Raw genomic sequence first — 49,842 nt, 5'->3', positions numbered from 1 at the left:
TGCGCTATTTCTGCAAAGTAGCTGAAACTGGCAGCTTCACCCGAGCGGCTGAAGTGTTTTCTGTACCACCATCCTCACTCTCGAGACGCGTCGCTGCCTTGGAAGACAGCCTCGGAGCCATCTTACTCAAACGCAGTACCCGCGCAGTGCAGCTAACAGAAATCGGGCAGCTCTATTTTCAGCAAGTGAAGGACATCCTCTCTCAGTTGGAACAGAGCGATGGAGCAGTACGAAGCTACCAAGCAAAACCAATGGGTCAGTTACGCATAAGCGCTCTGACAGGTTTTGGAGAACGATTGGTACTGCCATTACTAGGTGAATTTAAAGCGCTATATCCCGACGTTATTCTCGACCTTAGCCTCAGCGATACGGTGTCCAATCTTGGACGAGATGAGGTGGACATAGCCATTCGTGGCGGCTATGCGCCAAACGAGCGGGTACAGGCCATACGCCTTATGGATAATGAGTTTATTCCCGTGGCGTCGCCTGGCTACCTGAAAGAAATGGGAACACCAAAAAATGTTCTCGAATTGACAAAGCATCGGGGTCTTTTTTATCGCACTCCGATGGGACCATCGCCCTGGCTATGTGAAATTGACGGCGAATGGCACGACGTCGCTGGCATACCTGTAGCTGTGTCGAATCATGGCAAATGGCTCGCAGAGTTGGCGCTAGAAGGACGCGGCATAATAATGGCGCCGCGCTGGTCGTTGGCGGAATATTTGGATAGTGGACAGCTAAAAGAATTGCTCTTCAATACAACCCTTCGTGTCTCCCAAAACGCCGAAATGGCGATTTACCTGTTGTATCAAAAACAGCAATACGCGGTGCCCAAAGTTAAGGCGGCGGTGGATTTTTTGGTAGCGCGATTACGTGACGGCTACGCTCTTTAGAAGGTGCGCAACTGGGTATGAGCTGATCAATTATTCGGATCACACAGAGCGTTTTTGTAGGTAAGCAGATCTCGACTCTGGGTCAGAAACGCTCGTTAGACACGATCATAAACTAATGACTGCTGCTAGGCGAAAGCGGTCCCTGGCGATGTCGCTTAACACCTCAGGGCGGCCGGTCCTAAATATGAAATTTCAAATATTTGAGGGTCTGCCGTGTGCCAACAACGGTCGTCTTTAGAACTCAATTCGCGCCGCTGCCTTTACCTATGAGCCCATCTACGAACTGCTGGAACTCGATGTTAAATATGAACCGCTCGCTCTCCCACGCCCATCGCATTGAGCGACTTCTACCATCAATATCTTCGACAGATGCGTCTTGGCTAAGACCATATGTTGAAATCTCAGAAACAATTGAATCATACAAAACTGGGTCTAGTGTTTCGTTGCTCCACTGACGATGCCCATTCGACCAAACGTGAAAAAGGGCTCGCCACATTCCAAGAACCAATATTCGTTCTTCTGAAGACAATTTATCTGGCTCTTCAAAAGAGACAACGACTGCGCGGGCAAGCTCTGGGCTCGACGCTAAGAGCAGATTTAATTCGATGAAGGCATCGGCAACTGACGCATTTGAGGAGGCTCGTGTTGCAACCGAATTTTGCCTTACTTCAAGTCCCACAAAGGCGAGAGATCCCACGATGCTCAGCAAGCCAATTACTTCGGCGATTCCCCTGGCAGTCCAACCAAGCATATTTGGGCCCTAATCGGATCTCGTAAGAGTTGAGTTAATAGGCGCTGCCACGAGCGTTCACATTCAATCGTTGACTCGTCCCAACCATATCACAGCGCCAATGTCTCAAAGTAGGCGAAAGCGGTCTCTGGCGATGTCGCAAAACACCTCAAGGCGGTCGTTCCCTCGCGTGAAAGCCCCATGGTTCTGATGGTCCTTTTTTCGCATAACGACGCTGCAGATGAACTGTCCCGCTGGGCGCATGTCGAGGTGATGAGTCCCAATAACATATATTCTATAAGGTTATATCTGTCGGGTTTCTTTACAGCTCTTGGACGCAAGTCAGTATGAACCGGCTGGAGGCCCTGCAATCACTGACATGGCATATTCTTTGCTTAATCTAAAGTAATTAAAGATTTCCTGACGAATTAAGGAACAGCTATGAAACGTATTCTCACACTTCTAGTGTGCACTTTGGGCTTGGCTTCGATAACGTCTGTAAATGCGGGCGTAACGCTCAACCCGACAGCGACCCTGGACTCCTACATAAGCCTAGGTGAGTTTGACGGCTTCTCCGTAGATGGGTGGACAGGGGCAGGCTTCCGCTTTTTTTCGCCGGCGCAAATGACCAGCACAGCTAATGAAGGCGTGCTTTATGGCGATCTTGGCGATAGCCTCAATGATCCCCAGTTCAGGCTGCAGGGAATACAGCATGGTCCCGTTTTGGGAGCCGGCCTTTTTGATATCATCGAATTTCGGATCGGGCGACTCGGGGTTGACTCCCGGATAGACGTTTTTTGGGGAACGAGCAGCGCTGGCGGCTTCTCTGGAGGTCGTAGAACTGACGATGCTAATTTGGCTGGCACCGTTGTTGCTGATCCCTTCCCTGTTCCATTAACCTTTGAAGTTGTACAGATAGATATGTCCTCGCTCACCGGCTGGAGTGGAGTGCTGTCCGATCTCAGAATAGACCCGTTCTCAGGTACAGCCGTCACTCCTCAAGATGGCGCTTCTAGAGTCGCCGTCTTAGACTACGTGCGCATAGGGAGCATAGGGAGCATTAGTGAGGTTCCCGCCCCCGCCACTCTAGGGCTTATGGGTCTCGGATTCGCGGGCCTTGGCTGGAAGCGACGCAAGCAAGCTTAAGCCAAACTTCAAATGACGAAGCCCTCCAAGTGAGGGCTTTTTTTTACCGACGATTCGTGAATGGCTAATGTCTGAAAGTAGGCGAAAGCGGTCTCTGGCGATGTCGCAAAACACCTCAAGGCGGCCATTGGCCCTGCCATCGCGATTTGCACCCAACTCCCGCTGTCGACCAGATTGGAACATCCAGCTGTGCGTTGCTATGGCACTAACTACTCGCGCCCAGACACTGCTGTGGTGCCTATTATATCCTCAATCTCCGCCCGCAATTTGTGGGCCGTTCTGTCGCGTTCTTTACTGAGAAGCTGAGCGACGCGCTTAGTCGACATCCAATATCGCAGTGCAGATATTAAATGTTCGTTCGTACTGATCGTCGTTACCAGCGCCATCGCCTCATCCGGGCTAATGGGCGATTCGCATGGGAGCAGTTTCTGACTGTAGCTACTGGTCCAGAAGCATTGCTTCCAGATGTAGCTCTGGATGTGAAGCGGCACAAATCCACGTATTTGCTCCCGATATGCCGGGCGCTCAGTCAGAACTGGATTATCCGCTTCTAGGTAGTATCTGGCGAGCTGATCTCGCAGCTCCAGGTTTTCTATCAACCCAAGTGCACCATCACTTTTCAGCTCTTCGTAAGTCGATTTAGTGGTGTAAAACTCGGCCGCTTGGCTGGCCTGAAAATATGACAGCAACAGCTCCCAGGGCGACACGTTTGCTGAATCCCCGGTAGTCGCATAGGCGAGGCCCCCTTCACCGTATTCGGATACCTGTTGCCAAAAGACTAATCTCTCACGAAGGTTATCGATATCAGCGCCAAGGTCCGCGTGAATGCGCTGAAGGTATGAATTAGCGCGACTGTCTTGGATTCGCTGCTCATTCCAGTTGGCTACCTGAATACCGATAACAACACCAACGACCACGATGATAAAGTCGAGGCCAACGGCAAACCAGTTTTGATCTTTAACGTGTTTTGTAAGGCTACGCAGAATCACAGCAGGTTTATTCCTATTGGGCGTTTTGGCTAATCTCGATAGTTATTAGAGCATACCGGGAACGACTCTTGATAGGCGAAAGCGGTCGTCCAGGTGCTCTATCTGAGTTCACCCGCGAAAATGCGGAACATACAAAAACCCACCATAGAATTTTTGCAATTGATTGCAAATCGATTACGCAGAGGCCACCGACTGGCACCAGTTTTGAAGTTGCCGATATAGAAAGTCTTTGTAGGCAGACACATCGCCCTAAATGGGCGGAATGCTCAAGCGTTCAGTGTTAGTAGGCAAGCAAGATGGTAAGGGCTTTCTTCGAAAGAAAATCCTTTAAATATCAGTTACTTAAAGTTGTAAATGGCGGAGCGGACGGGACTCGAACCCGCGACCCCCGGCGTGACAGGCCGGTATTCTAACCAACTGAACTACCGCTCCAGGGTAGACAACGCGACACACACTTTACTTGTTTCCCTAAGGAAACTCGGCTTCAACAGCCTTTAGCAACGTGGTGGGTGATGACGGGATCGAACCGCCGACCCTCTGCTTGTAAGGCAGATGCTCTCCCAGCTGAGCTAATCACCCGCGTTGGAGGGGCGCATTATAGAGCCTTGCCTTTGCCTGTCAACGGATTTTACCGACGCTTTTAAATATCCAGATCTGCAGCACGATCGCGTCTATTTTCAGCACGGTCTCGACGATTTTCTGCGCGGTCCCAACGATCCTCAGCAAGGTCTCGGGGGCCCCGAGTTACCGCGCGATCCCGACGATCCTCACGCCGGTCCAGGACATCCTCCCGTCGGTCAATGCGATCCTCAAGTCGATCTGCACGGGACCCTTGTGCCCAGGCAGCTCGACTCTCCGCCGCGCCAAGACGATTGTTCAGGCGCTCAAGTTTCTCGGCAGGACCCGCCGACACCTGCGCGGACAAGGCCATCGCGGCTATAATAGTTAACGTAGTGAGCTTTTTCATTGTAGTTGCCTCCTCAAAGGCTGCTATATCTGTAAGCCTATACGGAGGGGCATTAAAAACCCGTCGCCAAGCACGATCATTGTTAAAAATTCGCTGCTCCCCGGACTTTCAATTCCCTACGCATAGGTTGAACATACGCGGGTTTTATTCAGGACACTTCACATGGAAATCTTCAAGGACTTTCACTTTGAGGCAGCGCACCGTCTGCCCAAGGTACCGCCGGGGCACAAGTGCGAGCGACTACACGGCCACTCTTTTCAGTTGCGCGTCTATGTCGCAGGCGAACCCGACGAGTCAACGGGCTGGATCATGGACTTCGGAGATATCAAAGCGGCCTGCAAACCGGTGATCGAACAGCTGGACCACTACTACCTGAACGACATCGAAGGTCTGGAAAACCCCACCAGTGAAAACCTATGTCGTTGGATATGGACCCGTCTTGTAACCACCCTACCCACGCTATCAGGCGTAGAGATTCGTGAGACCTGCACGTCCGGCTGCATCTACCGAGGTTGATGTCCAAGTTTGTGACAGACAGATGACCGGAACGTTACGAATGAGCAAAGTGTTACTCCGCGAAGGGTTACCTGAAGTAGCACCCGAGAATTGTTATACACAGCGAGGAGTCGCGACGCCGGATTATTGAAGTTACGTGACATGGTGCAGGCTCGCTCTAACAAAAGCATCGCAACTAATTGTTTTATATGTAGTTTATATCATTGTTCGAAATTTGACCAGCACGCCAAAGACGCCGTAACGCTTGGGATTACGGGCATGCTAAACAAATTGTGCACCGCTTTATCCACAGGTTTTGTGGACAACCCGGACTAAATGGATGGATAGCCGATCAATTTTCTGCCACAACCGTACTGTCATATGCCGCTCATGCAATACGCCATGACGGCGAGGCATCTTTGGATATTCAAGGACCTATGAGTTTTTGGGAATGGCTTAGTCTGGCCGGTCTCTGTCTTGCAGGAGCGGCCTCCCCGGGACCAAGTCTCGCAGTTGTGGTGAGTGCCAGTGTGGGTGGGGGCAAGCGCAGTGGCCTAGCCGCTGCATGGGCTCATGCCTTTGGCGTCGGACTCTACGCAGCGCTCACCGTACTGGGGCTCACCGCCTTGCTGGCGAGCGCAGGTTCCTTATTCATCAGTTTCCAGAGTGCCGGCGCGATCTATCTGCTATGGCTTGCCTGGGGGCTATGGCATAGCGCACAGCCAACATCAATGAGGGGTGAGGACACAGTGGCGAGTACAGTCTCGTCAGCACGAAATGGCTTTGCCATTGCTTTCCTTAATCCAAAGCTGGCGATCTTTATGCTCGCACTGTTCAGTCAATTCGTGCGCCCCGAGGCGAGCACTATGACTCAAGCTGCCCTGATCGCGACGGCAACGCTCATCGACGGACTCTGGTACACGCTCATTACACTGGTGCTTACCCGGGGCAAGTGGATCGAGGTCCTAAGAAACAACGGCCATAAAATAGACAGGCTTTTTGCAGTACTCCTAGCAACGGTAGCCCTGGTCATATTGGCAAGAGCGCTCTCTTCCCTCTAAAACTCTTAATGAACGGTAGGCGCCTCGGCTACCAGCACAGCCTGCAAGCGTGGCCCGAGCATAATGATGTGCCCGATTTCTCGGCCGACACCATCACGACTGTATTCAAAGCGGTACTGACGCCACACGTGCCACCCCCCCTTACCGTCACGACTGAGGGATGTCTTGGACAGCGACACGGATTGGTCAAGCAACTGGATATCCGCCAACTCTGATGATCGCTTTGCGGCTGCCACAGCCAACTCGCGCACGCGGGTAGCACTGAACACATACCAGGCAAGCCCACCAAACACGGCCACAAACACTAAATCCCAAATACTCAGAGTCATCCCTGACGGTCCTCGTTACGCGTGCTGTGCTTCAAAAAACTCAACACGGCTCTGTTAAATGCCTGCGGCTTTTCGGCGTGCAGCCAATGCCCAGTATCAGGAATCCCCTCAAACCGCGCCTGAGGAAAGGCTCTCAAAGCGGCGGCTATACCTGTCTCATCTACATATGTGGAGTCTAAACCGTAGATAAACAAGGCCGCCCTTGAATACTGCGACCCTTCTGGCGCCTTGCGGAGTTTTTCATAATTGTCTCGTAGTGCCTGCGCGTTGAACCGCCAGACATAAAATCCATCGACATCCCGCTTCAAACTGAGCGTCAAAAACTGTACTACTGAAGCTTCTGAAACAAAGCCTCGCATCAACTCCCCGGCCTCGCTGCGAGACGTGGGCCGCGCCGCTTCTACCGCCGCAATCGCCGCAAAGACCGCATCATGTGAAGCCGGATACTCGACCGGCGCAATGTCCGCAACGATGAGCGAGCCAACCTCCTTCGGCGAAGTAAGGGCCATCTGCATGGCGACCTTGCCGCCCAAGGAATGACCTACAAGAGCAACAGGACCAAGTTCCTTACTTTTAATATAGGCATTCACACTCGACGCAAGATCCCCCAGATCCGAATTGGCTTGCCATAAAGAGCGTCCGTGATTGGGAAGATCCAGCTGATGAACCTCGAAATCACTGGCGAGTGCGCGAGCCAAACCACCTAGGTTGCTGCCCATGCCAAACAGACCATGCAGCAGAATCACCGCGGGGCCAGTACCACTAACGCTAACGTGCAGAGCAGAATCTGACACCTTATTATGCTCGGATGGGTCTTTGTTCGCTGCCAAGTTCGCTGCCAAGTTCGCTGCCAAGTTTGTTACCATGCGCAATCCTTAATAATGACCACAATATGTTACCCAAGAATATGCCAAAAAAACTGTTACTCCTTACCTTCTCCGCCCTGATCTGGCTGACCGCCTGCGCTACCGGCGGCGGCTACAACCCAACGGTGTTCCCCTTCGAGGTGGAGACCGAACGTTTAGCCGAGTCACCGGTGCGGACGGTGGTAATACCGCACGTCAACCTTGGCAGCCCCTCGCGCAACCACCTGGAAGACGTTGCACCAAGAATCGACGCCCGCATCAGCAGCTACCTCAAGGCCAATGGCTACAAAGTCTTACCTCAGCGGGACTTCAAACAACACTGGAACGCCGCCGTGCGCGCCTTTGGAGACCCTGTGGACCCCACCACCGGTCGCGTCAACATGAAAACCTTCTCGCAGATCATGCAAAGCGTACGTGACCGCTTTATTGAGGTCGGTGAGCTGGAAGCCTTTGTCTTTACAGACCTCGTAGAGCTGGACGTACCGTTTAACGGCGGACTCAAACATATAGGTCGTTGGGATGGAGTTTCCCGTCGCCCCTCTATGCAAGGGCCTGGCACCGGGGTCAGCGCGGATTTTGACTGGTCAATGACCGCCGCGGTTGCCTCAGTGCAAATCACTATATTCGACACTGACCTTCAGCGACTCTTTGTGAGCCGCGGCGGGCTTGACGCTACCGACGCCATCGATGCGCGCTCCTCTACTGGGCGCTACGTTCGTCGCCGCAGTCTCCTGGAGAACAATCAGTATTTGGACGAGGGCATCGCGCTCGCGCTACACCCTCTCATTGAAATGGAAAAGTACCCGGGCAATCCCTAACGGCGAGCCGGGGTATCGTTCGGCCTATCAATCAGTCTTCGTAGTTCGCCGCGCGTTTTTCCATCTGGGCCTTGAGTCCTTCCTGAAGATCATGAGCGCTGAGCATGCCAGCGTTCCAGGTAGCAATGTAATTTAGGCCTTCCTGAACACTGTGGTCCCGGCTGTACAACAGCATCTCTTTGCTTCCGCGCACCGCTAGCGGCGCTTTACTGGCAATCACCGCCGCTGTCTCGCGAACACCCTTTAACAACGCCTCTTTATCAGCGAACACCCTATTTATAAGACCTACCTGCTGAGCCTCCTCGGCGCCCATGTTGCGTCCGGTGTAAGCGAGCTCGCAAGCGACGCCGTAGGGTACGATTTTTGGCAAACGCTGCAGCGTACCCACATCAGCCGTCATACCGATATCAACCTCACGAATGGAGAACCAGGCATCCGCCGTGGCGTAGCGCATATCAGCACAGGTGACCATATCCATGGCGCCGCCTATACAAGTGTTGTGAATTGCCGCGAGTACCGGCTTTCGGCACTTTTCTATGGCCGACAAATTGTCTTGCATAACCAGCACATTACGGCGGAAGATCTCAGCACGGCGAGCAGGATCCGTATTCTTTCCCTGCACCCCGGCGAGCATATCCAGATCAATCCCCGCACAGAAATGCTTACCGTGCGCAGCAAGAATCACAGCTCGTACTGAGGGCTCACTGTCCAGCCAGTCAAAACAGTCTTGTAACTCTCGCCACATAGCCACGTTCATGGAGTTCGCTTTATCACCGCGATTAAGGAATACCTCGGCCACGTGACCGTCGATACTCAAATCCAAGGTTTCAAAGGAGGGCTGTGTTATCTGTTCCTGCTGCATATCTCTATCCTTTCTATGCTGTGCTCTAAATCCTACTGCGTTGTCTTAAAGAGTACTCAAACGCGCCGTACTTACCAGACGCGGTGAAAATCATCGGTTTCTAAGGTCGGTATCGGTTTAGCGGGACAGTCCCTGCTTCCCACATAAACAAACCCGACAAACTCTTCGTTCTGTGCACCGCCCACATCGCGCAGTAGCTGCTGATCCTCGGCAAAAGCCCCCGTGCGCCAAATGGCTGCGTAACCCACTGCCTCTGCAGCCAGCGTCAGGCTAAAAGCCGCACATCCTGCTGAAAGACGTTGCTCCCAAACGGGTACTTTCGGATGCTCGCGGGGCGAAACAAGCACTGCGATCAGCAGCGGCGCGCGAAGCGGCGCGTTCAAAGCTCTGTCTTGCGCAGTCTGGTCTGCATCGGGATCGCGTCTCAGCAGAGACGCTCTAAGCAACTCCCCAAATGCGATCCGTCGATCGCCTTGAATACTGATAAAGCGCCAGGGACGTAAACGTGCATGATCAGGACTTCGCAACGCACACAAAAACATCTGCTCTAGTTGATCTGCATTGGGCCCCGGCTCCGTGAGTCGCGTAGCAGAGTTACGCTGCTGTAAAAAATCGAGTCCGCTGAATGCCACCGACATTGTTTCCTCATCACTAAATTTGAACCGGCATTATACCAGCCCACTCCTCGAGACGCAGGCCTGCGGGTAGTGGTCTATCGTGAGGTTATTGGGACAGTTTAGCCGGCGCGCTGCCTGCATAAATATTCATAAAACCTCGATCGCCCGGGGAGGCATCGACGTTGTCAGCCCACTGGCATAGAGCCTGCGCATAACTGGGTACGAGGCGGTGCTCAATATGATCGACTATCCATAGGGGCATGCCTAATTCTGCAATGAGGGTAACAAGAGCTCGACCGCTACTTCCCGCAAGGCGCAGTGAGTACGGTGTCAGTTCCAACAGAATTCGCAGATTGGGAGCGCTTGCTTGCAAGAGCGGCAACAGCCCTTTCATGACGGCGTACTCACTACCTTGCGTGTCAACTTTCAGCAGATCAACGTGATTCGTATGGACGCCCAGTAAGTTCGCACCATGGCGCACCGTGATCGCCTCTTGGGTTCTATCGCCATCGCCGGCATAAATCTGATGATCACCTCGATTATGTTCATTGCGGTGTAAGGAAGCGTCCGCATCTAGCTCACCCAGAGCTACAGGAGCAACTTTGATCGTGGCCTGGCAGTTATTTAAGACCAAATTTGTTCGCAACAAGGCGACATTATCGGCAGCCGGCTCGAAGGCGAATATCTGCGCTGCTCGCTGGGGATGTAGTGCACTCAGAATGCTGAAGTATCCGAGGTTTGCGCCGACATCAACGACCACATCCCCAGACTTTTGAGCAGCAATCCATAGCCGCGTTTCGAAAGGCTCCCATTGACGCTCACTATGTAGCTTCTGCGAGACAAGATCACTATTGGGACAATGAGTGTTCAACGTCAGCTCACTGTGCAAACCTTCTATTTCATCCAGTGTGACTTGCCAGCGATGCTCTTCACTCACAGTCGCACAGCGCCAGGTTGATCGTCATTAACCGCGGTCTTTAGTCATCAAAGGGATTGGACTGTACTAGCGACACATGGCTGCCATCAATAGAAATACTGTCCTTTGTAAAACTTACCGCTTCGTCACCCAGAACGTTGTTGTCAAACAAGTAGCGCGGAGATTCCGCACCCGACAGCACACGAGACTCCCGTGCTAGCTGTGCTTCCTTCACGCTCTCCTGCGATCGCTTCCACTGGGTAATGCTGGCAGCCCCATGACGAGCGCGGAGCATGTCCATGGTCTGAAGAGGACTGAGGAGCGTGGCCGATGCATTATTGCCACCAAATCCTTTTGCATTGATGAGCGCGTAGCGTTGTTGAGACAGATCCAGCTCCCGGTGATCCAGTGCGAAATCCAAATTTTCCGTGGCGACATCATCAGCCAAGCGCTTAGTGGTAGAAATTCCCGGGAGCCAGCCCTCCGCCCAGGTCCCAAGGGTTGTAGCAATCTGATCACCCGACGAGGCAGCGAGCGAATGTCCCACGTAGCTTTTTATGGCAGTCACAGGCCAATGCTCGATCCCAAAAGCGCCCGCGACGCGACTAAGAATCACCGACTCAGTAACACGATTCTGCGGCGTACCCGTGCCATGTGCCTGCACGAGACCACCTTGGTGCAAGCCACGCTCCCCCACGATAGCGCGAGCACAAGCGGTGGCTCGCGCCATAGTGAGGTAATTTCCCACACCCGGCCCCGAGATCGACTTTTTGTAACCGTCTGCGTTGATGAACACATCGGCTGCGGAGCCCAGGATGTTAGCGCCTGTTTGCAGGGCGAGCTCATCGTCAAAAAGAACGATAAATTGTGATGACTCACCAATGGTGAATCCGCAGTTGTTGCCAAACGGTCTACATGCACTGCGATGATCGGGGTCTTTGTCGTCGCTCAATCCGTCCAACTGGCGCAGTCCTTTGTCTGTTGCCAGGGCACCCATCGCGGCATAGCCTTCCATAATTTCTGGCGTAACCGGGGCCTCAGCCGCGCCTACAAAGGCGATACGCGCGCGTCCCGAACGGATGTCGTGAATGGCATGGCGCAGGTTGTAAAGGAACGATGCGCAAGCGCCCAGAGTTGCTCCGGTTGAGCCCGCGGCACCCAGTACATAAGCATTAACAAAATCAGCGGGCATCTCGGCAAGACCCAAGGGACAGAACTTAGAGGTCACACGACTGCCGCGGTAGCGCGCTTTAAGCATGCCTCCAGTTCCGTTGTCGTCCAGTTGCCCCATTGCGCTGCCGGCATAGACGCTGATCTGATCAGGTCCCAAGGTCGAGGTAAGCGCATCCCAGTCCATGCCCAGATTCCCCAGAGCATCGCTTGCCGCATACACCGACATCGCCAATCCCCGAGGATGGTTGCGCGACTGATAAAGTGCCGCAGGATCAAAGCCATCAGGCAGCTGGCTAGCAGCCTTTACTTCGAATTCACGGTGCGTAGGCAGAAGAAACTGCTGCTCCCCAATAATCTGCACACGCACGTGTTCCCCGTCTTCGCCACTCAGAAGCTGCCAATCCTCAGGAACTGGCTCGGGCAGATAGCGTTTATGCAGCTCAAAACTGACGGGGGCGCCATTACTGCGGGTTGGAAGTCTTTGATTCCAGGCGACGCGGGAAGGATCAAAATGCGCAGGCCCTATGCGACGTATGAGTGTGCGCTCCAGGAGTGAAGCGTCATCGTCAGTGGACGCTCCCGTTAGCTGGCGCAGGGACGCGAGCATGTCACTGCGACGGGAGGCGCTCAACACCTCCTCTACCATTCGGGCATAGCCGTGATGCATGGAACTGCGACCAGCGCTGTTGATCCCTCCGAGGCTGACTATAACCGGTAATGCTTGTCGCACAGTGATTCCTGCAATAAGGGACTTAGGCTTCTAGTGTAGGCAGCTGCCTTGTTTATCTATATCCTATTAGCGTCAATTTGTTTATATAAACCGCCATTCTGGTGAACACATGCCAACTGCCGCACTTATTCTTTATCCCGAGGCGCTGGCCACTAGCGTCACTCTCCCTGCAGAGATTCTCCATGCCGCGGCGCAGATGTCGCAGTCGCGTCGAGGTATCGGTATGGGCGCCGACATACAGTTGGTCGGACTGGTCGGTGAATCCACCATCACACTAGATTCAGGCCTGCGCCTCGCCCTTGATGGGGATATCAGAGATCTAAAAAGTTGCGATCTCTTGATACTCCCTGCTATCTGGCGTCATCCCCGTCGGGTCCTCCAGCGCGCTCAAAGCTGGCTACCCAGAATTCAGGAGCTTCATACTCAGGGAAGCAGTATTTGTAGTGTCGGAACTGCAAGCGCCCTGCTCGCCGAAACGGGTCTTCTCAATCACCGCCCCGCCACCACACACTGGCATGACTTCGACCGATTTGAAGCTCGCTATCCCGAAGTCGATCTCAAACGCCGACATCTAATCACCCAAAGTGAACGTCTCTACTGCGTAGGGAGCGTTAACTCCATCGGCGACTTCATGGTCCATTTTGTAGAGCAATGGTTCGGAGAGCGCATTGCGCGGGCGGTAGAAGCACAGTTTTCGCCGGAGGCACGGCAATCCTTCGAAACCGCTGCTTTTTTGCAAGAATCAACCGGGGCACATCACGACGCGTTGATTCGTGAAGCTCAGGATCATATGCAGCTGCATCCCGGAGACACCCATAGTGTCGCAAGTCTCGCGGCGATAAGTGGCCTCTCCGCACGAAGCTTTGGACGACGCTTTCACAACGCTACCGGCGAAACGCCGATCCGTTACCTCCTCAACTTGCGTATCCGCGAAGCGCGGGCACTGCTACAACATTCAGATCTCGCCCTCGCGGACATTGCCTGGCGCTGTGGCTTTAGCTCTCCCAGCAGATTCTCACAGGCCTTCAAAAACGCCACAGATTTAAGCCCCCGAGCATTTAGAGAAGCCGTGCGCGGCAAGCGATTCGGCACTGCAATCGCCCCAGCGCCTTGAACGACAGAGAGACTCAAGCTTGAGCGACACGGGACACTGTGGCTAAATCACGCACCCCCCGCTGACCGCCCACCCTAGGAGCGAAGTAATGAGTGACCAAAGCGTAATAATTGTTGATGGTGCCCGCACCCCCATGGGCGGCTTGCAAGGTGCCTTATCCAGCGTGCCCGCACCAGAATTGGCAGCCGTAGCGGCAAGGTCCGCGCTCGAAAAAAGCGCTGTTGAGCCCACGGCAGTTGACGAGGTCTTCATGGGCTGCGTACTTCCTGCTGGACTCAAGCAGTGTCCTGCCCGACAAACCTCTATCGCAGCCGGCATTCCCGTGAGCACCGGCGCCGTTACCGTCAACAAAGCCTGCGGCAGCGGTATGCAGGCCACTATCTTTGCGTACGACAGTATTATGGCCGGTACAAACAGTATCGTTCTGGCCGGCGGCATGGAAAGTATGAGCAACGCTCCCCACTTACTAATGGGTGCACGAAGCGGCTTCCGCCTAGGCTCTGCCACTGCTTTTGACCACATGATGATGGATGGGCTGGAAGACGCCTATGATGGCTGCTCCATGGGAACCTTCGCTCAGGCTACCGTCGATCGTGAAGGCCTTAGTCGCGAAGATATGGACGCATTCGCTATCGAATCCCTGCGGCGCGCTAAAGCCGCCATCGACGATGGATCTCTGGCAGCCGAAATAGCCCCGGTCACCGTTCGCAGCCGAAGCGGCGATACCGTGATAAGTGATGATGAGCTGCCACACAAGGCCAACGTTGATCGTATACCTCAAATGCGCGCCGCTTTCACCAAAGATGGCACTATCACGGCAGCAACAGCTAGCTCCATTTCCGATGGAGGCAGCGCCCTACTCCTCATGTCAGGGACCGAAGCAGCGTCCAGAGGCATCACCGGTATGGCGCGTGTCGTGGCGCACAGCCGACACAGCCAGGAGCCCTCGGAATTCACCACCGCTCCCAGTGGAGCCATCCGGAAATTGTTCGACAAAACCGGTTGGGGTGTTGCGGACGTAGATCTCTTTGAGATCAATGAGGCCTTCGCCATGGTAACCATGCTGGCTATGCGCGAGCACGGCCTGGACCACGCCAAGGTAAACGTACACGGCGGCGCCTGTGCCCAGGGGCATCCGATTGGTTCCACCGGCTCACGCATCATCGTCAGCTTGATGTATGCACTGCGCAAAACCGGCGGCAAGCGAGGCGTAGCCGCACTGTGTATTGGTGGCGGAGAGGCCACCGCAGTTGCTATCGAGATGATCTGAAGACTAGCACCGTCACTCCACAAGCAGGATAGAAAGTTATGGCTCTTAGCAGCGTTCCCGATCTCATCGAAGCCATTCGCCAAGGGCGGATGGTGATCCTTATGGATGACGAGGACCGGGAGAATGAAGGCGACCTCATCATCGCGGCCGAAGCGGTTACGCCAGAAATTATCAATTTCTTTGCTACCGAGGCCTGTGGTCTGATCTGTATGCCGCTCACAGATCAGCGCGCCAGGCAGTTGCAGCTCCCGCTAATGGTTCGTGACAATCGATCACAGCACGAAACCAACTTTACGGTATCCATCGATGCAGCAGAAAGTCGCGGCCCCGGTATCAGTGCTATTCAACGCGCTCACACAGTCCGCGTCGCTGCTGGGGCAAACGCCGGCCCTACAGACATCCGTCAACCAGGACACATCTTTCCACTAGTGGCAAAAGCCGGCGGTGTACTGCGCCGCGCTGGCCATACCGAAGCCGGTGTTGATCTTGCACGCATGGCAGGATTCGAACCCGCCGCATTGATCGTCGAGATTATGAACGAAGACGGTACTATGGCGCGCCGACCAGAACTTGAGGTGTTCGCAGAGAAGCATCAACTCGCTATGGGAACGATTGCCGACCTCATTGCGTACCGGTCATTGCATGAACAATCAGTCGAGCTCATCGCGCAAAAATCGGTGCAAACAGAACACGGCGAGTTCGAGCTCCACACCTTTAAAGATCTGGTGGACGACACCCTTCACTACGCATTAACACAAGGCGAACTTTCCACCGATCAGGACACGCTAGTTCGTGTGCAGCCTCTGGACATGCTTAGGGATGTTTTCAACACGCAGATCCCAAATCGCGAGGGCTGGTCGCTGAGTCGTGCCATGGCTCGTATTAACGAAGAGGGCTTGGGGGCTCTCATCCTCATTGGCCAGCACCGCTCGATTGAAAGTCAGATCGCCGACATCGAGGCGTTTCCTGGCAGTCCAAGCAACAATCCGGGCGATGGCTCCGTGGGATTGCAAAACTATCGCATCATCGGCACCGGGGCTCAGATATTGCAGCGACTCAATGTAGGGCAAATGCGTCTAATGTCCGCACCTATGCGATTCAACGCCTTGTCAGGATTCAATCTGGAAGTCGTCGACTTCATCGCGCCCTGAACGTATGCCGCTGTAAACAGTTGGATGGGGCTTAGAGGCTAAGACGAGCACAAGCTCACGAATAGCTTGTGCTGAGGCAAGCTCGGATTTTACAGAACTGTGATTACTCTTCGTCGCAAAGGGACATCAGGAAATCACGCTCTTCTGGTGTAAGAAACCCACCATCGGGCAACGGAAAACGTCGCATTCGGGAAGGATCAAGGCGACGCTCTCCTGCTCTGCGCTCTGCGTTACGACGCTCGCCGTCTCGGCGGGACGCCTGACGCCGATCCTCCTTGCGACGCTCATCCTTAACTGTGGCTCCATCAGCATTTTCAAGCTGATTTGACGCACTGCGCCGCGCGGTATCACGACGATCATCACCTCTACGTTCGGCGCCTCGACGTTCGCTACCCCGACGATCAGTAGAGGTGTTGCGGTTTAACGCATCTCGCCTCTGTATGTAGTCAAGCATATAGTCACTACACCTTTGGATGGGACAGCGCTGCTAGCTGTCACTCCACTTAGGCCCACAATTACTGTTTTTTCAAACCTACGAGTAAGTTTGAGTGTGCACTTAAAGTAAAATATAGCTTTCTTTCGCATTTTTTTCCTGTGAATAAATTACGCTGCCCAAAAAGCGCAGATCCGGTGGTAAGCGGGCCATTACTGAAGACCACTGCGGAGTGGCTCGCTCACAACCTCGGCGCCCATTTAGACAGAATGATCCGCCAGGTGCTCCTTTGGTTAATAACGCTTAATAAGCTGGAAATCACGGTTTGGCCCAAGTCGCATTAATCCACGCAAAGGTTCCAAGACTAACGTGAAGCGGCGGGCCAATAACTTAAGTAGCGTCCGTCGATTCATTTCATAAGCTCGCAGAGGCCCTTAGGCTCGTAAAAAAGCTCAGGAGCCATTCACGCGACCCTTGTTAGCGTTGCTCTAACAGGGGCTCTGACACTCCCGAAATACCCGTCATCGCAAGCATGACTAACAACGCGGACTGCGGGCCCTTATAGGAATTCAATGGTGCGTACCATTCATCAGGCGAGTGCGCTCCGCCGGCATCACCGCCAGCCGATAGCGTCACAGCCGGAATCCCAAGGGACATGGGAACATTCGAGTCAGTGCTGGATATCCCCAGGCCCTCAAGTTCAACGTCTACTGCGTCATACGCCAGCGCCGCGGCCTGCACCAAAGCACTCGTTACGGGGGTACTCCCCACGGGGCGATCGCCAATCAATTTGAATTCCACGCTGATTTCACCGTTGTTCCAGCGCGCGTTTTCCTCAGCAACGCCCGCCAATGCCGCAGCTTTAGTCATTTTCTCAAGCTCGGCCAACGCGTCCTTGTCGTTGGAACGCATGTCTAACGCAAAGACAGCATGAGCAGCGATGGAGTTAACCGAGGTTCCGCCCATGACCGTGCCCACCGTAAAAGTGGTCTTCGGCACGGTAGGAGTCTCGATATCACCAATCTTGGCAATTGCTCTGCCCATGGCGTGTGTGGCGCTTGCAAGACCAAAGGCACCAAAGGAATGTCCGCCAGGCCCATTAAAGTGAAACTCAAATCGGCGGCTACCGGTGCCACCATTGGTAATGCGTCGCATCTTTACACCGTCAATAGACACAAAACCATCTATCTCCGGGTGGTCTCGAAAAATCCCCTTGACGCCCCGTAAATCTCCCCGCCCTTCTTCACCGACGTTTCCGGCAAAAATAATGTCGCCCACGGTTTCTATGCCGCTCGTCTCCAGAGCTTCAATCACCGACAACAATGCCGCAAGGCCTCGCGTGTCATCACCTATTCCCGGCGCGTAGTAGCGCCCATCGCGTAAGGTGACCGTCGTATCGATGTCCTCTGGGAAAACCGTATCGAGGTGCGCAGCGATTAAGAATGTCGGCCCGTTGCCCGTGCCTTTACGAATGCCAATCACATTTCCTGTGTCGTCGATATAAGCATTGCTTAGACCGCGACTCTTCATCTGCTCAAGAAAATAGGCAGCCCGGCGTTCTTCCTTAAATGGAGGTGCGGGTATCTCCGTAAGACGAATGAGTTCTTCGAGATAGGCCGACTCCTGCGCTTCAATATGCGCCAGCGCTTGCTGCACCTTTGCCTGCTCACGCAGTAAAGAGAACTGCGTATCTACCGCGCTGTCGATAGTAACGATGTCTTGCTGCGCCCAACTTGCTGAGACAACACAAAAGGTGATGACACTTAGGGAAAAACCACGCCAAAAACGCATACTTTAAAGCTCCTTTGAAAGAGAACACTCGTCGAGTCTGAGTGACCACAGGGCATCAATGCCAAATTACTGCAGCACTTGCAACAGGCCGTCATCATACGATACGTTCGCGCGCAATAATCAAGTAAGTCGTATGGGGCCGACCTTCTCCGGGCAGCTCCACTGAGTAATAAACAGGATCACAATCGTTTACGTAAGCCAGATCTCAGTCGTTTTTAGCGTTATTTTGCTGCATCCCGCTACTGCTGATCACCACAGGCAGCATAGCCAGGGACGGTGTCCTCCCGCCACTAAACACCTCCAACGTCAACGCAACAAGCATCGCCTGGACCGAGATGGGCGACCCTGGTGGCGCGCCGATACTCATGATTATGGGACTCGGAGCATCCTCTACGGTGTGGGGCGACGAATTTCCCGCCGGTCTTGTCGATAAGGGCTTCACACTGGTACTAGTTGATAACCGAGATGTCGGCGGCTCCCAGAAATTTGATAAATAGGGGGAGCCTGTACTGTGGTGGAGCATGCACTCTGGCCATCGCAGCGCATGCCAGGACTCTCGCTGCGAACTAGCGCAATAAAACTGTCTAGTTGAGCCCCATGCCAATCACAAGCCCGACGGCGATGCCAAGTCCAACGAATATGGCAGCAACGACAATCCCTACGGCGCGATTGTCTCTGCCCAATTCAGCATTGATATCAAGTGGATTCAGGATATCGAATATCCAGTAGCCTAGCATCATGAAAGTCAGCGTCAGCGCCGTCCCGAGTGTGGCGTACACGAAGTTCATTCCTACAATGGTCCAGTCCATCAGCGTATTGCTTCCTTTATTTCGAATATGCGCTCGACATAGTTGATCGTCTCGCGTGAATGTTTACCCGTGATCGCGGGCAGCGCCTTTTTCATCGATTGCCACTTCCGCGGGTTAAGCCCCTGATTGATGGCCTCGCGCTGCGCTTTACGAAGGTTCACCCGCCCCGTGTTGTAGGAGCCGTACATGAACTTCAAGCGCTCCTCAAAGCTACGACCTTTTTGCCAGTAATCGAACTGGTGTTTGTTGTACCAAATGCCTGCGGCAATGTTCCAGCGCGGCTCCAACAGCGTGCCTTCGATGTACTCTGACTTATTAGTAACCTCGACGAAGGTGCGTGGCATTAACTGCATAAGGCCCTGTGCGCCAACGGCACTCTGAGCATTGGGATTGAGATTCGACTCCGCGATAGCCTGTGCTTTGAAGTAGTGCCAGTCAAAGCCGACGCCGAAAAAGCGCTTGGTGTACTTGCGAAAGTGTTCGTCATAGTCCGTGTGATCGCGATACTTCTCAAAGCCCTGAGCGGACACCGGGGTACAGCACAGCATCAGGAGAAATAGAATCATCGGTGTAACTAGGGCATTCATCTGGGGTAGAGCGTCGCTATCGCGCCTATCAAGTACCGCCAGACACAGATGCGGCAGCAGTAGTCAGTATGTCGTCATAATGCTAGCAGACTTATACAAACTTGCACGGCCTGCGAATCGCGCTTCCCTACGCTCGGGCGTAACGATAGGATAGAATCCAACGAACAGCAGACTAAGCACACTTGTGCGTGGGATCGCTCGCGATGATACCTTTTTCGGCCCGGACGCACCCTGGCCTTAGGCGCAGTAAAAACGAGGACAACTTCGAGACCGATGCGGACTTGGGCTTGTGGATCGTTGCAGATGGAGTGGGCGGACACAGCAATGGCGAGGTCGCTTCAGAAATTGCCTGCACGACTATTCGTGAGCAAGTTGCCAAAGGCAGCGACCTGCGCAGCGCCATCGAAAACGCACACCAAGCGGTGCTTCGAGAAATCGATACCCGGGATGCGGGTAACAACATGGGCACGACGGTCGTTGCCCTACAGCTCCGTGGTGATAGCTACGAAATAGCCTGGGTAGGCGATTCCCGAGCCTACCTTTTTGATGGCGGACTCAAACAGCTTACCCGCGACCACAGTGCGGTGAACGATCTCATCGACAGCGGCGCAATAAGCAAAGCCCAAGCCGCAATTCATCCACAGCGCCACGCCCTCAGCCGATCTTTGGGGGTATCGTCCACCAATGCCAGCAGCGTCAGTGTAATCAAGGGAAAACTGGGGGCTGGCGAACAAATCCTCCTGTGCAGCGATGGACTTACTGATGAACTCGCCGACACTACTATTATCGCAGAGTTGACTCGCAACGCTGATCTGGAGTCCCAGGTCGATGCGCTTGTCTCTGCCGCTCTGGCAAGCGGCGGGCGGGACAATCTTACCCTCGTACTTCTGGGTAGTCCGCGGCAAAAACCGCGTAGTCAAAAAGAGGCAGCACCGGACCTCGAAGTCACACAGAATATTGCCGCGAGACTGGCTCCGGAAACGGCTGGTCGGCGCAAAACCGAACGGATCACCCTGCTCCTGTTTGTTTTGGTGTGTATCATTCTAGGGGCAACCCTGATTTAGCGTAGGAAAGGGACGGCGAAGAAGTGGAGTTTGTAGGACGTAAGATTGAACGCTATGAAATCGTGGAGCTCATTGGTGAGGGAGGCATGGCACATGTCTACAAAGCCTTTGATCCCGAAATAAACCGCTCGGTTGCCTTGAAAATTCTCAAGGAAGAGCATTGCGAAAAGGCCGAGTATACGAGTCGCTTCCTTAAAGAAGGTCGCGCAGCCGGTGCGTTGACACACCCGAATATAGTGACCATTTATGACGTCGGGCGCATCGATGACGCCCCCTACATCATGATGGAGTTGTTGACGGGTACAACCCTGGGAGAGCTACTCCTCGAAGGCAAACGTTTGACCCTTGAACAGACCCTCGAGTGCGTCGCGCAACTAGCTGACGCCTTGGACTACGCACATAGCAAAAATGTTGTGCACCGGGACATGAAGCCCGACAACATTATCCTGGACCTTGATCAGAACGTCGTAAAAGTCGCTGACTTTGGTATCGCAAGGCTCAATCAGAATGAGGTCGCCGACAGTACCCAGGCCGGGATGATGCTGGGGACTCCGCGTTACATGTCACCCGAGCAGGCCACCGGAGATTCTGTTGATGGTCGCTCTGATCTATTCGCATTGGGTGTGATTCTCTACGAGATGATCACAGGGCAAAAAGCTTTCGATGCTGACTCTATGACGACGCTGATCCTGCAGATCATACAAAAGGACCCTCTACCTATACGTCAAATAACGTTTGGCGCCCCCATAGGTGTTGAGAAGATCGTTAAGAAACTCCTGCAAAAACGCCCGGAGAGGCGCTTCCAAACTGGAAAAGAGCTAAAGATAGCTGTGCTGCGTGAACTTGCAGCGCTGCGTGAATCGAACGAAGAAAAGAGTAGTTACCTCCCCTTACAGATTAAGTGGACGGCAATTATGGCGGCGATTGTGGCGATTGCCATGGGCGTTTCGTCCTACATCATTCTGGGTGCCCAGCGTGCCACGCTGACGGAGCAGTTGATCGACTCGGGGATATCGCTGACCAAGTTCATTTCCGTACAAGCCGCGATACCGGTGCTAGGGGAAGACTGGATATCCCTTGAGGCTCTGGTTGTCGACGCCTCCGCCCGGGAGAGCTTTAGCTATCTTGTGGTGTCTGATCACACAGATGTCGTGCGCAGCGCCAGCGACCCGACACTTGTGGGGCAGACACGGCCTGGAACGAACGCAGATGATCTAGTCTATAGTCAGGACGACATACAGGTGAGCGAGAACGGCGAGTCCGTATTCAATTTCAGCGTCCCGGTACTCTTTAATCAGACCCCGGTCGGGAGTGTTGATGTCGGGCTAGACGTACACAGCCTTGAAGATGCTCTCTACACCACATCCCGGATGCTTTTGATGCTGGCTTTGGCGATGGTGCTAACTGTGTCCGTGGCAATCTACATCTTCAACCAAATGACTGCGCGTAATTTGCTCACTGCGACCCGCGCTTTGAAGCTATTTGCCAGCCATCATTACGAAGCGCGAATATCCAAAACACGCAGTGACGAATTCGGAGATCTTTTCAATGCCTTCAATAGCATGGCGGATTCTGTAGAAGGATTACTCAACGAGGACGGCAAAGACGCGGACCTTGCTAAGGTCACCGTCGATGAACACTACGCCGACACGGACGTAAGTGGAATCACTCGCACGATGGTTAGTGACTCGACGATCGTGCGCCCTAGCGGTGAATAAACAGATGCTTTTCAATTTACGGCCTCGACGCCAATCCCACGCCTATGCAGCGCTACTACTCCCAGCGCTCTTTGCGTTTGAGGGTTGCAGCACTTTACCCGGCGGCGCATTCAATAAATCTGACTTTGTCACGGTGGCGCAAAGCGACGAGTTTTATGTACTCCGAATGCAGCAGGGCCAAACGCCCGAGGATATCGCAGATATATTCCTGGGCAATCGCGATGCAGTGTGGCAGCTGGACGAGGTTAATGCGCAACTGCAGACGGCCCCGGGGGAGCTTATCGCCGTACCGAAAAAACCAATCAACCCTACCGGCGTCTACTCGAACGGTTATCGCACGATACCTATTCTCTGCTATCACCAGTTCACGGCGGAGCAGCCACCCTCGCAGAAACTTGAACTGCGCGCTGCGGATTTCGAGGCGCAACTGCGTTATCTAAGAGATAACGATTTTCAAGTTTTGTCTTTTGACGAACTGCGTGACGTCATGCAGTTCAAACGCCCAATGCCCGCCAAGGGCGTCGTGCTTACCATCGATGACGGCTACGCCTCGGTGTATGACGTCGCCTGGCCATTGCTCAAGCAGTACGAAATGAGAGCGACGCTGTTTATTTACACAGACTTCATCGGTGCTGGCGCGGCCCTGAACTGGGATGAAATTCGGGAAATGCGAGACTCGGGCCTTATTCAGGTGGAGTCCCACGGCAAGAGCCACACATCGCTGGCTCCGATATCACAGGACAGCGATGAGCGCAGCTACAGAAATCGCCTGGCGGCTGAACTCAGTGCCTCGGAAGCCTCCTTCATGGCTAACCTCGGTGCGGCGCCGGACTATGTCTCTTACCCTTATGGCAACAGTAGTCGCGTTATTGCCACAATGCTTAAGGAGAACGGCTACTCGCTCGCGGCCACCGTCACCCGGGGCAACAATGGGAGTTTCGTTGACCCGTTTCTCCTACATAGAACCATGATTTATGACGGCCATACCTTATCTGACTTTGAAGGTTTTCTCCGCAACTTTAGTAGCAGGCCGCGACCCCGGTGACTATTCGAGCGCTGAGCATTGTCCTGCTGGCGGCTGCACTAACGGCCTGCGCGTCCCCACCGGGCCAGCAGTCCGGATTGGATGACTTTAAGGCCCGCCAGGCAGACGCGGCAGCGACTGCACAGGCGGATGCCAAGTATCGCGAAGCCTTAATGCTCTGGCAGACAGTTGCCACTGTGGACCCTGGTGACGCCGAAGCCCAGAAGGCAATTCTGAGCCTACAAAGCACTATAGAAAGCGAAACACGCAACGCTGTCTCAGAGGGTAAGGCTGCTTACCGTCGAGGTAGAGCTGCAGACGGCGATCGCTGGATGCTCAGGGCATTGGCGCTCAGACCTGGAGAGCCTACAGCACTGCAGGGGCTACGAAAAAGCGTATCCGAGGCATCACACAATCGCCAGGGTAAGAAAGTTCAAAGCAGTTACGGTGGCGTAGATTTAAAGAATGATGAGGCTCAAGAGAAGCCCGCAAACAAGGCGCCCATTGATCCAGCTGTCGCGATTCAGCGTTTGTTTGACGCGGGTGATTACGACGGGGTTCTAGCCGCGGTAGCCGCGTCTGACACCACGAAGCAAGCAGCTTACAGCGCCCTCGCGCGGGACGCTCACCTGGCGCTGGCGGCGCGTGCGCAAGAAGCCAATAAGTTAGAGGAGCAGCTAGGCCATCTGGACCAGGCTCTGGCAACGGGAGCGGCGCCCAAGTCTCTACTGCTAGAGCGACAGACTCTTGCCGAAAGGCTGAGCGACGACTACCACCGGAAGAGCCTCGGGCTCCTCAAAACAGATCTTGCGGGCGCCATAGAGGCGCTGGAGAAATCAATTGATTTCAATCCCAGTAATATATCGGCTAAGGATAAACTGGATCAGGCCTTAACCCTGAAACGTAATCTTGAAAAGATTAAGGCACGGTAAAACCGCAGGAGAAGCACAGCCAGATCACCGGCTTGGCTACTTATCCAATTCGTCGCTGTTAATAAATGTAGTTTCGTTCATCGCCTGACGTTCACTGTTAGGCCGATTGAAACTCTCAGATACACGAAAAACAATATCGTGTAAGCGCACTTCGTCTTCATGATGAAGCGAATATTGAGCTTCTATTTTCTTACCATTCACTACCGTACCGTTCGATGAACCAAGGTCTTCTACGACAAGTTGGCCGTCGTCGAGTGACAGACGGGCATGTTGCCGAGACACATGAGGCGTGACGATAGCAATATCGCAGTCCAGTGAACGGCCCAGAATCAAGGGTTCGTCGACGCCAAAGCTTAAGCCCTCGAGCGGCCCGGTCTGTACCGATAACACCCAGTCGTAGTGGCGCAGGTCTTTACCTTTCGCAAAATACATACCGACACCATCGTGACGTCGGTCATTAATGGGTGGCACGTTATTCAATACACGTCGCTCAACAAAGGCATCGGTACGCTGGATCCCTTTTTCGGTGATCGTGTAGAACCATGCCAATAGAGCAGTAATCGGAAAGCCGAGAAACGAGCCGATCAAAAAAGTGCGTATAGCAGCATCGCTATCAAAACCCAGAGGTGGGGCAAGAATCTCGGCAACCTGAACCATGCCCCAGCACAGCAAGACATAAAAAAAGCAGGTGCGTATAACCCGCCTTCGGCGAAGTTCGCTAAAGAAAGATCCGTTGGACTGCGCGCCGCTTTGCGTCATGGTCGTTTAATTCAGGCTGTCAAGGCGCTTTCTGAGCGCCAGAGCCTGAGAGCGATACAGCCTTGCCCCCTCATAGCTCGGGTCTGCACCGAGAATTTGATCCCAAAGAGCAATCGCGGTATCAAGATCCTGCGCCCGGTAGGCGTTGATGGCGCGTCTATGCAAGACATCTACGTCCAATGGAACTGGAGCAGCAAGAACCTCCTTCGCTGACGCCTGCGTCGAGTCCTGCTCTTGAACTGCTATCGATCTCGTCTCTGCAGCCTCAGTGACTTCGTCTTTCACTGCTATCGCGGACTCGCGGGGCTTCGTATCCCCCGGGACAACAACCGCATCGGCGACAGCCGTAGCGGCGGCATTTGCGGCGGGACTAACATCAGTATCAATGGGTGGCGCATCAATTCGCTCTGCCAACGGCAGACTGTCTAAAGCAGGTTCATCCAGCGCATCTTCAAGCTCTGCAAAAGCGCTCACCGCCTGGTCGGTCAGCGGAACCTTGACAATCTGTCCTGGGAACATTCGCTTGGGTCGCTCGATGGCGTTGTACTTTGCCAAGGCATGAAATTGTACGGCACTACCCAAGTAGGTCTTCGCGATATTCGATAAGGATTGGTCCTTTCGCAAAATGACTTCGCGAAACTCGGCGGGGAAATACTCTTCCGACGGCGTATCAATCTGACTAAGGAGTGAGCGACCGGTGGGGCTATTCTTCGCCTCTCGCATGTAGGCCACGAGTTCAACTCGTGCCGTGACCTCATCGCCGTCTTCCAGTAGCTCAAGTGAGCGCCGCAGTCGCTCGGAAGCGGACAATCCGGGTAAGGCCGTAGGTATTTCCACCACAGCAGGCGCCGTCTGCTTTGCTACCGGCGCTTCAGCGCAGCCCACGATAATCAAGGCGGCACTAAGCGTTAACAATGTACATACCCCTTTGCCGATTTGGGTACGTCTGGATAACGGTGAATCCATCTGGCTTTAATCCGGTCGCCAATTTAGTCATTTCTGAATCGACTCCCTGCCGGGTTTTCGGCGGCCAGGGTCAATCAACGCAGTATGATAGTTTAGCTGGCAAACACCATAGAAAGAAAGACCCCCACCAGCGTTCTGACAAGCACCATTTTGGGGCGCCTAGCGCTGCGTCTGCATAGCCAACTCCCGGGCTTTCGCAATGGCGACGGGTGAGATATCCACGTCGGCGCACACCGTTCCCAAACGAGCCCAGGACACGCTATCCAAGCCGAAGTGGCATTAAAGATGTAACAGCTCTTTACCAGAAACATCTTTTAGTTCTGAAAGCTCAATTTCCCTCAGGGCCGTGGCTCCGGCGAGGAAGCCGTCAAGATCATAGAGCGTGGAATCAAAATGAACCTTTACTCGGCGATCACAGCCAACGCGGTTCATCTAAAAGTAGCGTGATTCAGAGTCTTCCATAGTCAATTCGCAAGGTATATCCAGCGGGTACGTTCTTATCGGTGCAGCGTAATGAGTTGGCTCGCGTCGGCTCTGTCCGTGACGCATCGATTCGCTGGCGCATCAGGGTCAGCGTAACCAAAGGACAGACCAAACATTAATCGTTGATCCCGGGGCACCGACAACTCTTCACGGACCGAGTCCGACAAGAATGCCAGTGCAGTCTGAGGGCAGCTAGCGAGGCCAACGCTTTCCAGTAGCAACATGACGGATTGCGCAAACATTCCAAGGTCACAAGCTTCACGCTCAGAAAACCCCTCGGGAAGGAAAAAGAACCCCACATGCGGTGCGTCAAAGAAACTAAAGTTGCGCATGAATGCTGCCTGCCGGGCACCCTTGTCTTCTCGAGCTATATCCATGGCACCGTAGAGCGCGTGCGCTGAGGCGTACTGACGCTCTTTGAAGACATCAACGTACTTACCGTCATAGGGAAAATCGAGCGTCATTCGCCCATTCGCAAAATCGTCAGGCAGACGCTTCCGCAGACGTTCAAGCGCATCACCGGAAGCCACATGTAAATACCAAGGCTGGGTATTGCAGTTACTGGGCGCTCGTAAGCTAGGACTCAGTAGTGTCTGAAGTTGCTCGTCAGACAAGGACTCAGGCAAAAAAGCACGGCAAGAACGGCGGCTCTCGAGAATCTCGCTTAGGGGTCGCAGCGTTTCAGTGGTCATAGCACTTACCAAATTGTGGGGCGGCGAGGATAGCGATGGATGGTTATTTGAGCAAATCAAGACTGCCGGCGGAAGAGATCGCCACAGCAGCGCACAAACACAGTAAAATGCCCGGCTTTTCTCGGCATCGTTGCCATCGGTAATGGCAAAGTGTGCGTGCATCGGCAGCGTAAGGCTATGACAGACAAAACCACAGACTTAAGAAGCTTGGGTACAAAAACCATAGGCATCGTCGGAGACGGCCAGCTAGGCATGCTGCTATGCGCGGCTGCACCGGCCCTCAATCTTGCAACGGTCATACTCACAAGCGACCTCCACTGTGCTGCTGCACAAAGAGCCTCCTTAGCCATTGAAGGGGCCATGGATGATGCTGAAGCGGTAGCCGCTTTGATCAATCACTGCGATGTCATTACTTATGAACGGGAAGATGTTCCCCAGGCCACCATCGCGCAGTTAAAAGCCGCGGAAGCCTCAGGACTCGTATCCTGCTATCCACCCTTGGCTTCAATCGAAATACTTCAAGACAAAGCCAAACAAAAACAGTGGTTGGCCGCCAACAGTCTCGCCACTCTACCCTTCATTATCTGTGATGGAGATCCAGCTCGACTACGCGAAGCCGGTGAAACACTCGGCTATCCTCTTGTACAAAAAGCACTCCGAGGCGGCTTTGATGGTCGCGGCGTGCAGCTCTTAAGAGATGAGGCAAGCCTCGCGAAATCCTGGCCGGGCACAACAATGCTCGAACAATTTGCCGGTGACTTTCGGGAGATCGCGGTATTGGTAGTGCGAGCTCATGATGGCCAAACAACACACTTCGGCCCGGTGGACATGACCTTTGAGACAGACTACTCGGTGCTCGACACCGTGACGGCACCTGCAAACGTTTCAGATGAGGTAGTAAGCGCAGCGACAAAGCTTGCCTATCGTGCCGTCGAAGCTCTCGACGGTGTGGGTGTGTTTGGCGTTGAAATGTTTTTGCTCGGCGACGACACAGTGCTCATCAATGAAATCGCCCCACGGGTTCACAACTCGGGGCACTATACGATTGAAGCCTGCGAAAGCTCCCAGTTCGAACAACAGCTGCGTGCCGTCGCAGGCTTAGAACTTGGAGACAGCAGGCTACTGAAGCCCGCCGCAATGCGTAACCTTTTGTGTACACCTGCGCTTAAGCAGGAAAACACCCACCGAGAGGCGGGCACCCAGCCTGGCAGTGGCAATGCCGTCATCCACTGGTATGGTAAAAGCCCTGCACGTCTCATGCGCAAGTTAGGACACATCACAGCAGTAGCGAACTCGGCAACGGACGCACTGTCTGTCACGCAAGAAAACTGGAGCAGGATTCAAAAGGAGGCTCTTCAAACATGAGCGTACGTGTAGGCATCATCATGGGCAGTGACTCGGATCTTCCAGTCATGCGCGCCGCAAAAGACATTCTGGAAGAGCTCCTGGTGGCGTGCGAAATGGAGATTGTCTCCGCGCACCGAACACCCGACAAACTTTACAGCTACGCCCGGGAAGCTGAAGACCGAGGCCTGCGCGTGATTATTGCTGGCGCCGGCGGCGCCGCCCATCTCCCGGGAATGGTCGCATCACTGTCGGTACTACCGGTGATCGGAGTGCCGGTCTCAGCCACAAAACTCGCGGGACAAGACAGTCTGCTGTCTATCGTACAAATGCCCGCCGGTGTGCCCGTGGCCACAGTAGCTATCGACAATGCTATCAACGCGGGCATTCTCGCGGCCCAGATGCTCGCAACAGCCGATGACGCTTTACGTGACCGTATTCGTAGCTATAAAGATGGACTGCGCGATAAGGTATTAGCTAAACGCATCTAGTGCTGTTTAGGACTCATCGCCCAGACGTCGATAACTGGGTAGACGCCAGCCTGCATGTATTGCGCCAGCACGCAGCACAAAGGCTAGAAACATCGCTATAAGCAGTGCATTACTCGGTGACAGAACATCGCTGGAGACCAGAGCAACATAAGAGCCCGCTCCGAGTAAGGCGGCGGTCACGTAAATTTCCGCTCCCAACAAGACTGACTCCCGACCCAGCAGCGTATCTCGAATCAAGCCGCCGAAACTCGCTGACATAACACCCATCACAATGGCTACAACCCAAGGGGCATCGTATTGCAGTGCTTTAGCACACCCCAAAACCGAGAACAGCGCGAGCCCCATAGCATCAGCCCAGAGTAAAACCTTGCGCCTGGCTGACAGCATCGGTGCGATGTACCAGGTCAAGGCCGAGACGGTGATGCAGACCCAGAGATAGCGTACATCGCTAATCCAGAACACCGGCAACTGCAGTAGTAGGTCCCGAAGAGTTCCGCCGCCGACGCCAGTGATCGTTCCAAACAACACAAAGCCGAGGATATCGAGACGTTTTTCGGCGGCGGCCAAAGCACCGGAAGCAGCAAAAACTCCGACCGCCAATAAGTCGCAGTAGGCAAAAATCCCTGCGAGATTCATTGACGCCGAATCGCAGGAATCTCTGTAAGCACCCGAAGTGTTTCAATCTTCATAAAGATCCAACACCGCACCTCGACTTGCCCCGGCCGCGTTCTTTGCAAACTTTGCGAGCACGCCACGCGTATAGCGAGGCTCTGGCTGAGTCCACAGGGTCCGGCGTCGAGCAATTTCTGCCTCATCGACATTAAGCTGGAGGGTCAGCGTATGCGCATCAATGGTAATGGAGTCTCCCTCCTCTACCAGAGCAATCAGCCCGCCGGCATAGGCCTCGGGTGAGACGTGACCGACAACCATTCCCCAAGTGCCACCGGAAAAACGCCCGTCAGTGATAAGCCCCACAGATTCACCCAGTCCTTGACCTACCAAGGCGCCGGTAGGCGCCAGCATCTCTGGCATTCCGGGGCCACCTTTGGGTCCCAGGTAACGTAAAACGACTACATCTCCCGCCTCTACTTTATTCGCCAAAATGGCATCCAACGCTGACTGCTCGTCATCAAAGACCTTGGCTGGCCCGGTAATGGCCGGATTCTTTAAACCTGTGATTTTTGCCACCGCGCCCTCTTCGGCAAGATTGCCCCTAAGAATCGCCAGATGACCCTTGGCATACATGGGATTATCGAGGGTTCGAATAACCGACTGATCCTCAGATGGACGTGATGGTACGTCCGCCAATGACTCCGCAATGGTTTTACCCGTGACCGTCATGCAGTCACCGTGGAGCAATCCACCATCGAGCAGAATCTTCATGACCTGCGGAATGCCCCCAGCACGATGTAAATCGATAGCCAGATATTGACCGCTGGGCTTGAGATCGCAGATCACCGGCACGTTTTGACGTATGCGCTCAAAGTCATCGATGGTCCATTCGATCTCCGCCGTATGTGCTATAGCCAGGAAGTGAAGGACTGCATTGGTAGAACCACCGGTAGCCATAATCACCGCAACGGCATTCTCCAGAGACTCTCGGGTGACGATATCCCGCGGCTTAATGTCCTGACGAATCGCCTCGACCAATGCAAGCGCGCTTTGTTTGGCTGAATCCTTAATCTCCGACTCTACGTTAGCCATGGTCGACGAGTAAGGCAGACTCATACCCATGGCTTCAAACGCTGAACTCATGGTGTTCGCGGTATACATGCCCCCGCAGGACCCGGTACCTGGAATGGCATTGCGCTCGATGGCCAGCAAATCTTCATCCTTGATACGTCCGGCCGCATGCTCACCTACCGCCTCAAATACACTGACAATATTGAGATCCTGGCCGTTGTAACGACCGGGAAGAATTGTGCCGCCGTATACAAAGATCGACGGAACGTTCGCGCGGAGCATCCCCATCATGCCTCCGGGCATATTTTTGTCACAGCCGCCTATCACCAGCACGCCATCCATCCACTGACCACCCACACAGGTTTCAATACAATCGGCGATGACTTCTCGGGACACCAGGGAATACTTCATACCCTCCGTTCCCATAGACATACCGTCCGAAATCGTCGGGGTTCCAAATATTTGGGGGTTGGCACCGGCCTCCCGAAGACCCTCTTGGGCCGCATCTGCCAAGGGCTGCAAGCCGGAATTACAGGGGGTAATCGTAGAGTATGCGTTGGCAATACCCACCATGGGCTTACTAAAATCCGCTGCCTCATAGCCCATGCCGTAGTACATAGAGCGATTGGGCGCACGCTGCACGCCTTCGGTAATATTTTTGGAGCGACGATTAAGCGCCATAGAAAAAGTCTCTGATGTTAGAAAACGAAGGGCTGTGATTTTAGGTGACTGCAACCTTTAGGACAAACATTTAGCAGCTGTTATCGCCTATCATGCACAGCTTGCATATCAAGGAGTACGCATAGTGAACGGTGCCGAAGCTTTACTCCAAACCCTTGTTGATAGTGGTGTAGAAATCTGTTTTGCCAATCCCGGGACCTCGGAGATGCAGTTGGTATCCGCAATCGGCCAAACCGATGCAATGCGACCAGTACTGTGCCTGTTTGAGGGTGTTGTATCGGGCGCGGCGGATGGTTACGCACGTATGGCAGACAAACCTGCCGCAACGCTTCTGCATTTGGGCTCAGGATTTTCAAACAGCCTAGCCAATATGCACAATGCGCGTCGAGCCGGCTCGCCTGTGGTGAATATTGTAGGCGACCATGCAAGCTATCATCTGCAATTCGATGCGCCCCTCACCTCAGATCTAAAGGGCATTGTCCGCTGGGGCTCACATTGGTCGGAGATCGCGAGTTCGCCTGACGAACTCTCTGCTGGCGGTGCCCGTGCAGTACAGGCATCGATGCGAGGAAACGGGCAGATCGCCACGCTCGTCGCACCCGCCGATTGTGCCTGGGATGTCGCCAGTGAAGCCGCACCGGCTCTACCTATACCAGAGCCCTTATATGTGCGTGATGATCGAATTGAACGCATCGCCGATGCCATACGCAGCGGAAAAAAAACCTGCCTTATGCTCGGGGGCCACGCACTTCGAGAAGACAACCTGGCCAAACTTGGCGCTATCGCAGAAGCACACAACGTCACATTGATGTGTGCCACCTTCCCTACGCGCTTTCAGCGTGGCGCCGGACGCGCGCCCGTACAGCGACTGCCCTATTTTGCCGAGCAAGCAGCGGAGACACTAGAACCCTTTGAACAGCTCATCCTGTTGGGTGTTGCCGCGCCGGTGAGCTTCTTTGCCTATCCAGAAAAGGAGAGCTGGCTGACACCCGAGCACTGCGATCTATTCATTCTCGCCGAACCCAGCGAAGACGCGAGCAGCACCGTATCGACACTGGTAGCGGCTTTGGGTATTGAGAAGCACGCAGAGACTGTGCATCAAAGGCAAATACACGACATCAAGGACGCCACTCTCAATCCCCTGACCATCGGACAGGTCATGAGCAATGAGATGCCTGAGCACGCCATTATCTCGGACGAAGGCGCCACCTGCGGCCTTGCGATGTTTTTATGCACCGAGCAAGCCCCTGCCCACGATTGGCTGACACTCACCGGCGGAGCCATTGGCCAGGGACTACCCGTAGCGCTCGGTGCAGCATTGGCCTGTCCAGACCGCAAAGTGATCTCCTTGCAAGCGGATGGCTCTGCGATGTATACCATTCAGGCGCTGTGGAGCATGGCCAGAGAAAACGCCGATGTCACAGTTATCCTGTTGAACAATAAGAGCTATGCTATTTTGAACATCGAGTTAGCGCGGGTCGGCGCGGGCGAGCCCAACGCCAAAACCTTGTCTATGCTCGATCTTTCAAACCCGGATATGGACTTTTCCAGCATCGCAAGAGGCCTGGGCATTCGCGCCACGCAAGCACGCAGCAGCAGTGAGTTTCAGACGCAGTTTGCCGAGGCGATGAAAACGCCGGGGCCTTGTCTTATCGAGGCCATTTTGTAATAGCAGCGCCAATTAAATCCTGCCCAACGATAAACCAACGCCACAAAAGAGAGAGATTTCATGTCGAGTATTGTGATTACTGGTGCAACCGCCGGTATTGGCCGCGCTGCCGCGATACTGCTGGCCAGCAAGAAGCATCGGGTATTTGCCGCGGGCCGCGACCCAACTGCACTGGCAGAGCTCGACGCCGGATACGAGAACATTACCGCTTTGGAAATGGATGTCACCGATAGTGAGTCGGTGCGCGCAGCCGTTGCAAAGGTGTTTGATGCCCTCGATGGTCAGGCACCGGACGTATTGGTGAACAATGCAGGTTACGCAGTAGTGGGACCACTGGAAGCGATTTCGGATGACGACTGGGAACAGCAGTTTCGCACCAACGTGCTCGGCCTGGTGCGTGTCACAAAAGCGTTCGTGCCAGGTATGCGAGAGCGACGACGCGGAAGGGTCATCAATGTCTCATCGGTCGCCGGCAAAGTGACGGTACCGTTTTTTGGACCCTACAATTCGACGAAACACGCTGTTGAATCCATTTCTGACTCACTGAGGCACGAACTGAGGCCGCATGGTGTCGATGTCGTGGTGATTGAGCCCGGCGCGGTTAAAACACGCTTTGGGTCACTGGAACAGCAACAGATAGAACATTGGATAGAGAACGCTCCTGCCTATGCTGAGCAGCTGCGTACACTCAAAGCATTCCACCATGACCTACATAGCAAAGGCGCGGACCCTATCACCGTAGCCGGAAGTATTGTCGACGCCTGCGAGGGCCACAGGCCTTCGCCGCGACGTGTAGTGCCCTTCTTCCCCGGCAGCGCATTCATTGCAATCAACGCCTGGCTGCCAACGCGCGTATCCGATTGGATCGTACAAAAGCTCACCGGCTTGCCCTGATCGATCATGGACAGTATAGAGTTCTCGGCCGACGAAAAAAGCGAGATCGCCCGCAAGGTTCAAATGTATTTCCACGAAGAACTTGAGCAGGAAATCGGCCGCTTTGACGCCGAGTTTCTGATTGATTTTTTTGCTGAGGAAGTAGGTGCGTATTTCTACAACAGAGGCATCTACGACGCTCAAGCCGTCATCAGCAAACGGACGGGGGAGTTGTCAGATGCATTGTATGAACTCGAAAAACCCACAAACAGCAATCAGTAAGCTCCGCGTCATTCTGCCGTAAACAAAAGCGGCGAGAGGTCTGTGACCCTTGCCTTGCGAGAGTCAGTCTTTTAATTTAACGACTGACTGACGCTGGCGATTAACGGTCAATTCAAAGACATCGGGCCGGGAATAGTGACCTGAAGGATCAAAGTTCTGCCGCTCTTGTCGTACTTTATCCAAGCCGATCGTCGCCGTAACCACAGCTTCACGACCAACAATGGGCTCCACAATCCAGCTGCCGTCAGGCGCGGCTATGCAAGACCCACCATCACCAAGTAGCTCATCGGCATTTTGCGTAATCATGGCGTGCTGAGGCACATCGATGGCGATGTCTTCTTTGCGCATTAGTCCTGAGACCGACAGTACATACATGCGATTCTCGAGCGCAATGTGCCGGGTCAAATCGATCGTATTGTTGGTGTTGCCCGGCCATACCGCCACATGCAAGTTTTCCCCCTGCGCATACAGTGCCGAGCGCGCAAGGGGCATCCAGTTTTCCCAACAGTTGAGTCCGCCGACGACGAAATTATTGAGCGAGTGCACCTGTAGTCCATGGCCATCACCTGTACCCCACACCAGGCGCTCCTCGTAGGTGGGCATTAACTTGCGATGTACTGATTGAACAACACCATCCTTGTCGATGTAGAGCAAACTGCAATAAATCGTATGCCCACCTCGATCCCCGGCGCGTTCCGCACATCCAAGGTACACGGCTATCTGATGCTCCCTCGCAAGTTGGCAGATACTCTCTAAATCACCGCTCTGCACACTCACCGCCTCGCGTAAGTAGTGGGCGAAGATCTGCTTTTGCTCGGGATCGTTAAATCGGGCCCCACCCGTAGACTCCAGCCAAAAGGGATAACCCGGTAGCAGCGTTTCGCCAAAGCACACAAGGTCAGCACCTTGTGTAGCAGCCTCTTCTATCGCTGTCTCTATCTTTTGGATGGTCGCCAGTTTGTTTAGCCAAACCGGCGCGATTTGCGCAATTGCGATATTGAGACTGTCGTTCATGTGTCCGCTAACCTCTCTGTAATGTCTTCTGCCACGAAGACGCGGATCGTTTTTGGGGCCCAGCGCAATGAAGCATAGCTCCCGTAGATGTTAGAGCCTGATCCGTAGCATCAGCCAGACCTTTGCGGTGTCCGGATAGCGCCCCGGCGCGTCTGCCTCAAACACTGCTGCTTTGGCCGTAGCCGTAAGCCAGTCGTTGATCACCCACTGCGCTTGCAGATCGATCTCGGTACCAAAACTCACACTGGAGGATTCCGCACTAAAGTCATGATAGCGGGCCGTTAACGCCAGCGGCCCCAGTTTTCCTTCAAGTGACACCCAGGCATCTTTTACACCATCGCCCGGCGTGGCTAGAAACTTATCCGCCCAGCCCTGGTGGCCGTGCCCGTTTGCCAGAGGCGTTCCAAACCCCACTCCGTTGTCAGCGCCGAGCACTTCGTAAGCCGCCTTAAGTCGCATATCGCCCAGCGGTGCTGCCATCTCAATAATGTAATACGGTGCCCGATAGTCCAACTCGCTGGCGCCCGAATCCTCCTGAGTCGCCAATCGGGCTAGCACCTTGAGCCCCGAGAACGCGCCGCTGTAAGCGACACCGAAGGTGTCACTGGAGTTGTTCCCCGTTTTCGCTGCACTGAAGTCACTCTGCGCAGCAACATCCAGCAGGTAGGCAAAGCCGACCAGTTCGTGACCGTCAGCAAGATCGTAGCTCATGCGCAGAAACGTACTGTCGCCGTGCCAGTCCGCTGGATCGATTCCATCAGAAGGACCAAACACGCGACTCACTTGGTTAACGTAGCTCGCATCGATGGCAAAACCAGGACGCACTTTCCATGTCAGTCTGACGGCATCGTAGGTCTGCTCATTTTGCTGCCAGGGCTTAGCGCCGACAAAGCGCCCTCTATCGAGCACAATGCGCTGCCGCCCTAGCGTAGCGTCGAGATCTCCGGTGGAATAGCGCAACCAGGCCTGGTTAAATTCTGTACCTTGCGGGCCTGCGATGGTCGGGTACTGGGGCTTGCCGTTTTCGGTGGAGTTGTAGTCTTCACTCCCAATACTGCTGACATCGTCAATCTCTAGCAATCCAGATACTGGCCCTAGTCTCCCAGACGCCAAGGTTAAACGCGTCCGCAACAGTGAGGCTTGCGCGGCATCGTCGAACCCGTCTTGATCTACATTTTCGTAGCGATAACGCAGATCCAGCGCGATAGAGCCGTCGCTGACAGCCGTCGCGAGCTGCTCGCCGATACTTACCTCCGCGCGCGCAGCAACAGCAAGAAATCCAAAAAAAACCGAGGTGCAAAGTAGCCTCAGTCTTAGGGTAGTCGGCGTCATGATCAGGCTGACTGCGCCTCCCACTGCGCCAAAATCGTGCGCAGCACACTGACAAATGCTATCGGCTCATCCAACATCAGGTGATGACGGGCGCCGGGAATACCGATGATTGGAACGTCCGTAGCGCCGCACTCGTGAATATATTCCGCCGAATCATCATCAAACAGCAGGCTATCCTGCCCATACACGATGGCCTTGCGCCCAGGTGTTTCGGCAATGATTTCGCCCTGACGAAACATGCGTTCCTGGCGACCAAAATCACTTTGAAACACGCCGGTATCAAACTTCCATGTCCAGCCGCCCTCCACCTGCTTCAGCGAATGGTAGGCCATGTAGTCGAACAGACTGGGAACATTTACCGGCTGGGGTGGCGATAGCACGAACCGTCCTTTGGCAGTTTCATAGTCGGGGTAGACACGATTGGGACGACTCGGATCTGAGCGCAGTGGCTTTTCTGAACCAAAATACGCTTTGAGTCGCTCCGGGCGCAGCACCATGAGATCGCAGATTATCAGCCCTCCAAAAAGAGCGTGATGTTCTTGCATCGCCGTCAGCGCCACATGACCTCCATAGGAGTGGGCTATAACGATGGGCTTAACCGCGTGATCCAACAGTCCGGTGGCCCGCGCAACATCCTCCACTTCAGCGGCACGCACGGGATCGGAATAATGCTCACGAACACCGGAATCGCCCATGCCAGACAGATCAAACGCCACCACGTGATAATGCTGTGCCAGAAACGGGGCGATAAAGCCAAAACACCGGGCGTGGGCCAAAAAACCATGTATCAACAGCAAACCGGGGTTTTTGGGATTGCCCCAGCGAAAATAGTGCATATCGCAACCACCGGACTTCACCCAGCCCTCTTCCCGGGGCACCAGCAGAGCGTCTTCCAACCAGGCGGGGACATCCACCGCGTCAGGAGATAGTTCGCTCGCGAGCGCTACTGTTGCGGTTACCTCAGTATTCATACCACTCCATTAATTGCCCGCAGGCAAAGTTCAGAAAGAAAAATCAAGTGAAGACCTTGAACCGCCGATCCTCGTGACTCAGCAACGCTTTAAAAGACACACGGCAGTCAGGATACCAGCGTAACAGACCAAGGCCTCGCTCTTTTCAGCGCGGTACCACGCAAAAAAAACGGGGCGCAGAGCCCCAGTTTATCCTGTGATCATCAGCGCCAACTAGCGCGCTGCTTTGCGCCGCGCATCAATACTCCAAGAACCCGCACCGTGGGCTGCAACAACAAGAAAGCCGCCTGCCATCGCAATATTCTTAAAGAACATGATGAACTGCATCGGGTCAGCTACATCAGCGTGAAAAAGTAAAGCGCTCACGATACTGAACCCCGCCAGCGCGACTGCTGTGATGCGCGTAAACAACCCGAAAATCAGTAGCAACGCCCCCAGCACCTCTACCAAGATGACCAACGGAAGCAGCTCCCCCGGGACACCCACGGATGCCATGTACCCTTGAGTCCCTTCATAGCCTTGGATTTTGTTGAGACCGGCGAGAAGAAAAATTGTCGACAGACCGACGCGGCCTGCAAGGTCGCCGGCGCTAGCCATGCGGTTGGCTTGTAGCGCGGAACTAGTGGGATTGCTGGAAGTTACTGTAGCTGTGCTCATGACAAATTCCTTATTGGCTGTCGGATGAAAGAGAGCGCAGATTACCTCCTATTTAATCGACTGATAATCGCATTTTTTGGTCTATTACGTTCGTTTTTTTAGAACTTATGGATTAACTAGAATACTTAAAACCAGCAAGCGCGCAAAATTGCGTCACTTGCGATAGCTCCAGTTGGTTAATCTGCCCGAAAGCTTACACCGATCATGTGCCGACCCGCATTCAGGTACACCCCGCGCGCGACGTGATTTACCTTCAGCCGATCGGTCTCGTTGTTGGTATTCACATTATTCCGAGGGCCCGGCGCCCGAATCAGCTCATCCATCGGTTGTCGCTTCAGGCATCTACGGTCTAGTCTTAGCGGGTAGTTCTAAGAGTTTTATTGCCGTGCCAATAAAACAATCCACAGTCCTTATTATCACTGTCATTCTGTGCTCCGCTCCGGCGGCGGCCGTGGACCTGATGGGCTGGCTCAAAAAAACCCTTGAAGGTGAGGAATCCACCGCGGCCATCACTGCGGCAATGAGCTGGTCCGCATACCGCTTCCGGAATCGGTAGAACCGGCCACGGACCTCTTGAAGAAACTGGGGCAGGATAAGTACGTGGATAGCTTTGAGCTAAGCATGAACCGCGCGGCGGAAGCAGCCGTGCCCGAGGGCAATGCCTTGCTCTATGAAGCCATCCGCAGCATGGATGTTGACGATGGCCTGGGAATCCTGAATGGCGGCGATCGCGCGGCAACAGATTACTTTTAAGCATCCGCGGGCGAGCAGCTCGCGCAGCGCATTCTGCCAATCATCAATGAGGCCACATCCAACGCCGGCGTTACGGCGTCATACAAGACCGTGATATCACGGCTCGGCCCCATGGCATCGACGCTGGGCATGGATACGCCTAATCTGGATAGCTACATCGCGGACAAGGCGCTGGAGGGGCCGTACACAATGATTGCAGCGCAGGAGAAAAGCATTCGTGAAAATCCCGTAGAACGCACCACCGAGTTGCTGCAGAAAGTCTTCGCGAAATAAGCGAGGAAAATCTGCTAACGGCCGTTTCCCGAGATCTGTTGCACCACCCCAGTATTCACACGAACTCATTGCGCGATTCCTGTAGCGCTCAGGAAGTCGTCTGCAGTGCTTACAAACATCCTTCCAATTGAACAGCGCGTTACGTCAATCAACACTGTGTCCCTACTAATCAGCAGTCAGAGTCGGGTAGGCTTCCGTGTAAATCCAGTCCCTGTCTTTTGCTGGCACATGGCAACCGAGGCAGTCGGTCTGGAAATTGCTGGCTACATTTTTGCTCGAGTCACTCGGCTTAAATAGTGCCCAGCCCCAACCTTTGCCCCAAATCGGGTTATCGGTAAAGCGTCCTCTCACATCCTTGATCATCACGAACCATTGCTTGAGTTCACTAGTCGCATAGCTAACGTTCTGCCCTGTGGTGAAACCGCCCGAGTTTGACGCCCGTAATTCCTTGACCAACGTGGCGCCGTCGGGAAATTTCCCCGTACGACGATAGGCCTCCACCGATGCCTTCTCCGTATAGACATCGTGAAAACCACTAGCCCCTCCTTCAGGTACAAACCAGGATCCCAGGTGTACCATTGAAGTACGAAAGCCATCGGGAAAACTGATTTTTCCGTCAGTATCAACGTATGGCGAAAAGTCCTCGCTTGCCATCAGCGCTGTAGCATTGAAAATAAAGGTCGAAGCCAATAACAATCCAGCAACAATTCTATTCGCGTGAGTCACGATCAGTTATCCATGGAAAGGTCAGAGTTCATTCCACCTGTAGCCTTTTCGCCTTTACCCTTGCCACCGCGTAACACCGGGTAGTACTGCGTAAACACCCAGTCATCAGCTGCAGCACCCGCATGGCATCCGTTGCATGACGCTGCCGGAAACGCCGCGGCTTTCTCTTTCAACGTTTTTAGATCCGGGTTTGAAAAACTGTAGTAGGCCCAGTTTCCCGGCTCATCAGGGAAGTGTTTTTTACTCTTAATGGTGGCTTCCAAACCGATGAAATCGCCTTGAAAGTAACCGTTTCCGCTGACCGCAGCCTTGCTGCCGACACTCACCAGCTCTTTTATGAGGATGGTGCCGTCACGAAACTCACCGGCTTTCTTCCAATGGGCCCAACTCTTGGGATCAATGTAAACATTATGGTGTTCGGGAAAGGCGGCCTTGCCGTTGTTGAGATCGTTCGGCGTTACCGGCGTACCGACATAAATCCATTCTCGATAGCCCCCAGGACGCTCAAGTTCTCCATTGTTGATATCGAAGTACTCCTCGGCGTAGGTCCCTGTGGCGAGTAAGGCTGACGCTAGCCCAATCAACAGGGCATAGCAGGCAGGCAACTTGCTAAAGGTCTTGATCATAACTAATCTCCGCTAATTAAGGACGCGGCAACAAGACGGCGCCCGTTTATTAAGAGGCCGTATTATGTGGGTGCGCGTCATCAGCCCGTGTCCCCCTGAGAATCATAAAAGTGTCTGATCGACTCAATGATGAAACAAATTTCGACGTGGTCGGTGACGTGCTGGAAACGCTTCGTTTCAGGGGATCCATATTTTTTTACTCCGAACTGGCTGCGCCCTGGGGCATGTCGCTTGAGCACACCGGTATTCCCCGATTCCACATTGGGATGTCGGGCAATTGCTTTGTCGGTGACGATGACCATGCAGCGGTCAGGGTTGAGGAGACGGACATTGTTATGCTGCCAACCGGCAATTCGCACTGGATAGCTGACCAACCCGGTAGGAAGTTGATCGCTAGCCAGCTGGCAGGGGAAGCCTGCGAACTCGATAGCCCATTATTTCAGCAAGGTAGGATCACTAATCGACTGATGTGCGGGATTGTTCATTATGATCAGGAGTCGCCACATCCGTTGCTGGACTCGCTGCCCGGCATAGTGCACTTTGCGAAGCTCGACTCAACTCACCCAATCTGGTCGACCGTCACCCTGATCGATAGCGAGATGCTACGCGCGGGCGGTATCGGTCGAACCATCGTCGACCGACTCACCGAAGTACTGTTTCTGCAACTCCTGAATTATTACGCGGAGCAGCACGACACCGCATCCGGGTTCTTCGTCGCATTACGTGACCGTCGTTTACAACGGGCGCTTACCTTGATTCACAAGGAGCCAGGATTTAACTGGTCACTATCGATACTTGGCGATCAGGTCGGTATGTCAAAAGCAACACTGGTACGACATTTTAAGGATTCGATTGGGATAGCACCCATGACCTACATCGAGAACTGGCGAATCATGAAAGCCTACAACCTGATCAAATATGGCTCGACGCCACTGGAGCAAATCGCCGGCTCGATCGGCTTTGGTTCAGCCAGAACGCTGAACAAATCATTTCAGCGGCATTATGGGTATACGCCAAATGAAATGAGACGTCGACTACAGGCATCTGATTCTCGCGAGTAGACAAATATGAGCCTGGAAATACAGCTCTTGAGTCCCAGGACCTGATCTGGTTAATGACCCGGTTTTTGTCAATAGAAACATTGTCTTTCGATGCAATGTGTCGCTATCCGCAGCACCACTGAGCGCCTCCTCGGCGATTGATCGGCAGAGCTGGCCCATCTCCCGTGGACTAGCCGGTACGCGCGATTGTCGTTAATCAGCATGAGCGGTCTCTTGAGCCGGGCGTTGATCGTCGCGGTGAAGTAGCCGGTAAAGAGCTGGAATGACAAAGAGGGTCAGCAGAGTCGATGAGATGATGCCACCAATTACGACAGTTGCCAGGGGCCGCTGCACTTCAGAACCAATCCCCGTGTTCAGCGCCATCGGAATAAAACCGAGCGAGGCCACCAACGCGGTGGTAAGCACCGGACGCAGCCGGGTTAACGCGCCTTCGGAAATTGCCTGCTCCAGGGACCGCCCCTCTCTACGCAGCTCCCGTATGAACGACACCATCACCAACCCATTCAGTATGGCGATACCGGAGAGTGCGATAAAACCGACAGCGGCGGAGATCGAGAACGGAATATTCCTGAGCATTAGAGCCGCAACTCCACCGGTCAACGCCAATGGCACACCGGAGAAGATGATCATGGCATCCTTGAAAGAGCCCAGCGCCAGAATCAGCAGGCCGACAATCATCAACAGCGTAACAGGCACGACGATGGATAGCCGCTGTGACGCCGATTGCAGTTTCTGATAGGTGCCGCCGTATTCCACCCAGTAGCCCGCGGGCAGAACCACAGCGCCGTTGATCGCAATTTTAATATCCGCGACAAAACTCCCAAGATCCCGCGCCCGCACGTTGGCGGTGACAACCACACGGCGCTTGCCGTTTTCCCGGTTGACCTGATTGACCCCCTGCACACGTTGCAACTGAGCCAGCTCCTGCAGCGGTACGCTCATGCCGTCAGGAAGATGTATTGGCAGACGCGCCATAGCATCCACATCGCTGCGCAGTGATTCCTGAAGCCGAACAACGATATCGGCGCGCCGGTCTCCCTCATAGTACTTGCCAGCAACCCGCCCACCAAAGGCGGTTGCCAGTTGCTCCTGTATCTGCATTTTGCTGATACCGTACTGGGCCAGTTTGTCCAACTTCGGCAGGATCGTCAGCATGGGCAGGCCGGTGGTCTGCTCCACCTGCAGATCCGCAATGCCCTCTACCGCACTGATCGCCGCTTCGATTTCATCACCCAATACCGCCAGCGTTTCCAGATCATCACCGAACACCTTGATGGCCAGCTCCGATCGAACACCGGACAGCAGCTCGTTAAAGCGCATCTGAATAGGCTGCAAAAACTCGTACCGGTTACCGGGAACATCGCTCACCAGCGCATCCAGTTCTTCGACGATCTGCTCTTTAGGCTTGTCGGGATTGGGCCACTGGTCCCGAGGCTTGAGAATAATGAAGTTGTCCGCGACGCTGGGAGGCACTGCATCGGTTGCGACATCGGCCGTTCCGATCTTGGCGAACACACGCTCTACTTCCGGGAGCTCCTTAATGCGCTCTTCCAGAATTTCCTGCAGCGCGATGGACTGACTCAACGACGTGCCCGGAATCCGCAGCGCATGCATGGCAATATCGCCCTCGTCCAGATTGGGGGCGAACTCGCTGCCCAGTCGGCTGGCACCAAAGACGCTGATGATCACCAGGACTGTGGCCAGTGCCACCACCAGTCCCCGGAAGTGCAGCACCCACTGCAGGGCGGGCTGATACGCAGATGTAGCAGCGTGAAGGATCGGATTGCGCTTTTCCTGAACGGGCTTCCGGAACAGCAGCGCAATCGCCGCCGGGACAAAGGTAATGGAGAGCAGCATGGCACTGAGTAGGGCTATCACCACGGTAATTGCCATGGGATGGAACATTTTGCCCTCAACGCCTTCCAGCGCAAAAATCGGCACGTAGACCACAGTGATAATAAATACACCAAACAGAGCCGGACGAATAACCTCTCTGGTCGCTTCAAACACCACGTCGAGTCGTTCTCGTGCCGCCAATACGCCGTTGGCAGTGCTGGCCTGCGTCAATCGTCGGAGGCAGTTTTCCACAATGATGATGGCGCCATCGACGAGAAGGCCAAAATCCAGAGCACCGAGGCTCATCAGGTTAGCGCTGACCCGCGTTTGAACCATGCCGGTAACCGTCATCAGCATGGCAAAAGGGATAACCAACGCGGTCAAAAAAGCCGCGCGAATATTGCCCAGCAGCAGAAAAAGAACGACGACGACCAGCAAGGCGCCCTCAACAAGATTGGTCCGTACGGTCGCCAGGGTTTTATTCACCAGCTTGGTGCGGTCATAAACGGCGGTAGCCACCACGCCTTGCGGCAGGTTCTGATTGACCTCTATCAACTTTTCAGCCACCGCACTGGCAACGGTACGGCTGTTTTCGCCGATCAGCATGAACACGGTGCTCATGACCACTTCGTGACCGTTCTGCGTCGCCGCGCCCGTTCGAAGTCCGTGACCCTCGCTGACCCGCGCGACATCCGCCACTCTCACGGTGGCGCCGTCGTGAGTCGTCAGCGGAATCTGACCGACATCGTCAATGGCTTCCGCCTGCCCGGGAATGCGGATCAGCCACTGGGCGCCATAGCGCTCGATAAACCCCGCGCCCTGGTTGACGTTATTGGACTCAATCGCCAGCACGACATCGGCCTGACTCAGGCTATGGGCCAGTAATCGAGCAGGGTCAAACGCCACAAGAATCTCGCGCTCATAGCCGCCGATCGGGTTGACTTCCACCACACCGGGAACGCGCATGAGTTGCGGGCGGATAATCCAGTCGTGCGCTGCTCGAAGATCCATGGGTGTAATCGGGTCGCCGTCGGCGTTGATCGCGCCCGGTTCGGCATCCACCGTAAACATGAAGATTTCGCCAAGTCCCGTGGCAATGGGGCCCATCTCCGGCTCCAGCGCGGTCGGTAGCTCCGATCGGGCAGCTGACAACCGCTCATTAACCAGCTGCCGGGCAAAATAGATATCGGTGCCATCGCTGAAGATCGCCACCACCTGCGACAGTCCGTAGCGCGAGACCGAGCGTGTATGGGCCAGACCCGGCAATCCGGCCAATGCGGTTTCCAGTGGGTAGGAAATGCGCTGCTCTACTTCCAGAGGCGTAAAGCCTGGTGCTTCGGTATTGATCATCACCTGTACATTGGTAATGTCGGGCACTGCATCAATCGGCAATTTAGTGAAGCTCCAGCCTCCCAGGCACGCCAGCAGCAGCACCAGCAGGATCACCACGCCACTGCGGTGTATTGAGAAGTGTAAAATCCTGTCCAGCATCAGCGGGCCCCTAGTGATCGTGCGACGCGCCGGATTTTTCAATATCGGCCTTGATGACATAGCTGTTCTCGGTCACGTACCGCGCGCCGGGCTCCAGTCCACCCAGGACTTCCACCCAGGGGCCGGCTTCACGTCCCAATTCCAGCATCCGGACTTCATAGTCCTCGCCCACCTTGACGTAGACCACGGTAAAGTCGCGAAAACCCTGCAACCCACTGCGCTTGACCGCCAATGGCACAGCAAAGCTGTCGACCTCGATATCACCAGTGACAAACAGGCCCTCACTCAGTACACCGTCCGCATTACTAATCTCGGCCAGGAAGAGTCTTGCCTGATCGTCGCGTACTCCAATTCTTGAGCCGCTGATCATGCTGGTCCGCGCTTGATCCAACCCGTTAAAAGTCAGAGTGACCGGCGCCCCTGCTTTAACGCGGAGCCTGTCCATCGGGTAGACGGCCAGCTCGGCTACCAGGTTATCGGTGCGCGTGATTTCCAGTAACGTTCGCCCTGCGCTCATCTCTCCAGGGCTGGCAAACTGTTGACTGATAACGCCATCCATCGGCGCCAGGATCTGGAAGGCTTTCAGGCTCTCGTTACTCTCGATGGTCGCAAGTAACTGCCCTTGTTTTACCCGGTCTCCGAGGCTGACAGGCATCGTTTTGATGACACCATCAAAGCGCGCCTGAATCTGCCGTGTGGCCCCCGGGGGCAGTGTCAGCTTGCCGTAGACCCGAATAGTTTGATGCAGTGTGGCGCCAGCCGCCGTTTCTGTGGCGATCGCCATGGCATCGGCAACCGAATCGGCAATGCGGGTCCGCCCCTCCAGGTTGTCGTACTGCCAGCGGAAGGTCTCGCCCTCGTATTCCGCCGTGACTGTCACCACAAAAGAGTGAGGCTCATAAATCACGGTATCGCCGCGCAGGTAGTCCTCCTCGACTCGAAAGCCAATGTCGTCCACGACATCCCCCAGGCGAGTGAGTCGTACCCGAAGGTCTACCGCGGCAGATGACACCGGTTGCCCGTTACTGGTTGTCCAGACCCGAAACTCCGGCGGCACGCCAGTTTCGAAAATGGCCAGCTCAATGGCAAAGTCGCCATCACGCAACACCCGGCCGCCATGCGGTCCTTTTTCCGGCTCGGCCTCCTCATCCGACGGTCCCATGGCTGCCGTCGCAGTTAGCGGGAGTAACAAGGCCCCCATCATCAATGGATACACCAATAAATAATGAAAGGCGCGGCGAAACATGGTCAGGTTTCTCACAGTCGTGGCATCCTCAAAAATTCAGTGTCGAGCCGGTGAGGCGTTGAAGTTCGATATGCTGCAGGTGAATGGCTTCAAGGGCGCTCAACAGCTCCTGTTGTGCCACTAATCGCTTATGCAGAATGGCGGTCCACTGCTGATAACCCAGCTTGCCGCTCTCATAGGCTCGCCCGGCGTGCGCCTCCGCTTTTTGCAGCGCAGGGAGTATCTGCTCCTGCAGCGTCCGTATCACATGTTGGCTGTGGCTGATTTCCTGGAGCAGGACATACAGCTGCGTGGTCAGTTGGCGCTGAAATGCCTCGAACTCGCTCGCATATGCAGCCTGTTCGCCCTGAAGGCTTCTCACCTTTCCAGCGCTTTTGCGATCCCTCCCGAGAGGCACCGAAAGGCCGGCTACCAGCCCGACATCATCGGTTGTCTCAAAACGGCGGACTCCCAGTGAAAATTGCCACTGCGGCCTGGCTTCGATTCGCGCCAGTTCTATTTTCGACTCAGCGATACGCTGCTGTGTGGCCAGTAGCGCCAACGCGGGGTTTTCTTTCAGCTGATCAAATTGCTGCTCTGCACTATCGAGCTTCGGAACCTTTTGTAGCGCACCTACTAGCCGGAAATCACTACCCTCCTCGCCCCATTGTGCCCTCAACCGGTAACGCGTTGAGGCGAGCCTGTGTTTCAGGTCTTCAGCCTCGAGTTCCCGTTGCGCCAGCTCCACCTCAGCCTGCAGATGCTCAAACTCGGGGCTCTTGCCGATGGCAACTCGCATCTTTATAGCGGCGACAGTGTCTCTGGCTTGTTGGGCGGCCGTGTGTGATAGCGCCAGGCGCTGTTCTTCGACCAACGCCTGAATAAACAGCCGGGATGTCTGCGCGGACAGATCGAGCGCTTTGATTTCTTTCTGGACCTCGACCTGACTTGCAGCAACGCGGGCAGCTTGAACACGACTCTCAATGCGCGCACCTTGCGTTATCCAGCTTATAGACAAGGTGGATTGGGTACGGTCGACCGCGTCGTAATCGCCGGTGCCACCGAAATCTTCAACCATCAGGCCAATGTCAGGCCGCTGTCCTACGCCTGCCTGATCGACCACACCGCGAAATGCCTCGCGTTTGTTTACAAACACATCCAGCTCCGGATGTTGCGCGAGCGTCCGTTGAACCGCCTCATCAAGGGTTAACAATGGCTGTTGGGATACGCTTTGGGCACCAGCAGACAGGGGCACGAGGCCTGCTCCAACGATCAGCACCGGAAAGGAAGCCTGCACCAGAAACCACCTTAAAAACCGACCAGTGATCGGCTTTTTTTCCATGCCCATATCGTGCAACATCATCGCTAGAGCCTGTACTTCACAAAAAATTAATGGGAAAAAGCCGCTTCAACCACGTGATGCAGGGCGTCCACGCCAACCGTGGAAAATAGCGTGATCACTCCCAGAAAAAGCAGACAGTAACCCCAGGGCGGCAGTTGGGACCTTTCGTGGAATACGAGGGCCCGGATGCGTAAATCAATATCGTCTGCAGCAAAATGACTCACCATAGCCGGGTGCAAATTGCCGGCAAAGCAGCGCTGTAGTCTGGCGACCTTGACCAGGGTCTGGGCGATATCGAAATTACCGTAGGACGTGCAAACCTGAGCATCAGCCCGTTGTTCACTTGCCAGTGAGAATAGCCGGTTCAAACCGCGAGCTACCGGTTTGGGGTAAAGCGACGCGAAAAGCGAGAACAACAGTTTTTTCTCGGTATCTTTATGCCGGATATGCGCTCGTTCGTGATCAAGGATGATCCCCAGCTCCGTTTCTGAAACCTGCTCCATAAGCCCTGTCGTGACATAGCATCTGGGAAGGAAAATCCCCGCGCTGAATGCTGCCGGTGCCTGAGAATCAAGCACTACGACATCTCGACCGATGTCCCCGTACCCGGAGTGGGTCTGCGAGAGCCGCGTGAGAATCTGCAGCGCATTAGTATGGCGAACAGCCTTCAGACCACTGCGGACCAGAACGTAAACGATGCCCAGTACAAAAAACAACAGAACCGCACTGTGCCAACTGTCAAGGTAGAACACATAGGGGTGGTGCCAGTGAGCCAGTCGGCCCAGCCAGATCGCGCTTTCTGATTCGGCTAGAGACGGTAAAAAAAGTAATGCGCAAAGGATGCCTACTAACCATGGCGCGGCCACGAACGACCATAAGATCTCCTGTCGTGCACCGGCCGACAACTGAGTGGCCCAGCGAGCAAAAAAAGGCGACAAAGAAGACAGCAACAGGGTGGCCGCAAACAAGCCAATAAGCGCGATATTGAGCAAATTCAGCAGAATTGCCGACGTATCAATCAGCATCAGAGTTTTCCTGACTGCGCAGCTGGCGCTGGAGTTGGATCAGCTTTTCCAGTTGGGTCAGTTTTTCGTCGTCCAAATTGACAGAGACGGACGAAAAGGCAGCAATCAGACTGTGCTCACCTTTTCCCAGAAAGTCGCAGGTGACATCCTGAATCAGTCGGGCCATCAACTCCTCCCTCCCGAGTCTTGCGCGATATTGATAGGCATGCCCCCGCTTCTCACGAGATAGCAGGCCTTTCTTGAACAACCTGTCCAGGGTGCTCTGAATGGTGTTCAGGGTACCGCCCCGACTTTTTGTCAACGCCGCATAGGCCTGCTTGGCATCAGCCTCCGGCACGCTCCACAGATACTGAAGAACCTGCTTCTCTAGATCTCCCAGAATCACATTACAACTTCCCAAATACGACGGTCCAAACCCTAACAGACATTAAAACCGATTGCTTATCGGTTTTAATGTCTGAAGCACTGGCTCCAGAGTTCAGGGTGACAACCAAAGCTAACGATACCAAGCACCGCGCATTAATCCCGCCCGGTGCCTTCGCCGCATAACGTGCACCGATGCACGCGCAGCTCTCGACCGAGTTCGAGGTCCATAGTCCATGTCGGGGAGAGGCGGCGGCGGGCGCCAAATTTTGAGCTGCCACGCGATGTTGTGGGCCCTGAGTTAAATCTCAGACCACCATTCCTTGCTGGAACCGCAGCTGTGTGAGCCACCTGAACGAGAACGTCGCGAGGGCAGACAACCGCTGAGCACCTATCCCGGTACCTATTGAACACTTAGGCAGCGACAGAGCCAAGCTATAGGCTATTGATTTAATTGGTGGAGCCAGACGGGATCGAACCGTCGACCTCAACACTGCCAGTGTTGCGCTCTCCCAGCTGAGCTATGGCCCCAAAGAGGAGGCGCGATTCTAATAGGCGCTGCAGTGAATTTCAATAGATCCGTCAGAAAATAGCCCATCTAGTGCGGCCCTAGCACAAAAGACCTGAACGGCTCTCGAAGCACGGCCAACTGCTGATAACATCACCATCCTCACGGAGTTAAGCAGAGCTCTGTTTGTCGATGTGGTCAAAGCTGGAGCATCTCTGATAATGAACGAAT

Annotated in this window: 48 protein-coding genes, 3 tRNA genes and 1 pseudogene; 20 read left to right on the top strand and 32 right to left on the bottom strand. The window is 54.4% G+C overall.

Annotated features, from left to right (window positions below; genetic code table 11):
• Nucleotides 1-893, top strand: an 893-nt coding sequence (locus ACI9KD_RS06775; protein ID WP_414980401.1) for a LysR family transcriptional regulator, incomplete at its 5' end; no start/stop codon positions are given.
• A gap of 241 nt (nt 894-1,134) precedes the next feature.
• On the opposite strand, the gene ACI9KD_RS06770 is transcribed toward ACI9KD_RS06775, so the two are convergent.
• Nucleotides 1,135-1,644: a hypothetical protein gene (locus ACI9KD_RS06770; protein ID WP_414980400.1), complete on the bottom strand. Its 510-nt coding sequence runs from the start codon at nt 1,642-1,644 to the stop codon at nt 1,135-1,137.
• A 420-nt stretch (nt 1,645-2,064) separates the two neighbouring features.
• Between ACI9KD_RS06770 and ACI9KD_RS06765 the strand changes: the two genes are divergently transcribed.
• On the top strand, nt 2,065-2,769 hold the full coding sequence (locus ACI9KD_RS06765) for a PEP-CTERM sorting domain-containing protein (RefSeq protein ID WP_414980399.1): 705 nt from the start codon (nt 2,065-2,067) through the stop codon (nt 2,767-2,769).
• A 209-nt stretch (nt 2,770-2,978) separates the two neighbouring features.
• On the opposite strand, the gene ACI9KD_RS06760 is transcribed toward ACI9KD_RS06765, so the two are convergent.
• The 4 genes from ACI9KD_RS06760 to ACI9KD_RS06745 form a co-directional block, all read right to left on the bottom strand.
• Nucleotides 2,979-3,758, bottom strand: a complete 780-nt coding sequence (locus ACI9KD_RS06760; protein WP_414980398.1) for a hypothetical protein — start codon at nt 3,756-3,758, stop codon at nt 2,979-2,981.
• 355 nt (nt 3,759-4,113) lie between these two features.
• Nucleotides 4,114-4,190: transfer RNA gene (locus ACI9KD_RS06755), tRNA-Asp, on the bottom strand.
• A gap of 71 nt (nt 4,191-4,261) precedes the next feature.
• Nucleotides 4,262-4,337: transfer RNA gene (locus ACI9KD_RS06750), tRNA-Val, on the bottom strand.
• Between the two features lie 61 nt (nt 4,338-4,398).
• Nucleotides 4,399-4,725, bottom strand: a complete 327-nt coding sequence (locus ACI9KD_RS06745; protein WP_414980397.1) for a hypothetical protein — start codon at nt 4,723-4,725, stop codon at nt 4,399-4,401.
• A 162-nt stretch (nt 4,726-4,887) separates the two neighbouring features.
• Between ACI9KD_RS06745 and queD the strand changes: the two genes are divergently transcribed.
• Both queD and ACI9KD_RS06735 read left to right on the top strand, forming a co-directional pair.
• On the top strand, nt 4,888-5,241 hold the full coding sequence (queD, locus tag ACI9KD_RS06740) for a 6-carboxytetrahydropterin synthase QueD (protein WP_414980396.1): 354 nt from the start codon (nt 4,888-4,890) through the stop codon (nt 5,239-5,241).
• A gap of 416 nt (nt 5,242-5,657) precedes the next feature.
• A complete protein-coding gene (locus ACI9KD_RS06735) occupies nt 5,658-6,281 on the top strand; it encodes a LysE family translocator (protein ID WP_414980395.1) in 624 nt (207 codons plus the stop codon).
• Nucleotides 6,282-6,286: 5 nt separating this feature from the next.
• Here ACI9KD_RS06735 and ACI9KD_RS06730 read toward each other — a convergent pair whose 3' ends face one another.
• On the bottom strand, nt 6,287-6,610 hold the full coding sequence (locus ACI9KD_RS06730) for a DUF3301 domain-containing protein (protein WP_414980394.1): 324 nt from the start codon (nt 6,608-6,610) through the stop codon (nt 6,287-6,289).
• On the bottom strand, nt 6,607-7,476 hold the full coding sequence (locus ACI9KD_RS06725) for an alpha/beta fold hydrolase (RefSeq protein WP_414980393.1): 870 nt from the start codon (nt 7,474-7,476) through the stop codon (nt 6,607-6,609). Before ACI9KD_RS06725 ends, ACI9KD_RS06730 begins: the two co-directional genes overlap by 4 nt.
• 26 nt (nt 7,477-7,502) lie before the next feature.
• Here ACI9KD_RS06725 and ACI9KD_RS06720 point away from each other — a divergent pair, with 26 nt between their 5' ends.
• A complete protein-coding gene (locus ACI9KD_RS06720) occupies nt 7,503-8,294 on the top strand; it encodes a hypothetical protein (RefSeq protein ID WP_414980392.1) in 792 nt (263 codons plus the stop codon).
• Between the two features lie 31 nt (nt 8,295-8,325).
• On the opposite strand, the gene ACI9KD_RS06715 is transcribed toward ACI9KD_RS06720, so the two are convergent.
• The 4 genes from ACI9KD_RS06715 to ACI9KD_RS06700 form a co-directional block, all read right to left on the bottom strand.
• Nucleotides 8,326-9,156: a crotonase/enoyl-CoA hydratase family protein gene (locus tag ACI9KD_RS06715; protein WP_414980391.1), complete on the bottom strand. Its 831-nt coding sequence runs from the start codon at nt 9,154-9,156 to the stop codon at nt 8,326-8,328.
• Between the two features lie 71 nt (nt 9,157-9,227).
• Nucleotides 9,228-9,794 (bottom strand): nitroreductase, encoded by a 567-nt coding sequence (locus tag ACI9KD_RS06710; RefSeq protein ID WP_414980390.1) that lies wholly within the window; start codon nt 9,792-9,794, stop codon nt 9,228-9,230.
• Nucleotides 9,795-9,879: 85 nt separating this feature from the next.
• On the bottom strand, nt 9,880-10,710 hold the full coding sequence (locus ACI9KD_RS06705) for an FkbM family methyltransferase (protein WP_414980389.1): 831 nt from the start codon (nt 10,708-10,710) through the stop codon (nt 9,880-9,882).
• A gap of 40 nt (nt 10,711-10,750) precedes the next feature.
• A complete protein-coding gene (locus ACI9KD_RS06700) occupies nt 10,751-12,592 on the bottom strand; it encodes a beta-ketoacyl synthase (protein ID WP_414980388.1) in 1,842 nt (613 codons plus the stop codon).
• 109 nt (nt 12,593-12,701) lie between these two features.
• Between ACI9KD_RS06700 and ACI9KD_RS06695 the strand changes: the two genes are divergently transcribed.
• From ACI9KD_RS06695 to ribB, 3 genes are all read left to right on the top strand, one after another.
• Nucleotides 12,702-13,706: a GlxA family transcriptional regulator gene (locus ACI9KD_RS06695; protein WP_414980387.1), complete on the top strand. Its 1,005-nt coding sequence runs from the start codon at nt 12,702-12,704 to the stop codon at nt 13,704-13,706.
• An 88-nt stretch (nt 13,707-13,794) separates the two neighbouring features.
• The gene (locus ACI9KD_RS06690; RefSeq protein WP_414980386.1) at nt 13,795-14,976 is read left to right on the top strand and encodes a thiolase family protein; all 1,182 of its coding nucleotides are present in this window, start codon (nt 13,795-13,797) and stop codon (nt 14,974-14,976) included.
• A 38-nt stretch (nt 14,977-15,014) separates the two neighbouring features.
• Nucleotides 15,015-16,127, top strand: coding sequence for a 3,4-dihydroxy-2-butanone-4-phosphate synthase (gene ribB / locus ACI9KD_RS06685; protein ID WP_414980385.1), 1,113 nt, complete (start codon nt 15,015-15,017; stop codon nt 16,125-16,127).
• A gap of 103 nt (nt 16,128-16,230) precedes the next feature.
• Here the strand turns inward: ribB and ACI9KD_RS06680 are convergent, their stop codons facing one another.
• On the bottom strand, nt 16,231-16,581 hold the full coding sequence (locus tag ACI9KD_RS06680) for a hypothetical protein (protein WP_414980384.1): 351 nt from the start codon (nt 16,579-16,581) through the stop codon (nt 16,231-16,233).
• Between the two features lie 456 nt (nt 16,582-17,037).
• Nucleotides 17,038-18,351 (bottom strand): M20/M25/M40 family metallo-hydrolase, encoded by a 1,314-nt coding sequence (locus ACI9KD_RS06675; RefSeq protein WP_414980383.1) that lies wholly within the window; start codon nt 18,349-18,351, stop codon nt 17,038-17,040.
• Nucleotides 18,352-18,686: 335 nt separating this feature from the next.
• On the opposite strand from ACI9KD_RS06675, the gene ACI9KD_RS06670 reads away from it, so the two are divergent.
• Nucleotides 18,687-18,848, top strand: a complete 162-nt coding sequence (locus ACI9KD_RS06670; RefSeq protein ID WP_414980382.1) for an alpha/beta fold hydrolase — start codon at nt 18,687-18,689, stop codon at nt 18,846-18,848.
• 87 nt (nt 18,849-18,935) lie between these two features.
• Here ACI9KD_RS06670 and ACI9KD_RS06665 read toward each other — a convergent pair whose 3' ends face one another.
• Together ACI9KD_RS06665 and ACI9KD_RS06660 are read right to left on the bottom strand one after the other, a co-directional pair.
• On the bottom strand, nt 18,936-19,160 hold the full coding sequence (locus ACI9KD_RS06665; RefSeq protein ID WP_414980381.1) for a DUF350 domain-containing protein: 225 nt from the start codon (nt 19,158-19,160) through the stop codon (nt 18,936-18,938).
• Entirely contained in the window at nt 19,160-19,747 is a 588-nt protein-coding gene (locus ACI9KD_RS06660) for a transglycosylase SLT domain-containing protein (protein ID WP_414980380.1), read from the bottom strand. Before ACI9KD_RS06660 ends, ACI9KD_RS06665 begins: the two co-directional genes overlap by 1 nt.
• A gap of 203 nt (nt 19,748-19,950) precedes the next feature.
• On the opposite strand from ACI9KD_RS06660, the gene ACI9KD_RS06655 reads away from it, so the two are divergent.
• Genes ACI9KD_RS06655 through ACI9KD_RS06640 form a run of 4 tightly spaced genes read left to right on the top strand, consistent with a single transcriptional unit; the run spans nt 19,951 to nt 24,485 of the window.
• On the top strand, nt 19,951-20,811 hold the full coding sequence (locus ACI9KD_RS06655; RefSeq protein ID WP_414980379.1) for a PP2C family protein-serine/threonine phosphatase: 861 nt from the start codon (nt 19,951-19,953) through the stop codon (nt 20,809-20,811).
• A 23-nt stretch (nt 20,812-20,834) separates the two neighbouring features.
• Entirely contained in the window at nt 20,835-22,529 is a 1,695-nt protein-coding gene (locus ACI9KD_RS06650; protein WP_414980378.1) for a protein kinase domain-containing protein, read from the top strand.
• A 4-nt stretch (nt 22,530-22,533) separates the two neighbouring features.
• Nucleotides 22,534-23,574 (top strand): polysaccharide deacetylase family protein, encoded by a 1,041-nt coding sequence (locus ACI9KD_RS06645; RefSeq protein WP_414980377.1) that lies wholly within the window; start codon nt 22,534-22,536, stop codon nt 23,572-23,574.
• Entirely contained in the window at nt 23,571-24,485 is a 915-nt protein-coding gene (locus ACI9KD_RS06640) for a hypothetical protein (protein WP_414980376.1), read from the top strand. The genes ACI9KD_RS06645 and ACI9KD_RS06640 overlap by 4 nt, the downstream gene beginning before the upstream one ends.
• Nucleotides 24,486-24,521: 36 nt before the next feature.
• Here the strand turns inward: ACI9KD_RS06640 and ACI9KD_RS06635 are convergent, their stop codons facing one another.
• The 3 genes from ACI9KD_RS06635 to ACI9KD_RS06625 form a co-directional block, all read right to left on the bottom strand.
• Nucleotides 24,522-25,244 (bottom strand): FHA domain-containing protein, encoded by a 723-nt coding sequence (locus ACI9KD_RS06635; protein WP_414980375.1) that lies wholly within the window; start codon nt 25,242-25,244, stop codon nt 24,522-24,524.
• Nucleotides 25,245-25,250: 6 nt separating this feature from the next.
• Complete coding sequence (locus ACI9KD_RS06630; protein ID WP_414980374.1) at nt 25,251-26,159, bottom strand: hypothetical protein; 909 nt, start codon at nt 26,157-26,159, stop codon at nt 25,251-25,253.
• A gap of 548 nt (nt 26,160-26,707) precedes the next feature.
• Nucleotides 26,708-27,385, bottom strand: coding sequence for a nitroreductase family protein (locus ACI9KD_RS06625; RefSeq protein WP_414980373.1), 678 nt, complete (start codon nt 27,383-27,385; stop codon nt 26,708-26,710).
• 177 nt (nt 27,386-27,562) lie between these two features.
• Here ACI9KD_RS06625 and ACI9KD_RS06620 point away from each other — a divergent pair, with 177 nt between their 5' ends.
• Together ACI9KD_RS06620 and purE are read left to right on the top strand one after the other, a co-directional pair.
• Nucleotides 27,563-28,750, top strand: a complete 1,188-nt coding sequence (locus ACI9KD_RS06620; protein ID WP_414980372.1) for a 5-(carboxyamino)imidazole ribonucleotide synthase — start codon at nt 27,563-27,565, stop codon at nt 28,748-28,750.
• Nucleotides 28,747-29,220, top strand: coding sequence for a 5-(carboxyamino)imidazole ribonucleotide mutase (purE, locus tag ACI9KD_RS06615; RefSeq protein ID WP_414980371.1), 474 nt, complete (start codon nt 28,747-28,749; stop codon nt 29,218-29,220). Before ACI9KD_RS06620 ends, purE begins: the two co-directional genes overlap by 4 nt.
• A 6-nt stretch (nt 29,221-29,226) precedes the next feature.
• Here the strand turns inward: purE and ACI9KD_RS06610 are convergent, their stop codons facing one another.
• Together ACI9KD_RS06610 and ilvD are read right to left on the bottom strand one after the other, a co-directional pair.
• Complete coding sequence (locus tag ACI9KD_RS06610) at nt 29,227-29,856, bottom strand: trimeric intracellular cation channel family protein (protein WP_414980370.1); 630 nt, start codon at nt 29,854-29,856, stop codon at nt 29,227-29,229.
• A 42-nt stretch (nt 29,857-29,898) separates the two neighbouring features.
• Entirely contained in the window at nt 29,899-31,584 is a 1,686-nt protein-coding gene (ilvD, locus tag ACI9KD_RS06605; RefSeq protein WP_414980369.1) for a dihydroxy-acid dehydratase, read from the bottom strand.
• A 124-nt stretch (nt 31,585-31,708) separates the two neighbouring features.
• Here ilvD and ACI9KD_RS06600 point away from each other — a divergent pair, with 124 nt between their 5' ends.
• Genes ACI9KD_RS06600 through ACI9KD_RS06590 form a run of 3 tightly spaced genes read left to right on the top strand, consistent with a single transcriptional unit; the run spans nt 31,709 to nt 34,408 of the window.
• Nucleotides 31,709-33,253 carry an acetolactate synthase large subunit gene (locus tag ACI9KD_RS06600; protein ID WP_414980368.1) on the top strand — a complete coding sequence of 515 codons (1,545 nt, stop codon included), beginning with the start codon at nt 31,709-31,711 and terminating at the stop codon, nt 33,251-33,253.
• Nucleotides 33,254-33,313: 60 nt separating this feature from the next.
• A complete protein-coding gene (locus ACI9KD_RS06595; protein ID WP_414980367.1) occupies nt 33,314-34,147 on the top strand; it encodes an SDR family oxidoreductase in 834 nt (277 codons plus the stop codon).
• A 6-nt stretch (nt 34,148-34,153) separates the two neighbouring features.
• Complete coding sequence (locus ACI9KD_RS06590) at nt 34,154-34,408, top strand: DUF2164 domain-containing protein (RefSeq protein WP_414980366.1); 255 nt, start codon at nt 34,154-34,156, stop codon at nt 34,406-34,408.
• Nucleotides 34,409-34,471: 63 nt separating this feature from the next.
• Here the strand turns inward: ACI9KD_RS06590 and ACI9KD_RS06585 are convergent, their stop codons facing one another.
• From ACI9KD_RS06585 to ACI9KD_RS06570, 4 genes are all read right to left on the bottom strand, one after another.
• Entirely contained in the window at nt 34,472-35,422 is a 951-nt protein-coding gene (locus ACI9KD_RS06585) for a carbon-nitrogen hydrolase family protein (RefSeq protein ID WP_414980365.1), read from the bottom strand.
• A 90-nt stretch (nt 35,423-35,512) separates the two neighbouring features.
• Nucleotides 35,513-36,754 (bottom strand): alginate export family protein, encoded by a 1,242-nt coding sequence (locus ACI9KD_RS06580; RefSeq protein ID WP_414980364.1) that lies wholly within the window; start codon nt 36,752-36,754, stop codon nt 35,513-35,515.
• A 2-nt stretch (nt 36,755-36,756) separates the two neighbouring features.
• Nucleotides 36,757-37,725: an alpha/beta fold hydrolase gene (locus tag ACI9KD_RS06575; RefSeq protein ID WP_414980363.1), complete on the bottom strand. Its 969-nt coding sequence runs from the start codon at nt 37,723-37,725 to the stop codon at nt 36,757-36,759.
• Between the two features lie 213 nt (nt 37,726-37,938).
• The gene (locus ACI9KD_RS06570; RefSeq protein ID WP_414980362.1) at nt 37,939-38,382 is read right to left on the bottom strand and encodes a DoxX family protein; all 444 of its coding nucleotides are present in this window, start codon (nt 38,380-38,382) and stop codon (nt 37,939-37,941) included.
• A gap of 495 nt (nt 38,383-38,877) precedes the next feature.
• Between ACI9KD_RS06570 and ACI9KD_RS06565 the strand changes: the two are divergent.
• Nucleotides 38,878-39,408, top strand: a pseudogene (locus ACI9KD_RS06565) (DUF4197 domain-containing protein).
• A 165-nt stretch (nt 39,409-39,573) separates the two neighbouring features.
• Here ACI9KD_RS06565 and ACI9KD_RS06560 read toward each other — a convergent pair.
• Both ACI9KD_RS06560 and ACI9KD_RS06555 read right to left on the bottom strand, forming a co-directional pair.
• The gene (locus ACI9KD_RS06560; protein WP_414980361.1) at nt 39,574-40,134 is read right to left on the bottom strand and encodes a cytochrome P460 family protein; all 561 of its coding nucleotides are present in this window, start codon (nt 40,132-40,134) and stop codon (nt 39,574-39,576) included.
• 2 nt (nt 40,135-40,136) lie between these two features.
• Nucleotides 40,137-40,760: a cytochrome P460 family protein gene (locus ACI9KD_RS06555; protein WP_414980360.1), complete on the bottom strand. Its 624-nt coding sequence runs from the start codon at nt 40,758-40,760 to the stop codon at nt 40,137-40,139.
• A 110-nt stretch (nt 40,761-40,870) separates the two neighbouring features.
• Between ACI9KD_RS06555 and ACI9KD_RS06550 the strand changes: the two genes are divergently transcribed.
• Entirely contained in the window at nt 40,871-41,821 is a 951-nt protein-coding gene (locus tag ACI9KD_RS06550) for a cupin domain-containing protein (protein WP_414980359.1), read from the top strand.
• A 192-nt stretch (nt 41,822-42,013) separates the two neighbouring features.
• Here ACI9KD_RS06550 and ACI9KD_RS06545 read toward each other — a convergent pair whose 3' ends face one another.
• From ACI9KD_RS06545 to ACI9KD_RS06520, 6 genes are all read right to left on the bottom strand, one after another.
• Nucleotides 42,014-45,148 (bottom strand): efflux RND transporter permease subunit, encoded by a 3,135-nt coding sequence (locus ACI9KD_RS06545; protein WP_414980402.1) that lies wholly within the window; start codon nt 45,146-45,148, stop codon nt 42,014-42,016.
• A gap of 10 nt (nt 45,149-45,158) precedes the next feature.
• Nucleotides 45,159-46,409, bottom strand: coding sequence for an efflux RND transporter periplasmic adaptor subunit (locus ACI9KD_RS06540; RefSeq protein WP_414980358.1), 1,251 nt, complete (start codon nt 46,407-46,409; stop codon nt 45,159-45,161).
• A gap of 13 nt (nt 46,410-46,422) precedes the next feature.
• Entirely contained in the window at nt 46,423-47,736 is a 1,314-nt protein-coding gene (locus ACI9KD_RS06535; protein ID WP_414980357.1) for a TolC family protein, read from the bottom strand.
• A gap of 26 nt (nt 47,737-47,762) precedes the next feature.
• Nucleotides 47,763-48,740 carry a M56 family metallopeptidase gene (locus ACI9KD_RS06530; protein WP_414980356.1) on the bottom strand — a complete coding sequence of 326 codons (978 nt, stop codon included), beginning with the start codon at nt 48,738-48,740 and terminating at the stop codon, nt 47,763-47,765.
• Entirely contained in the window at nt 48,730-49,125 is a 396-nt protein-coding gene (locus ACI9KD_RS06525; protein WP_414980355.1) for a BlaI/MecI/CopY family transcriptional regulator, read from the bottom strand. Before ACI9KD_RS06525 ends, ACI9KD_RS06530 begins: the two co-directional genes overlap by 11 nt.
• Nucleotides 49,126-49,558: 433 nt before the next feature.
• Nucleotides 49,559-49,634, bottom strand: a tRNA-Ala gene (locus ACI9KD_RS06520).
• Nucleotides 49,635-49,842 lie beyond the last annotated feature (208 nt).

The organism is Congregibacter sp. (assembly GCF_047617445.1).
Taxonomy (GTDB): Bacteria; Pseudomonadota; Gammaproteobacteria; order Pseudomonadales; family Halieaceae; genus Congregibacter.
Note: the sequence above shows the minus strand (reverse complement) of the source record. Positions and strands in the feature narration are given on the sequence as shown.

Excerpts from the sequence above, each read along its gene's own strand:
- queD (WP_414980396.1), top strand. The coding sequence starts at position 4,888 with ATGGAAATCTTCAAGGACTTTCACTTTGAGGCAGCGCACCGTCTGCCC.
- ACI9KD_RS06555 (WP_414980360.1), bottom strand. The coding sequence starts at position 40,760 with ATGATCAAGACCTTTAGCAAGTTGCCTGCCTGCTATGCCCTGTTGATT.
- ACI9KD_RS06710 (WP_414980390.1), bottom strand. The coding sequence starts at position 9,794 with ATGTCGGTGGCATTCAGCGGACTCGATTTTTTACAGCAGCGTAACTCT.
- ACI9KD_RS06655 (WP_414980379.1), top strand. The coding sequence starts at position 19,951 with ATGATACCTTTTTCGGCCCGGACGCACCCTGGCCTTAGGCGCAGTAAA.
- ACI9KD_RS06745 (WP_414980397.1), bottom strand. The coding sequence starts at position 4,725 with ATGAAAAAGCTCACTACGTTAACTATTATAGCCGCGATGGCCTTGTCC.
- ACI9KD_RS06720 (WP_414980392.1), top strand. The coding sequence starts at position 7,503 with ATGTTACCCAAGAATATGCCAAAAAAACTGTTACTCCTTACCTTCTCC.
- ACI9KD_RS06635 (WP_414980375.1), bottom strand. The coding sequence starts at position 25,244 with ATGACGCAAAGCGGCGCGCAGTCCAACGGATCTTTCTTTAGCGAACTT.
- ACI9KD_RS06590 (WP_414980366.1), top strand. The coding sequence starts at position 34,154 with ATGGACAGTATAGAGTTCTCGGCCGACGAAAAAAGCGAGATCGCCCGC.
- ACI9KD_RS06670 (WP_414980382.1), top strand. The coding sequence starts at position 18,687 with ATGGGCGACCCTGGTGGCGCGCCGATACTCATGATTATGGGACTCGGA.
- ACI9KD_RS06530 (WP_414980356.1), bottom strand. The coding sequence starts at position 48,740 with ATGCTGATTGATACGTCGGCAATTCTGCTGAATTTGCTCAATATCGCG.
- ACI9KD_RS06770 (WP_414980400.1), bottom strand. The coding sequence starts at position 1,644 with ATGCTTGGTTGGACTGCCAGGGGAATCGCCGAAGTAATTGGCTTGCTG.
- ACI9KD_RS06645 (WP_414980377.1), top strand. The coding sequence starts at position 22,534 with ATGCTTTTCAATTTACGGCCTCGACGCCAATCCCACGCCTATGCAGCG.
- ilvD (WP_414980369.1), bottom strand. The coding sequence starts at position 31,584 with ATGGCGCTTAATCGTCGCTCCAAAAATATTACCGAAGGCGTGCAGCGT.
- ACI9KD_RS06690 (WP_414980386.1), top strand. The coding sequence starts at position 13,795 with ATGAGTGACCAAAGCGTAATAATTGTTGATGGTGCCCGCACCCCCATG.
- ACI9KD_RS06535 (WP_414980357.1), bottom strand. The coding sequence starts at position 47,736 with ATGATGTTGCACGATATGGGCATGGAAAAAAAGCCGATCACTGGTCGG.
- ACI9KD_RS06595 (WP_414980367.1), top strand. The coding sequence starts at position 33,314 with ATGTCGAGTATTGTGATTACTGGTGCAACCGCCGGTATTGGCCGCGCT.
- purE (WP_414980371.1), top strand. The coding sequence starts at position 28,747 with ATGAGCGTACGTGTAGGCATCATCATGGGCAGTGACTCGGATCTTCCA.
- ACI9KD_RS06715 (WP_414980391.1), bottom strand. The coding sequence starts at position 9,156 with ATGCAGCAGGAACAGATAACACAGCCCTCCTTTGAAACCTTGGATTTG.
- ACI9KD_RS06585 (WP_414980365.1), bottom strand. The coding sequence starts at position 35,422 with ATGAACGACAGTCTCAATATCGCAATTGCGCAAATCGCGCCGGTTTGG.
- ribB (WP_414980385.1), top strand. The coding sequence starts at position 15,015 with ATGGCTCTTAGCAGCGTTCCCGATCTCATCGAAGCCATTCGCCAAGGG.
- ACI9KD_RS06580 (WP_414980364.1), bottom strand. The coding sequence starts at position 36,754 with ATGACGCCGACTACCCTAAGACTGAGGCTACTTTGCACCTCGGTTTTT.
- ACI9KD_RS06660 (WP_414980380.1), bottom strand. The coding sequence starts at position 19,747 with ATGAATGCCCTAGTTACACCGATGATTCTATTTCTCCTGATGCTGTGC.
- ACI9KD_RS06665 (WP_414980381.1), bottom strand. The coding sequence starts at position 19,160 with ATGGACTGGACCATTGTAGGAATGAACTTCGTGTACGCCACACTCGGG.
- ACI9KD_RS06735 (WP_414980395.1), top strand. The coding sequence starts at position 5,658 with ATGAGTTTTTGGGAATGGCTTAGTCTGGCCGGTCTCTGTCTTGCAGGA.
- ACI9KD_RS06620 (WP_414980372.1), top strand. The coding sequence starts at position 27,563 with ATGACAGACAAAACCACAGACTTAAGAAGCTTGGGTACAAAAACCATA.
- ACI9KD_RS06625 (WP_414980373.1), bottom strand. The coding sequence starts at position 27,385 with ATGACCACTGAAACGCTGCGACCCCTAAGCGAGATTCTCGAGAGCCGC.
- ACI9KD_RS06680 (WP_414980384.1), bottom strand. The coding sequence starts at position 16,581 with ATGCTTGACTACATACAGAGGCGAGATGCGTTAAACCGCAACACCTCT.
- ACI9KD_RS06765 (WP_414980399.1), top strand. The coding sequence starts at position 2,065 with ATGAAACGTATTCTCACACTTCTAGTGTGCACTTTGGGCTTGGCTTCG.
- ACI9KD_RS06570 (WP_414980362.1), bottom strand. The coding sequence starts at position 38,382 with ATGAGCACAGCTACAGTAACTTCCAGCAATCCCACTAGTTCCGCGCTA.
- ACI9KD_RS06575 (WP_414980363.1), bottom strand. The coding sequence starts at position 37,725 with ATGAATACTGAGGTAACCGCAACAGTAGCGCTCGCGAGCGAACTATCT.
- ACI9KD_RS06725 (WP_414980393.1), bottom strand. The coding sequence starts at position 7,476 with ATGGTAACAAACTTGGCAGCGAACTTGGCAGCGAACTTGGCAGCGAAC.
- ACI9KD_RS06545 (WP_414980402.1), bottom strand. The coding sequence starts at position 45,148 with ATGCTGGACAGGATTTTACACTTCTCAATACACCGCAGTGGCGTGGTG.
- ACI9KD_RS06610 (WP_414980370.1), bottom strand. The coding sequence starts at position 29,856 with ATGAATCTCGCAGGGATTTTTGCCTACTGCGACTTATTGGCGGTCGGA.
- ACI9KD_RS06675 (WP_414980383.1), bottom strand. The coding sequence starts at position 18,351 with ATGCGTTTTTGGCGTGGTTTTTCCCTAAGTGTCATCACCTTTTGTGTT.
- ACI9KD_RS06730 (WP_414980394.1), bottom strand. The coding sequence starts at position 6,610 with ATGACTCTGAGTATTTGGGATTTAGTGTTTGTGGCCGTGTTTGGTGGG.
- ACI9KD_RS06695 (WP_414980387.1), top strand. The coding sequence starts at position 12,702 with ATGCCAACTGCCGCACTTATTCTTTATCCCGAGGCGCTGGCCACTAGC.